This is a genomic window from Neorhizobium descurainiae, assembly GCF_051400715.1.
Taxonomy (GTDB): Bacteria; Pseudomonadota; Alphaproteobacteria; order Rhizobiales; family Rhizobiaceae; genus Neorhizobium.
In genome coordinates this window covers 1-55,998 of record NZ_JBLFFK010000029.1, presented here as the reverse complement: position 1 = coordinate 55,998, position 55,998 = coordinate 1, and the positions used below count along the sequence as shown (strand labels likewise).

The 55,998-nt window shown below is 60.9% G+C and carries 52 protein-coding genes and 8 pseudogenes (1 of these 60 only partly in view); 29 read left to right on the top strand and 31 right to left on the bottom strand.

Annotation, left to right across the window (positions count from 1 at the left end):
* The 7 genes from ACMGE0_RS30280 to ACMGE0_RS30250 all read left to right on the top strand — a co-directional run.
* Positions 1–581, top strand: partial view of an ABC transporter permease gene (locus ACMGE0_RS30280; protein WP_436819594.1) — the 3' portion only. The gene continues 217 nt to the left of window position 1, outside the view; 581 of the gene's 798 nt are visible here — the last part of the coding sequence; its start codon lies beyond the left edge, outside the window; it ends in the stop codon at positions 579–581.
* Positions 578–1,237 carry a VOC family protein gene (locus ACMGE0_RS30275; RefSeq protein ID WP_436819593.1) on the top strand — a complete coding sequence of 220 codons (660 nt, stop codon included), beginning with the start codon at positions 578–580 and terminating at the stop codon, positions 1,235–1,237. The genes ACMGE0_RS30280 and ACMGE0_RS30275 overlap by 4 nt, the downstream gene beginning before the upstream one ends.
* Positions 1,234–2,523, top strand: a complete 1,290-nt coding sequence (locus ACMGE0_RS30270) for an NAD(P)/FAD-dependent oxidoreductase (protein WP_436819592.1) — start codon at positions 1,234–1,236, stop codon at positions 2,521–2,523. Before ACMGE0_RS30275 ends, ACMGE0_RS30270 begins: the two co-directional genes overlap by 4 nt.
* 34 nt (positions 2,524–2,557) lie before the next feature.
* Positions 2,558–3,235, top strand: a complete 678-nt coding sequence (locus ACMGE0_RS30265) for a DUF1028 domain-containing protein (RefSeq protein WP_436819591.1) — start codon at positions 2,558–2,560, stop codon at positions 3,233–3,235.
* Positions 3,236–3,341: 106 nt separating this feature from the next.
* Positions 3,342–3,563: a hypothetical protein gene (locus tag ACMGE0_RS30260; protein WP_436819590.1), complete on the top strand. Its 222-nt coding sequence runs from the start codon at positions 3,342–3,344 to the stop codon at positions 3,561–3,563.
* A gap of 37 nt (positions 3,564–3,600) precedes the next feature.
* On the top strand, positions 3,601–3,765 hold the full coding sequence (locus ACMGE0_RS30255) for a hypothetical protein (protein ID WP_436819589.1): 165 nt from the start codon (positions 3,601–3,603) through the stop codon (positions 3,763–3,765).
* A gap of 127 nt (positions 3,766–3,892) precedes the next feature.
* On the top strand, positions 3,893–4,282 hold the full coding sequence (locus ACMGE0_RS30250; RefSeq protein WP_436819588.1) for a GFA family protein: 390 nt from the start codon (positions 3,893–3,895) through the stop codon (positions 4,280–4,282).
* 81 nt (positions 4,283–4,363) lie between these two features.
* Here the strand turns inward: ACMGE0_RS30250 and ACMGE0_RS30245 are convergent, their stop codons facing one another.
* From ACMGE0_RS30245 to ACMGE0_RS30200, 10 genes are all read right to left on the bottom strand, one after another.
* Positions 4,364–4,513, bottom strand: coding sequence for a hypothetical protein (locus ACMGE0_RS30245; RefSeq protein WP_436819587.1), 150 nt, complete (start codon positions 4,511–4,513; stop codon positions 4,364–4,366).
* A 147-nt stretch (positions 4,514–4,660) separates the two neighbouring features.
* Positions 4,661–5,002, bottom strand: a complete 342-nt coding sequence (locus tag ACMGE0_RS30240; RefSeq protein WP_436819586.1) for a hypothetical protein — start codon at positions 5,000–5,002, stop codon at positions 4,661–4,663.
* Between the two features lie 144 nt (positions 5,003–5,146).
* Entirely contained in the window at positions 5,147–7,261 is a 2,115-nt protein-coding gene (locus tag ACMGE0_RS30235) for a beta-galactosidase (RefSeq protein ID WP_436819585.1), read from the bottom strand.
* A gap of 110 nt (positions 7,262–7,371) precedes the next feature.
* Complete coding sequence (locus ACMGE0_RS30230) at positions 7,372–8,247, bottom strand: 2-hydroxy-3-oxopropionate reductase (RefSeq protein ID WP_436819584.1); 876 nt, start codon at positions 8,245–8,247, stop codon at positions 7,372–7,374.
* A 7-nt stretch (positions 8,248–8,254) separates the two neighbouring features.
* A complete protein-coding gene (otnI, locus tag ACMGE0_RS30225; protein ID WP_436819583.1) occupies positions 8,255–9,034 on the bottom strand; it encodes a 2-oxo-tetronate isomerase in 780 nt (259 codons plus the stop codon).
* Positions 9,035–9,044: 10 nt separating this feature from the next.
* Positions 9,045–10,751: an ABC transporter ATP-binding protein gene (locus tag ACMGE0_RS30220; RefSeq protein WP_436819582.1), complete on the bottom strand. Its 1,707-nt coding sequence runs from the start codon at positions 10,749–10,751 to the stop codon at positions 9,045–9,047.
* 10 nt (positions 10,752–10,761) lie between these two features.
* Complete coding sequence (locus tag ACMGE0_RS30215) at positions 10,762–11,955, bottom strand: ABC transporter permease (protein ID WP_436819581.1); 1,194 nt, start codon at positions 11,953–11,955, stop codon at positions 10,762–10,764.
* Between the two features lie 10 nt (positions 11,956–11,965).
* Positions 11,966–12,952: an ABC transporter permease gene (locus ACMGE0_RS30210; protein ID WP_436819580.1), complete on the bottom strand. Its 987-nt coding sequence runs from the start codon at positions 12,950–12,952 to the stop codon at positions 11,966–11,968.
* A gap of 99 nt (positions 12,953–13,051) precedes the next feature.
* Complete coding sequence (locus ACMGE0_RS30205; RefSeq protein WP_436819579.1) at positions 13,052–15,160, bottom strand: family 10 glycosylhydrolase; 2,109 nt, start codon at positions 15,158–15,160, stop codon at positions 13,052–13,054.
* An 86-nt stretch (positions 15,161–15,246) separates the two neighbouring features.
* Positions 15,247–17,172: an ABC transporter substrate-binding protein gene (locus tag ACMGE0_RS30200; RefSeq protein WP_436819578.1), complete on the bottom strand. Its 1,926-nt coding sequence runs from the start codon at positions 17,170–17,172 to the stop codon at positions 15,247–15,249.
* 173 nt (positions 17,173–17,345) lie between these two features.
* Between ACMGE0_RS30200 and ACMGE0_RS30195 the strand changes: the two genes are divergently transcribed.
* The gene (locus tag ACMGE0_RS30195; RefSeq protein ID WP_436819577.1) at positions 17,346–18,386 is read left to right on the top strand and encodes a LacI family DNA-binding transcriptional regulator; all 1,041 of its coding nucleotides are present in this window, start codon (positions 17,346–17,348) and stop codon (positions 18,384–18,386) included.
* Between the two features lie 392 nt (positions 18,387–18,778).
* Positions 18,779–19,090, top strand: a complete 312-nt coding sequence (locus ACMGE0_RS30190; protein WP_436819576.1) for a DUF982 domain-containing protein — start codon at positions 18,779–18,781, stop codon at positions 19,088–19,090.
* On the opposite strand, the gene ACMGE0_RS30185 is transcribed toward ACMGE0_RS30190, so the two are convergent.
* The 3 genes and pseudogenes from ACMGE0_RS30185 to ACMGE0_RS30175 all read right to left on the bottom strand — a co-directional run.
* The gene (locus ACMGE0_RS30185; protein ID WP_436819575.1) at positions 19,091–19,432 is read right to left on the bottom strand and encodes a hypothetical protein; all 342 of its coding nucleotides are present in this window, start codon (positions 19,430–19,432) and stop codon (positions 19,091–19,093) included. It lies immediately after the preceding gene.
* 788 nt (positions 19,433–20,220) lie between these two features.
* On the bottom strand, positions 20,221–21,144 hold the full coding sequence (locus ACMGE0_RS30180; RefSeq protein ID WP_436819574.1) for a hypothetical protein: 924 nt from the start codon (positions 21,142–21,144) through the stop codon (positions 20,221–20,223).
* Positions 21,145–21,245: 101 nt separating this feature from the next.
* Positions 21,246–21,469: pseudogene (locus tag ACMGE0_RS30175) on the bottom strand (ATP-dependent DNA ligase); the annotation flags it as partial.
* Between the two features lie 468 nt (positions 21,470–21,937).
* Here ACMGE0_RS30175 and ACMGE0_RS30170 point away from each other — a divergent pair.
* Positions 21,938–22,864: an ArsR/SmtB family transcription factor gene (locus ACMGE0_RS30170; protein WP_436819573.1), complete on the top strand. Its 927-nt coding sequence runs from the start codon at positions 21,938–21,940 to the stop codon at positions 22,862–22,864.
* 32 nt (positions 22,865–22,896) lie between these two features.
* Here the strand turns inward: ACMGE0_RS30170 and arfA are convergent, their stop codons facing one another.
* The 6 genes and pseudogenes from arfA to ACMGE0_RS30140 all read right to left on the bottom strand — a co-directional run bounded on the left by arfA (position 22,897) and on the right by ACMGE0_RS30140 (position 30,269).
* Positions 22,897–24,444: an arabinosylfuranosidase ArfA gene (gene arfA / locus ACMGE0_RS30165; protein ID WP_436819603.1), complete on the bottom strand. Its 1,548-nt coding sequence runs from the start codon at positions 24,442–24,444 to the stop codon at positions 22,897–22,899.
* Between the two features lie 42 nt (positions 24,445–24,486).
* Complete coding sequence (locus tag ACMGE0_RS30160; RefSeq protein WP_436819572.1) at positions 24,487–25,386, bottom strand: ABC transporter ATP-binding protein; 900 nt, start codon at positions 25,384–25,386, stop codon at positions 24,487–24,489.
* A complete protein-coding gene (locus tag ACMGE0_RS30155; protein ID WP_436819571.1) occupies positions 25,383–26,447 on the bottom strand; it encodes an ABC transporter ATP-binding protein in 1,065 nt (354 codons plus the stop codon). Before ACMGE0_RS30155 ends, ACMGE0_RS30160 begins: the two co-directional genes overlap by 4 nt.
* Positions 26,444–27,304, bottom strand: coding sequence for an ABC transporter permease (locus tag ACMGE0_RS30150; RefSeq protein ID WP_436819570.1), 861 nt, complete (start codon positions 27,302–27,304; stop codon positions 26,444–26,446). The genes ACMGE0_RS30155 and ACMGE0_RS30150 overlap by 4 nt, the downstream gene beginning before the upstream one ends.
* Positions 27,301–28,308 carry an ABC transporter permease gene (locus tag ACMGE0_RS30145; protein ID WP_436819569.1) on the bottom strand — a complete coding sequence of 336 codons (1,008 nt, stop codon included), beginning with the start codon at positions 28,306–28,308 and terminating at the stop codon, positions 27,301–27,303. Before ACMGE0_RS30145 ends, ACMGE0_RS30150 begins: the two co-directional genes overlap by 4 nt.
* Before the next feature lie 63 nt (positions 28,309–28,371).
* Positions 28,372–30,269 (bottom strand): annotated as a pseudogene (locus tag ACMGE0_RS30140) (ABC transporter substrate-binding protein).
* 137 nt (positions 30,270–30,406) lie between these two features.
* On the opposite strand from ACMGE0_RS30140, the pseudogene ACMGE0_RS30135 reads away from it, so the two are divergent.
* From ACMGE0_RS30135 to ACMGE0_RS30110, 6 genes and pseudogenes are all read left to right on the top strand, one after another.
* Positions 30,407–30,890, top strand: a pseudogene (locus tag ACMGE0_RS30135) (ATP-dependent DNA ligase); the annotation flags it as partial.
* Positions 30,891–31,169: 279 nt separating this feature from the next.
* Positions 31,170–31,680: pseudogene (locus ACMGE0_RS30130) on the top strand (SDR family NAD(P)-dependent oxidoreductase); the annotation flags it as partial.
* A gap of 422 nt (positions 31,681–32,102) precedes the next feature.
* Positions 32,103–32,399, top strand: a pseudogene (locus tag ACMGE0_RS30125) (glycosyl hydrolase 108 family protein); the annotation flags it as partial.
* An 88-nt stretch (positions 32,400–32,487) separates the two neighbouring features.
* Positions 32,488–32,643: a lysozyme family protein gene (locus ACMGE0_RS30120; RefSeq protein WP_436819604.1), complete on the top strand. Its 156-nt coding sequence runs from the start codon at positions 32,488–32,490 to the stop codon at positions 32,641–32,643.
* Between the two features lie 161 nt (positions 32,644–32,804).
* Complete coding sequence (locus ACMGE0_RS30115; RefSeq protein WP_436819568.1) at positions 32,805–33,044, top strand: hypothetical protein; 240 nt, start codon at positions 32,805–32,807, stop codon at positions 33,042–33,044.
* Positions 33,045–33,837: 793 nt separating this feature from the next.
* On the top strand, positions 33,838–34,134 hold the full coding sequence (locus tag ACMGE0_RS30110; RefSeq protein ID WP_436819567.1) for a hypothetical protein: 297 nt from the start codon (positions 33,838–33,840) through the stop codon (positions 34,132–34,134).
* 141 nt (positions 34,135–34,275) lie between these two features.
* On the opposite strand, the gene ACMGE0_RS30105 is transcribed toward ACMGE0_RS30110, so the two are convergent.
* Both ACMGE0_RS30105 and ACMGE0_RS30100 read right to left on the bottom strand, forming a co-directional pair.
* A complete protein-coding gene (locus ACMGE0_RS30105; protein ID WP_436819566.1) occupies positions 34,276–34,425 on the bottom strand; it encodes a hypothetical protein in 150 nt (49 codons plus the stop codon).
* A 54-nt stretch (positions 34,426–34,479) separates the two neighbouring features.
* Complete coding sequence (locus ACMGE0_RS30100) at positions 34,480–34,623, bottom strand: hypothetical protein (RefSeq protein WP_436819565.1); 144 nt, start codon at positions 34,621–34,623, stop codon at positions 34,480–34,482.
* Positions 34,624–34,690: 67 nt separating this feature from the next.
* Between ACMGE0_RS30100 and ACMGE0_RS30095 the strand changes: the two genes are divergently transcribed.
* On the top strand, positions 34,691–35,023 hold the full coding sequence (locus ACMGE0_RS30095) for a hypothetical protein (protein ID WP_436819564.1): 333 nt from the start codon (positions 34,691–34,693) through the stop codon (positions 35,021–35,023).
* Between the two features lie 3 nt (positions 35,024–35,026).
* Here the strand turns inward: ACMGE0_RS30095 and ACMGE0_RS30090 are convergent.
* A pseudogene (locus ACMGE0_RS30090) lies at positions 35,027–35,336 on the bottom strand (lipocalin family protein); the annotation flags it as partial.
* On the opposite strand from ACMGE0_RS30090, the pseudogene uxuA reads away from it, so the two are divergent.
* The 3 genes and pseudogenes from uxuA to ACMGE0_RS30075 form a co-directional block, all read left to right on the top strand.
* Positions 35,337–36,444: pseudogene (uxuA, locus tag ACMGE0_RS30085) on the top strand (mannonate dehydratase); the annotation flags it as partial. It abuts the pseudogene before it with no gap.
* 3 nt (positions 36,445–36,447) lie between these two features.
* Complete coding sequence (locus ACMGE0_RS30080; protein ID WP_436819563.1) at positions 36,448–36,645, top strand: hypothetical protein; 198 nt, start codon at positions 36,448–36,450, stop codon at positions 36,643–36,645.
* Positions 36,614–37,633, top strand: a complete 1,020-nt coding sequence (locus ACMGE0_RS30075) for a Zn-dependent oxidoreductase (RefSeq protein ID WP_436819562.1) — start codon at positions 36,614–36,616, stop codon at positions 37,631–37,633. The genes ACMGE0_RS30080 and ACMGE0_RS30075 overlap by 32 nt, the downstream gene beginning before the upstream one ends.
* 244 nt (positions 37,634–37,877) lie before the next feature.
* Here the strand turns inward: ACMGE0_RS30075 and ACMGE0_RS30070 are convergent, their stop codons facing one another.
* Entirely contained in the window at positions 37,878–38,783 is a 906-nt protein-coding gene (locus tag ACMGE0_RS30070) for a LysR substrate-binding domain-containing protein (protein WP_436819561.1), read from the bottom strand.
* A 133-nt stretch (positions 38,784–38,916) separates the two neighbouring features.
* Between ACMGE0_RS30070 and ACMGE0_RS30065 the strand changes: the two genes are divergently transcribed.
* Genes ACMGE0_RS30065 through ACMGE0_RS30030 form a run of 8 tightly spaced genes read left to right on the top strand, consistent with a single transcriptional unit; the run spans position 38,917 to position 47,964 of the window.
* Positions 38,917–40,467 carry an ABC transporter substrate-binding protein gene (locus ACMGE0_RS30065; protein WP_436819560.1) on the top strand — a complete coding sequence of 517 codons (1,551 nt, stop codon included), beginning with the start codon at positions 38,917–38,919 and terminating at the stop codon, positions 40,465–40,467.
* Between the two features lie 21 nt (positions 40,468–40,488).
* Positions 40,489–41,370, top strand: a complete 882-nt coding sequence (locus ACMGE0_RS30060) for a dihydrodipicolinate synthase family protein (RefSeq protein ID WP_436819559.1) — start codon at positions 40,489–40,491, stop codon at positions 41,368–41,370.
* A 40-nt stretch (positions 41,371–41,410) separates the two neighbouring features.
* A complete protein-coding gene (locus ACMGE0_RS30055) occupies positions 41,411–42,370 on the top strand; it encodes a nucleoside hydrolase (RefSeq protein WP_436819558.1) in 960 nt (319 codons plus the stop codon).
* Positions 42,367–43,350, top strand: a complete 984-nt coding sequence (locus tag ACMGE0_RS30050; protein ID WP_436819557.1) for a nucleoside hydrolase — start codon at positions 42,367–42,369, stop codon at positions 43,348–43,350. The genes ACMGE0_RS30055 and ACMGE0_RS30050 overlap by 4 nt, the downstream gene beginning before the upstream one ends.
* Positions 43,347–44,321 carry an ABC transporter permease gene (locus ACMGE0_RS30045; RefSeq protein WP_436819556.1) on the top strand — a complete coding sequence of 325 codons (975 nt, stop codon included), beginning with the start codon at positions 43,347–43,349 and terminating at the stop codon, positions 44,319–44,321. Before ACMGE0_RS30050 ends, ACMGE0_RS30045 begins: the two co-directional genes overlap by 4 nt.
* Positions 44,321–45,256 (top strand): ABC transporter permease, encoded by a 936-nt coding sequence (locus ACMGE0_RS30040; RefSeq protein WP_436819555.1) that lies wholly within the window; start codon positions 44,321–44,323, stop codon positions 45,254–45,256. The genes ACMGE0_RS30045 and ACMGE0_RS30040 overlap by 1 nt, the downstream gene beginning before the upstream one ends.
* A 3-nt stretch (positions 45,257–45,259) precedes the next feature.
* Complete coding sequence (locus ACMGE0_RS30035; protein ID WP_436819554.1) at positions 45,260–47,065, top strand: ABC transporter ATP-binding protein; 1,806 nt, start codon at positions 45,260–45,262, stop codon at positions 47,063–47,065.
* A gap of 14 nt (positions 47,066–47,079) precedes the next feature.
* Complete coding sequence (locus ACMGE0_RS30030; protein ID WP_436819553.1) at positions 47,080–47,964, top strand: ribokinase; 885 nt, start codon at positions 47,080–47,082, stop codon at positions 47,962–47,964.
* Position 47,965: 1 nt separating this feature from the next.
* On the opposite strand, the pseudogene ACMGE0_RS30025 reads toward ACMGE0_RS30030, so the two are convergent.
* The 5 genes and pseudogenes from ACMGE0_RS30025 to ACMGE0_RS30005 form a co-directional block, all read right to left on the bottom strand.
* Positions 47,966–48,180: pseudogene (locus ACMGE0_RS30025) on the bottom strand (IS481 family transposase); the annotation flags it as partial.
* Between the two features lie 108 nt (positions 48,181–48,288).
* Entirely contained in the window at positions 48,289–48,879 is a 591-nt protein-coding gene (locus ACMGE0_RS30020; protein WP_436819552.1) for a rhodanese-like domain-containing protein, read from the bottom strand.
* An 11-nt stretch (positions 48,880–48,890) separates the two neighbouring features.
* Positions 48,891–49,727: a quinoprotein dehydrogenase-associated SoxYZ-like carrier gene (locus ACMGE0_RS30015; protein WP_436819551.1), complete on the bottom strand. Its 837-nt coding sequence runs from the start codon at positions 49,725–49,727 to the stop codon at positions 48,891–48,893.
* 8 nt (positions 49,728–49,735) lie between these two features.
* The gene (locus ACMGE0_RS30010; RefSeq protein WP_436819602.1) at positions 49,736–50,707 is read right to left on the bottom strand and encodes a quinoprotein relay system zinc metallohydrolase 2; all 972 of its coding nucleotides are present in this window, start codon (positions 50,705–50,707) and stop codon (positions 49,736–49,738) included.
* A gap of 23 nt (positions 50,708–50,730) precedes the next feature.
* Positions 50,731–51,015 carry a DUF6766 family protein gene (locus ACMGE0_RS30005; protein ID WP_436819550.1) on the bottom strand — a complete coding sequence of 95 codons (285 nt, stop codon included), beginning with the start codon at positions 51,013–51,015 and terminating at the stop codon, positions 50,731–50,733.
* A 160-nt stretch (positions 51,016–51,175) separates the two neighbouring features.
* Here ACMGE0_RS30005 and ACMGE0_RS30000 point away from each other — a divergent pair, with 160 nt between their 5' ends.
* Positions 51,176–51,904, top strand: a complete 729-nt coding sequence (locus ACMGE0_RS30000) for an HXXEE domain-containing protein (protein WP_436819549.1) — start codon at positions 51,176–51,178, stop codon at positions 51,902–51,904.
* A gap of 737 nt (positions 51,905–52,641) precedes the next feature.
* Here ACMGE0_RS30000 and ACMGE0_RS29995 read toward each other — a convergent pair.
* From ACMGE0_RS29995 to ACMGE0_RS29985, 3 genes are all read right to left on the bottom strand, one after another.
* A complete protein-coding gene (locus tag ACMGE0_RS29995; protein WP_436819601.1) occupies positions 52,642–54,534 on the bottom strand; it encodes an AI-2E family transporter in 1,893 nt (630 codons plus the stop codon).
* Positions 54,535–55,012: 478 nt separating this feature from the next.
* A complete protein-coding gene (locus ACMGE0_RS29990) occupies positions 55,013–55,219 on the bottom strand; it encodes a hypothetical protein (RefSeq protein ID WP_436819548.1) in 207 nt (68 codons plus the stop codon).
* Between the two features lie 25 nt (positions 55,220–55,244).
* Positions 55,245–55,565: a hypothetical protein gene (locus ACMGE0_RS29985; protein ID WP_436819547.1), complete on the bottom strand. Its 321-nt coding sequence runs from the start codon at positions 55,563–55,565 to the stop codon at positions 55,245–55,247.
* Between the last annotated feature and the right edge of the window lie 433 nt (positions 55,566–55,998).

Sequence of the window (55,998 nt, the reverse complement as noted above, 5' to 3'; positions counted from 1 at the left end):
GCGCCACAATCTTGTCCTGCCTGATCGGCGTGCCGGCCTCGATCTATCTGGCGCGATCCCGCAGTGCATGGGCGAACGCGGTGATGACCTTCCTCCTGTCGCCGCTGTCGATGCCGATGATCGTGATCGGTTTTGTCTCTCTGTTCTTCCTGTCCTGGCTCGGCATCGGCATATCGTTCACGGCGCTGTTGATCACCCATACGGTCGTCTGCTTGCCCTACATCGTGCGCACCGTCGCCGGCGTTTATGCCGGAATGCCGCGCTCCTATGAGGAAGCCGCAGCCATTTTGGGAGCCAACCCGTTCCTGACCTTCTGGCACGTGACGCTGCCACTGATCCGCCCCGGTATCATGGCAGGCTCCCTCTTCTCCTTCCTGACGTCGTTCGACAACCTGCCGATCAGCTATTTCTTTGGCAGCGCCGACACCAACACGCTGCCGGTCGTGATGCTGAGCTACCTGGAGAACCAGTTCGATCCGACGATCGCGGCGCTGAGCACGCTGCAGCTTCTGCTTGCCGTCGTCGCACTTCTTATCGTCGATCGTATCTACGGGATCGACAAGATGACGGTCGCGGGATGAGCATGCGCCTTTCGATCGATCACGTCGTCATCCTCGTGCCGGATCTAGATGCAGCCGGTTCGGCATTCGAGACGGCGGGCTTCCATGTCACGCCCGAGACCCGCCACACCGCCGCGATGGGCACCGCCAACCGTTGCGTCATGCTCTGTGGCAGCTATATCGAGATCATGGGCATCGTCGCGGAAACGCCGGCCAACGCCACATGGCGCAAGCTGCTTTGGCAAGGAGCGGGGATCCGCGGTCTTGCCCTGCGCAGCACCGATATCGAGAGTTCGGCTCGGCATCTGGCATCCCGCGGTATCGCGGCCGAGCCGGTCCGCCATTTCTCGCGCATGACCGACGACGGCGAACTGCGCTTTTCCATCACCCGCATCGATCCGGAGGCGACGCCAGGATTGCAGTGCCTCCTCTGCCAGCACCATACGGCAGAACGCCTCTGGCGCCCCGAAACCATGATCCACGCCAACGGTGCGGCATCGCTCGTCTCCGTCATCCTGCCGCAAGTCCAGGCGCTGTCCGCTCTCGCGACGTTAGAAAACGGGGAAGGGATGGATGTAAATGGCGGAAACAGCAGGCTTGTGCTGTCGGGCCGACGGGCGATGTACGGCGATCTGCACGACCTCTGCGACCTGGAGCTGGAGGTGATCGCCCAATGATCTCCTGGCCGACGGACAAGCCGTCCCCGCTGTGGATGTCCCTGTCGCGCGAGACGTTCCAGGCAGCGTCTCTCTCTGGTGCGATCAACGCCGATATCGTCATCATCGGAGGCGGTATCTCCGGCCTCTCTACCGCGATCGAGCTATCCCGCCGCGGACGTCGAGTGGTCGTTCTTGAAGCCGCCCGAGTAGGTTATGGCGCCTCCGGAAGGGCCAATGGACAGGTCATCTCGGCCCTGACCCGCCACGGCCCCGATGCCATTCGGAAGATCTGGCCGAGAGAACGGGGCGAACGCTTCATCCAGTTGGTGAGGGGCGCAGCCGACAGGCTGTACGACTTGGTGGATCGGTACGGAATCGATTGCGACGCCCGCCGGAACGGCTGGCTGCAGCCGGCCCATACGCCCGGCCGAGCTAAGCGCGTCGCCGGACTTGCCGCTCAGTGGGCAGCCGCCGGTGCGCCGACCGGTGCCCTGTCAGCCGGAGAGATCGCACAGCGGCTTGGAACGGATGTCTATTGCGGCGGTTGGGAGCATCGCGGCGGCGGTCACATCAACCCCTACGCCTTCACCTGCGGTCTGGCCCGGGCCGCCGTTTCTGAAGGAGCCGTCGTTTATGAAAACAGCCCCGCTACACGCCTCAAGCGTGACGGCGACGGCTGGATCGTGCAAAGCCCGGCAGGACGCATCCGCACCGCCAAGGTTGCGATCACGACGGCAGCCTATACCGGCAACCTTTGGCCCGAACTGCGGCGCACGATCGTCCCGGTGACATCTTACCAGGCGGCAACCGATCCGCTGGGTGCCCTCGCGGACACCATTCTGCCGAATGGTGAGGCGTCGTCCGATACGCGCATGGACCTTCGCTATTTCCGCAAGGATCGCGAGGGGAGGCTCGTCTCCGGCGGGGCGCTGGCCATCCAGGCCGCCGCCGGACGGCGCCTCCCTAAGATGGTCGGGCGGCGGCTGAAGGAGATGTTTCCGACGCTCCCGGACAACCCGATGACCTCCTTTTGGGGCGGGCGCATCGCCATGACCACTGACCGGCTGCCGCGCCTTCATCGGTGTGCCGACGGCATCTACGCCTGGATCGGCTGCAACGGCCGGGGACTGGCACTCGCCTGCGCGATGGCGCCTGTTCTGGCTGATGCCATCGAAGGCGTCGCGGACGAGGAGCTCGCCCTTCGTCCGAGCCCGCTGCCTCAGGTGCCGTTTCATGGCTTCGTGTCGCGCACGGCTCGGCTGATCCTGCCCTGGTACCGGATCAAGGACAGCCGTGAGATTTGAACACTGTGAGCGCCGACGGCATCAAGGAGACATCATGACTTTTTCTCTTTCCGCACTCGATCGGGCCACCGGCATGTTCGGTATTGCCGTTGCGAGCTCGAGCATAGCCGTTGGCAACCGATGCCCGTGGGCGAAAGCGGGGACCGGCGTCATCGCCACGCAGCATCGCACCGACATCCGCTGTGGCCCGCTTGGCCTCGATCTCCTTGGCAGAGGCTTTTCGGCACGCGAAACGGTCGACATCCTGGTGGCCGGAAGCGAGCATCCGAACCTTCGGCAATTCGCGGCGGTGGACAGGGAGGGGCGGACCGCGTTCTTCAACGGACCGAACATCGAATCCATCGCGACCGCTCATGAGGGCGATGCCTGCGTTTCCGTCGGCAATTTTATGGCAAACACCGAGGTCACGGCAGCAATGGTGCACGGCTATGAGGCAAGCGAGTCAGCGGTTTTCGCCGAGCGGCTTCTCGCCTCGCTTGATGCGGGCGTTGCCGCCGGCGGCGAAACCCAACCGGCCATGGCCGCGGCCCTGCTCATCGTCGACAGGCACGCCTGGCCGCTGGTGGACCTGCGCGTCGATTTTGAAGCCGAGCCCGCAAGGAGGCTGCGCTCCCTGTGGCGCTACTACGAGCCGATCGTCGACAGGTTCATCACGCAGGTCCTGGAACCGGCAACGCTGAAGCCGCTGATCCATTCTGCTCTGCAGGTGTGAACGAGACGCGATTTCTTTTCGCCACGTTGATATCCTTGAAGGTTTGAGGCATGACTGACCTTATCGATACGCTCGTCGGGGGGATCTCAGCGATCGAACCCGAAAGTTGCTGGAACGGCGCGCCGACCTGATGGCGCTGACAGAGGCAAGCCGTAAGGCGGTGCTGACGCCTGTTGAACCGGGCGATCTGTCCCGGGCGCTGCGGGCGCTGATCGCGGCTCGCGCCTCCGAGCGGCTCGGCGGCACGAGAATGAAGGACCACTATTACGAGCACTTGCCCGCTGCGGGGACTTCTTCGATCTCGTTGGACTGGTCGATGCGGATGTAAACCTCGGACGAGCCGTGGCTGCAGGCCGTGCTGGATCATGCCGACATGCCGTCCGCGCACGGCTACGCGGAATGGCATCGAGAAGCTCTACAAGGCGGGCGTCAGCGATGCTGATATCGTTCGTCTGGCCGAACTCGCGGCCTTTGTGGGATACCAGACCGGCGTCGTTGCCAGCCTGCGCCTGATGGAGGAAGTTCAATGAGCGACGCGGTTCTAGCTAATCGGTGCCATAGGCAGAGACCGGCGGCGGCTTCGCTCGCCTTTTGATTTCAGTGACCGGCAACGATATCATCCCGTGAGGCTCTGGACGAGGAGGCGGGGGCGGCCCGATGTCAAAAAGATTTGCTTCCTGCTCATGCGGCGGTCTGAGCGTGACCGTAAAGGCCGAACCGGTGAAGGTTTCGGTATGCCACTGTGCGGCTTGTAAGAAGCGAACCGGATCCGCTTTTGGTGTGGCGGCCTTTTTCAGCCGGGAATGTGCGGAAATCGCCGGCGCGTCTCAGACCTTCGTGAGGACGGGAGATAGCGGTAAACAACTGCACTTCCACTTCTGTCCTACCTGTGGAACTACGTTGTTCTGGTATCCGGAGTTTCGGCCCGATCTCATCGCTATTGCTATGGGAGCGTTTGTCTGCAGCACCGGTCTTTCTCCCAGCCAGGCCGTGTATGAGGACCAGCAGGTCGCGTGGGTCCAGCTTGGCTTTCCCTGTCAACGATGATGTTCAAAGACAAGCCAAGGCTTGTTCGCTCTGCCGAGAGGGTGACATCTATCCCGCCCATGCCACGGCATGCTCGGCACCTCAACCGGGCGGGTCAGCAATGCTGCTTTTCTCGTCCACTTCGCCAAATCGGTCTGTCATCCACCACTTGATAGAGAAAACAGCGCCGCAGATCGCGACACTGAATAGGATGGTGATCGCCATTGCGCGTGGTCCGTTGATCTTCTTCATGAAGGACAAACGATACGCTTCTCCAATCGTTCCGGTGCCCAACGGTGCCCGCAATCAGATACAAGGGGAAGTCGACGCGCCCAGCCTTGATTGTAGCGCTGAATACGCAGCCAGCCCCGTCTGCCAAGCCAGAAGGGTAGCCCGACATCAATTGAGATATTGCACGGTATGGTTTTCGCCGCATTTGCGGCATGCCTTCTGTGGAATGAGTTGTTGGGCTGGCCATCTAAGCTTCTCCGGCTTCGCCAGAGAGCCCACGCCGTCGCGACAATAAACCGATGCGCCACACTTCGGGCACTTGAAGAGAAAAAGCATGGGAAGAGCGTGCGCGAGCCACAGGGTTACGCCGGCCATAGCCCCAGCGATTCCAAACGCGTTTGAGAGAAAGTCAATCAGATAGGCGGCAGGAATGGACACGAACAGGAACCAACCCGCGTAGATCCAAGCCTTTCGGCATGCAGCCGGCGCTCCAGCTTTTGTCTCAGCCATTCGGCCGCCCGGCGACCAGCATCGCAATTGCGGGTGGCATTGCACCCGCCTGGCCGCTGGCCGGCTTCTGCAAGGAAACAGATCAATTCAATCCTGCCAGTCCCCCCGCACCTCCCAACCGGGTAGAAGCTGACCGCCGCGCGCTCACGCCTCCATGAGGGGCAGTACAACAACATCCCGCGCAGGGATCTCGATTTTGCCGCCTCCGTAGGTGTAATCCGTCGGCCAGGCGGCCCTGCCTGAGGCAAGCGCACCGTGACCCCCAGCCAGTTCGACGGTCGTTGTCTGCGCCGTCCGGATTGGGTTGACCAACCAGAGGAAGCTGCCTTTCCCACCCTTGTGGACACGGGCGAAGAGGGCGTTGTTGGAAAGCGTGACGTGTTTTTCGCATCCGCTCCATGTCAGCAGGCTGGCGAAGAAGGCGACATTCGTCCTTCCGTCGGTGCGGTAATAGGCGACGGAGGGATTGGTGCCGATCAAGAGAGTGCGTCCCCTGCCGAAGCGGTTTTCGACCACTGCCAACCGCCCGTCGTCGAACTGGCCATGGCCTATGCCGCCGCTCAAACGATAGGATTGCAGCAAACCGCCGCCGTCAACGGCAAGATCACCGAACTTGAAACGGATGCGGTCGCCGATATCGGGCATGAACTCGACAGTTTCCTCCCGCGCGCCGAAGACGGTATCGAGGCCGAGGTTCGGCTGGACCGTGCCGACATGTCCACGATCGCCGAAATAGCCGGGGCATGCCTCGGCAATCAGCGTGCCGCCGTTTTCCACCCAGGCCTTGAGGCGATCCGCTTGCTCGGCGGTGAGCATGATCGGATAGGGGAAATAGAGGAAATCATACGCGTCGATGTCGTCGATATGCACCCAGTCCGGCTGCAAGCCATTATCGAGGAAAGCGCGATAGGCACCCCACATGGCTTCCGGATAGGGCTTTTCCTTGCGGTCGTAGTTCAGCAGGTAATCCCATTCCTGCGTCTCGCGCACCACGAGGATGCCGATCTCGCCTCGGACGGGCTTCGCTTCCCAGAGCGGCGCTTGTGCCGGATCGTTCGCCCATTTGGCCATGGCGCTCTGCATGTCCGAACGCGGCGTGCGGCTGCCATCCATGCCGTAGGCGCCGAAGGCACCGAAGAGCGGCCCGTCGAGCAGCGGCCGCCAGCGCAGGTTCAAGACGCCACGCGCGCCACCGGCAAACGATGTCATGCTCCAGATGCGGATATCCTCGGGCTCCGCGACACGGCCGTCTTCCTTGTCGCGGCCGATCACCTGCGGCTGCAACCACAGCGGGCCGCCCTGGCGCTCGGCATGCCAGAATGGTTTTCCGCGTGCGGCGGCGCGATTGATGTCGACCCCGTACCAGGTTTTCCAGGGTTCGGTGCCCTTGCGCGCCTGGATCCAGGTAAAGCCGTAGATCTCGACCTTGGAGGCGGCGAGCCAGTCGTCGCAGCCGTTCGCCGCCATGTTCGGAATCGAGCCGGAAATGCCGTGTGCGGCGATGACGTTCTTTGGGTCGACGGCGCGAACCGTATCGATGCGCCACTGCATCTGGCCGTAGAAATTGTCGCGCTTGAACTGCAGCCAGTCGATGCATTCCGGATAGGGGGCCATGTGCACCGGTGGCTCCACATCATCCCATTCCGCATAGCTGTAGCGGTGCCAAGCCTTGGCGAGCGCTTTGAGGCTGCCGTATTTCTTCTCCAGCCATGTACGGAAGGCGGCCTTGGCATAGCTCGAATAATCAACATCGGCGGAATAGTTGCATTCGTTCCAGATGTCGTAGCCATAGATCGCTGGATGGTCCTTGTAGCGGCTGGCGAGTGCGGTCAGGAAGTTGCCGGCCGCCTGTTTCACTTCCGGGCAATTGAGCGTCAGCGTGCCGGCGCCGCCGCCATTGTTGGAAAAGCCGCCGGTCGCAGCTGAGACGCCCATATAGGACCCGAGCTTGGTACCGTCGGCATTGACCTGCACCGCATGGGCAAACTTGCGCACCGCCCAGTCCGGCACGGCATGAATGAGTTCGGCGATCACTGTCTTGAGCCCATTTTGGGCAGCAAGATCGAGCTGCCGATCGTATTCCTCCCAGTCGTAGATGCCGGGCGCCACCTCGATCGCACCCCACATGAACCAATGACGGAAGATGTTTAGTCCGTCTTCTGCGGCGACACGGTAATCTCGTTCCCAATCGTCCCGCGGTGGGTTCGACTTGCGGAAATAGACGGCTCCATAAGGGAACTGGATATCGTTTCTGAGCATTGCACTGTCCTTCTCTGTCTTTCGTCCGGACAAGGCTTCGCCATCCGGAGAATTGGCTTCCGGCTGGAAGGGAGGCGAAATCGTGTCCGTGATCTTAAGAAACGTTGGTCTTAGCGTGGCCCTCCGGCGAGGAGTTCGAGCGTGCGGATGAGGGCCGAATGATCGCGTTCTCCATCGCCGTTGGCGATGGCAGCGTTCATCAATTGCTGGGTCGCGGCGGTGTTTGGCAACGAAAGATTAAGCGCGCCTGCGGCATCGATGGCGAGCCTCAGATCCTTGCGGTGCAGGCGAATGCGAAAGCCGGGCTCGAAGGCTTGCCTGATCATGCGTTCGCCATGCACTTCGAGGATGCGGGAGGCGGCAAAGCCCCCCATCAGCGCAGCGCGCACCTTGGCCGGGTCGGCGCCGGCGCATTTGGCGAAAAGCAGAGCTTCCGACACGGCTTCGATGGTGAGCCCGACAATGATCTGATTGGCCACCTTGGCCGTCTGGCCGTCGCCGACGCCACCGACGAGCGTGATGTTCTTGCCCATCTTCTCAAACAGCGGCTTCGCCCGATCGAAGGCCTCTTGTTTGCCGCCGACCATGATCGTCAAGGACGCGGCCTTGGCGCCGACCTCGCCGCCGGAGACGGGTGCGTCGAGGTAGTCGCAGTCGAGCGCTTCGATGCGCCTTGCAAAGCCTTTCGTCGAAGCCGGCGAGATCGAGCTCATGTCGACCACCAGCTTGCCTTTGGAAAGGCCAGAGACGACACCATCCTCGCCGAAGAGAACGGTTTCGACATCTGGCGTGTCCGGCAGCATCAGGATGATGACCTCGGAGGCTTCGGCCACCGCCTTGGCACTCGGCGCCGCAATGCCGCCTTTGGTCAAAAGATGCTGCGAGGCTTCCTTGACACGGCTCAGATGCAGCGTGTGGCCCGCGTCGATCAGGTGTTCCGCCATCGGGTGACCCATGACGCCCAGTCCGATAAATCCGATATTCATATTCCGCCTATCTCAGATAAGGTTTCATCCAGCCGAGGCCTTCGCGGGTGCCGGCCTTCGGCTTGTATTCGCAGCCGACCCAGCCGTCGTAGCCGAGCCGATCGAGTTCCAAGAGGATGAAATCGTAGTTGATCTCGCCCGTGCCGGGTTCGCTTCGGCCGGGATTGTCGGCGATCTGAACATGGGCAATCTTATCCTTGAGCCTGTTGAAGGTCGGGATGAGATCCCCTTGCATGATCTGCATGTGGTAGAAATCGTACTGGATATAGAAATTGTCGGAGCCAACCTTTTCGAGGATGCGTTCGGCATGGCCGGTGGTCGAGAGAAGGAATCCCGGAATGTCGCGCAGGTTGATCGGCTCGATCAGCAGTTTCACGCCGGCGTCGGCGCAGCGCAGCGCGGCATGCTTCAGGTTTTCGACCAGCGTATTTTCCAGAATGTCGAGGTCGGCGCCTTTTGGCACCAGGCCCGAGATGACGTTGACCCGACTGCAATCAAGCGCCTTGGCATAGTCGAGCGCCAGCAAAACGCCGTCTCGGAATTCCTGCACGCGGTCAGGCAGGCAGGCGATGCCGCGCTCGCCGCCGGCCCAGTCGCCGGACGGCACGTTGAAGACCGCCTGTTTGAGGCCGCTTGCCTTCAAGGCATCGGCAACCTTTTCCTTCGGTTCCGTATAGGGGCCAAGATATTCGAGCGCGCCGAACCCGTCCCTTGCGGCGGCGGCGAAGCGGTCGAGGAAGGGCAGGTCCTGGTAGAGAAACGAGAGATTGGCTGAAAATTTCGGCACGGGAACGTCCTTACACGGTGGCGGGAGCGACAAAACGGTGCCTGTGCATCATGCGTTTGTCGCGGGGATCGGGATTGGGAACGGCGGAAATCAGGCTCTTCGTATAGGCTTCCTGCGGCGCGGTGCAGATCTGTTCGGCCTCACCGAGCTCGACGATCCTGCCGCGATGCATGACCGCAACACGGTCGCAGAAGTAGCGCACCACCGAAATGTCGTGCGAGATGAAGATGAAGCTCAGGTTCAGCCGCCGGCGGATATCGAGCAGGAGGTCCAGGATCTGGCTGCGGATCGAGACGTCGAGCGCCGAGGTCGCCTCGTCCGCGATGATGACGCGCGGTTCGAGCGCCAGCGCCCGGGCAATCCCGATGCGCTGCCGCTGGCCGCCGGAAAAGGCATGCGGGTAACGCTCCATGCCCATCGGATCGAGGCCGACAAGGCGCATCAGTTCGGCGACCTTGTTCTCCAGCTCCTTGCCCTTGGCAAGCCCGTTGACGATCAGAGCATCGCCGATCACCTCCTTGACGGTCATGCGCGGATTGAGCGACGCGAAGGGATCCTGGAAGACAAGTCGAACCTCGCGATGGAAGGCGCGCAGCTCCTTCTTGCCGAGAGCCGTGACGTCGGTCTGCGTGCCATCCGCGCCCCGATAGAGGACTGTGCCCGTCGTCGGTTCGACGGTGCGCAGGATCAGGCGGCCGAGCGTCGTCTTGCCTGAACCGCTTTCTCCGACGATGCCGAGGTTCTCTCCCGGATAAAGGTCGAAACTGGCTTCATCGACCGCTTTCAACGTGCTGTTGCCCGCGAGCCCGAACGTCTTGCCGAGATTGCGCACGCAAAGAACCGGGTTCGGTGCTTCCGACGACAATGCCACGGCCGGTTTCCTTACGTCCGCTTGGCGGGTGAGTTTCACGGTCGATGCGAGCAATTGGCGGGTATAGGGATGCACGGCCGCATGATAGATCGCGTCGACCGAACCATGCTCGACGATGCGGCCGAAGCGCATCACGGCCACCTCGTCGGCCACTTCGGCCACCACCCCCATGTCATGGGTGATGAGCAGCATGGCCATGCCGCGCCCGACCTGCAGGCGCTTGATAAGGTCGAGGATTTCCGCCTGCGTGGTGACGTCGAGCGCAGTCGTCGGCTCGTCGGCAATCAGGATGTCCGGGTCGCCCGCGAGCGCCATGGCGATCATCGCGCGCTGGCGCATGCCGCCGGAGAATTCGAACGTGTAGCGGTCGGCCATCTTTTCGGCGTTCGGGATTTCGACCTGGCGGAGCAGTTCGATCATTCGCGCCCGTGCCGCCTTCTTGTCCATGGCGGTGTGCAGGCGGATCGCCTCGATGATCTGCGAGCCGATCGTGTGAACGGGCGACAGCGAGCTCATAGGCTCCTGGAAGATCAGGCCGACGCGCCGGCCGCGGATGGCCCGCATCGCAGTGCTGTCGGGATGAAGCGTCGCCACGTCCGTAACGGCATCTCGATTGCGCAGCAGGATGCGCCCACCGACGATCTTGCCGGGGCGGTCGACGATCTGCAGCAGCGAGCGGGCCGTAACGCTCTTGCCCGAACCGCTTTCGCCGACGAGGCAGAGCGTCTCGCCGCGCTTCAACTGGAAGCTCACGTTTTCCACGGCATGAAGGATATGGGTGCGCAGGCGGAAATCGACCGACAGGTTTTCCACCGAAAGCGCGACATCGTCGGGAAGGGTGTTCATCGCTTCCTCCTCAATTGTCATAGGGATCGGCCGCATCGCGCAGGCCGTCGCCGAAGAAGTTGAAGGACAGGACGGCGACGACTACCGCCAGCGACGGCCAGATCAGAAGCCAGGGGGCGGTCGCGACCGCGCGGATGTTCTGGGCGTCCTGCAGCAGCACGCCCCAACTTACGACCGGCGGCTTCAGCCCGATGCCGAGAAAGGACAGCGAGGTCTCCGCGACGATCATGGTCGGTACCGCAAGCGTCACCACGGCGAGGATATGGCTCGTCAGCGACGGCAGGATATGGCGGAAGATCAGCCGGACCTCGCTCGATCCGTCGAGCCTTGCGGCGGTGACGAAATCTTCGCTCCGGAGCGCCAGGAAACGGCCGCGCACCTCACGGGCCAGGCTCGTCCACCCGAGCAGCGAGACGATGATGGTGATGACGAAATAGACGTTGACCGGCGACCAGGTGAGCGGGATCGCGGCTGCAAGCCCCAGCCATAGCGGGATGGTCGGCATGGCGCTCACCACCTCGATGATACGCTGGATCAACGTATCGATCCAGCCACCATAGAAACCGGAGATCGAGCCGAAGACCACGCCAAGCACCAGCGACATGGCGACGCCGACAAGGCCGATCGACATGGAAACGCGGGTTCCATAGATCAACCGCGAAAAGACGTCGCGGCCGAGGCGATCGGTGCCGAGCAGGTACATCGGATCGTTGGGATTGAGCGGGCCTATGAAGTGGCGGTTCATCGGGATCAGGCCCCAGAACTTGTAGGCCGGGCCTTTGACGAAAAAGCCGATCGGCACCACCTTCGCGTCGTCCACGACGAAGGTGCGCCTCAGCGCCACCTTGTCGATCTCGACCCTGTAACCCTTCACATGCAGGTTGAATTCCCTGCTGCCATCCGGTCGCGTGACGAAGAGGCTGATGCCCTGCGGCGGCGCATAGGTATATTGCGGCTTGGACGTGGCCGGCAGGGAAGGGGCGAGGAACTCGGCGAAAAGACCGACCAGGTACAAGAACAGGATGATCGCGCCAGCGACCATCGCCACCTTCTGGCGGACGAGCTTGCCGGCCACCAGCCGCCACGGGCCTACCGCAGCCGTCGAAACGGCCTTGCCTTTTTTCAGCGGGCTGATCGAGGGGCCGTCGACGATGACGAGCGGCGGTTCTTGCGGGTGTTGTCCGATGGTTTCGTGAACGCTCATGCCGGTCTCCTCAATTAAACCGGATGCGCGGATCGAGCAGCGCCAGCAGCAGATCCGAGATCAGCATGCCGACCAGGGTGAGGGCGCTGAGCAGCAGGATAAAGCTGCCGGCGAGGTACATGTCCTGCGAGACCAGCGCGCGGAAGAGAAGCGGACCGGCCGTCGGCAGGTTGAGGACGATCGCGGTGATCGTCACGCCGGAAACGAGATGAGGCAGGACCCAGCCGATTGCCGAGACGAAGGGGTTGAGCGCGACGCGCACCGGATATTTGAGGATAACCTTGTATTCCGGCAGGCCTTTGGCGCGGGCGGTGATGACATAGGGCTTGTGCAGCTCGTCGGTCAGATTGGCGCGCAGGATGCGGATCAGCGCGGCCGTTCCCGAAGCGCCAATAATGAGGATCGGGATCCACAGGTGCGCCAGGAAGTCCATGACCTTGGCGAAGCTCCAGGGTGCTTCCGCAAATTCCGGCGAGTTGAGACCGCCGACGCTCTGGCCGAGATACCGGTAGGCCACATACATCAGCGTCAGAGCCAGGATGAAATTCGGCACCGCAAGCCCGATGAAGCCGAAGAAGGTGAAGACATGGTCGCCGACGGAATGGCGGCGTACGGCGGAATAGATGCCAATCGGCAGCGCGACGATCCAGACGAAGAGAAGGCTCAGAAGAGAGATGACCAGCGTCGAACCCATGCGGGCCCAGATGAGGTCGGCAACGGGCCGGTTCCATTCGAAGGACTGGCCGAAATCGCCGCGGCTCAGGATGCCCCACATCCATTTCAGATACTGGACATAGAACGGATCGTCGAAACCGTAGATTTCCTTCAGTCGCTCGATCTGCGCCGGGTCGATGGCCTGGCCGCTGTCGCTCATCGTGGCGATCATCGAGGTCAGGTAATCACCCGGCGGAAGCTGGATGATCAGGAACGAGATCAGCGACATGCCGAACAGGGTCGGGACCATGTAGGCAATGCGCTTGAAGATATAACCAAGCATCGGAATATTTCTCCTCTCGTTGAAAGCGCCGCTGCGCCTTCTGCCGATCTCCATCCGGCTTCGGCCCCTCCAGGCCGAAGACATCCTCCCTTCCGCACCTTATTTCCAGGTGAGGTGCACTACCTCCAGCCGTTCGATGCTCGGTACTTCCAGAGTCGCGCGGCCATTCTCGATGCTGAAGTTCGCGGCACGATCGGCCACCACAAGCCAGGCCCGCGCCACCGACTTGCCCCTTGGAATTTCCACCGAAACCACCTGGCTTGCCAGGGGATAATTTTCGCGGATCGGCCCCTTCATCATCATCGGATTGGTCAAGTTGAAGAGGCTGAGTGCAATGCCCTCGTCATTCTCTCGCAGCGCCAGATCGATGACGCCCGGGCCTTCGACGGTGACACGCGATGCCTTGCCGAGCGCCCAATGGACGGCGTTGGCAATCAGGCGGGCGTGATCGACAGCAAATACTTCCCAGAAGATTTCGCCGATATTCCAAGGAATATAGACGGTGCGGCCGCCCTTGCCGGTTTCGCGGGCGACGACGGCAGCGCCTTCCGGGTCTTTGCGCGGATAGACTTCTTCCATCGGCAGATCCGGGAAATCCGGCACATAGAGAAAGGGCGTTTCCACCTTGCCGACCGGCTCGACATGAATGAGCCGCGTGCCGCCCATGATACGGGCTGCGCCCTCATAGCCTCGGTTGACCGGGTGCTCGCCCGAGAGCGCCACATAGGTGTTCTTGACGACGCCGCGCGGGCCGGAGACGAACTTGATGCCGAGAACATCGGCGAGCCCGAATTCCGGCCGCGGTTTGCTGAACTCGTCGCGCAACGACGTCTCATAAGCTGCGATAACGCTGCCGCCACGCTCGACATAGGCGCCGATCGCCGCGTTCTGTTCATCCGAGAGGCAGGATGCATTGGCGAGAATGACGACCTTGAAACGGTCGAGATTGTTCTGGGTCAGCACCTGGTCGGAGAGAAGCTCGAAGGGCAGGCGGGCTTCGACGAGCGCGTGATAGAAGCCGAGATCGTGCTTTTCGGCATTGTGCCGGTTCTCCGGCGCCCAGTGGCGCAGCGTGGTCGAGGGATCGATAACCGCGATTTCCGCTGTCGGCCTCATGCTTTCGAGCACCGGCTCGACGGCCGATTGCAGGACGAAAGCATCGGCCACCGGTTCTACCCAGCGTTTGTCCGGCACCACGCCGTTGAACTTGGTGAACCAAGCATAAAGTCCGTGGGCCGTGCCGTCGTTGATCCAGAGCTGCATCTCCTCGCCGGAAGTGACCGCATCTTTCCAGCGGTATTCCTCCTCCGGGCCGATCGAGGTGATCAGCACGACGGGACGATCCGGGAAGGTGGCGCGGATGCGCTTGCCGTTGCGGCCCGCGGACCAGCCGAGCTCCAACCCCTTGCGGCCCTGGTGGTCGACAACCAGAAAAGGGCAGTGCTTGGCAATGACGGATAGGTCGAACTCCATCAGCGATGCGCCGCTCATATTGGGAATGAAGCTCGCGTGCGGGCGGATGGCCTTCACGGCGTCATCCCATTGGGCGATCACGTCGGTCAGCACCCGGCGGCGCCATTGCAGCCAGGCCTGCCATGCCGGGTCTTCCGCATCCGGTTGCCGGGGCAGGTCATGGCCGAACATATTCTTGAAGCGGCGCGCACTGTTCTCGCTGTAGTCGACACCGTGGCCCTGCCAGCGATTGGCGAAGATCGCATCGACATCGTATTTGCGGACGATCTCCTTCACCACTTCCGGCATGAAGACCGAATTGTAATCGCCATAGGCATTGGCGACCCAAACGTCCGGGTAGGCCCAATGGCGGCGCGGCGTGCCGTCGGCGTTGATCATCATCCATTCCGGATGGGCCTTCGCCGCGTCGTCATGGATGGCATGGGGGTCGACACGGGCCATGACATGCATGTCCAGCCGACGCGCCGCATCGACGAGCGCGCCAAAGATATCCTTGTCGCCCAGATACTTGCTGACATAATGATAGGGGATCTGGCTCGGATAATAGGCGATGTAGCCGCCGGCGCTGAGGCACACCGCATTGGATTTCGTGCGCTTGAAGACGTCGATCCAGAATGCGGGATCGTATTTTTCCGGGTCATCCTCCACGAAGGTGAGCTGGGTCCAGCGCGTCGCGGTCCTGAACCAGTCCGGCGTTCTCAACGTGTCGGTGTTCTGTCGTCTCGACTCAAGCATCGTCTTCATCCAATCGTCGGGAAAAGAAAACCGTTGCGCCGGCAGGCAAAGCCGGCGCCCCGGAATGCGTCAACTGTCGACCGCCATCAAACCTTGTAGAACTGCTCCGGCATGGTGGGGGCAGGCGTCGGCCAGCCGAAGGAATTCGGCATGGTCCTGGTTATGTTCTTCATGTTGTTCTTGACGATGCCGTAGCCGTCCGGCGGTTGCGAAATGCCGAAGACGTAGAAATTTTCAGCAGCGCCCTGCAGGATCTGCTTCATGACGTCCTGCTGGCCGGCGGGATCGGATGTCGCCTTCAGCTTGTCGTAGAGCTCAAGCTGCGCCTTCGTTTCCGGCGGCGGCTCCTCGGCATTGGCGTTGTTGCGATCGAGATACCAGAGCTGCCAGGCCGGGGCATACATCGCGTTGCTGTCCGTCGGCACGTAATAGCGCGGGTCGAGCATGGCCGCGACGCCGCCATTGGCGCCGAATTGATGGGCCGTGGCGTCGAAGTCGCGGCCCTGGCGCACGCGCGTCTCCCAAAGCGAACGATCCATGGTGCGCATCTGCGCATCTATGCCGACCACCTGGAACATCGGGATCACCAGTTGGAAGAGATCGAGGAAGATCGCCCGCGCCTGGTCGATCTCGAAGATGATGGTCAGGCGCCGGCCCTTCTCGTCGAGGCGGAAGTTCTGGTCGTCGCGCTTCGGCAAAAGCTCGTCGAGCATGGCATTGGCCCTGTCGACATCGTATTCGGTGAACTGCTTGGCAAGCTGTTCGTTGTAGAGCGGATCGCCCTCCTTGATGGATGGCTGGGCCGGTGCGCCCTGGCCGACGAGCACCGCGTCGATCAGCGCCTGGCGGTCGAGCGCCATCGACAGCGCTGCCCGGAAATTCTTGTTCCGGAACAGTTTGCGCTTCACGTCATCGCTGTGGTTCAGATTGAAAATGAAGTTCATCACGTTGGCCTCCGTCGAGGTCAGCGTATAGAAGTCATAGTCGCCCTGCTGCCGCGCATCGTAGAGCACCGACTTGTTGTTCGGCGTCGCGATATACTGGTCCATCAGATCGATTTCACCCTGCATGCACTTCAACAGAAGCACCTGCGGATCAGCCACCATCTGGTAGACGATGCGATCCATGTAGGGCAGTTGGTTACCTTCGGTATCGACTTTCCAGTAGTAGGGGTTGCGTTCCGCCACCACCCTTTCGGTGTTCTCGCCCGGCGCGATCGTGAACATCCAGGCATTGAGGCATGGCTTTTTGGAGGAATTCAGGAAGAAGGCGTTGTCGTCCTGAAAGCCGGAGGCGGCCTGGAAAGAGGCGATCCAGCTCTCGAAGCCGCGCTGCTTGGCAAGTTCGTCGGCCTTGGGATTGTAGTCAATGTGGAATTGCTCGAGATAATGTTTGGGGCAGCGCGTGGTATGATCCCAGTTCGACCAGGCGACCTGCAGCGGGAACATACCGTTAGGTCTTTCGAAAATCACCTTGAACGTCTGCTCATCCACCACTTCCAGCTTGGCCGGCTTGCCGGCCGTCTTCCAATGGCCCTGACTGGTCACCGCAACGCGCTTGTCCGTGAGGATCGTATCGTACCAGAACTTCACGTCCGCCGTCGTGTAAGGGTGCCCGTCCGACCATTTCATGCCCTTGCGCAGGCGGATCGTGTAGACCGTCGAATCTGCGTTTGCCTCGAAGGCTTCGGCCACATTCAAGGTCACGCCCGACCAATCCGGCGTATAGCGCAGCAGAGGCTCATAGGCCTGATAGCGGAAAAGCATGGAAAGCGAACCGCCTCCCACCAGTGCCAACTTCCAGTCGCCGCCGTATTTTCCGACGCTTTCGACAGGCTTGATGACAAGGGGATTTTCGGGAAGCCGATCCTTGACCGGCGGGAGAGCGCCGCCCGATACCTTGTCTTTGAGGATGCTCGCTTCCTTGTAATCCAATGCAAGGGCTGGCAAAGCCGGCAAAATCAGTGCAGCCGAAGCTCCGGCCAGAAACGTTCGACGTTTCAGCTTGATCATCAGTTTCTCCTCCACAAGATCCACGCCCCTCTTTTTTCTTCTTCTTCCCAGGCTCGGATAACAAAAGCTGCCATTCGATTATTGTTAGGTAAAGCGTTATGTTAATTCGTTTGGAAAATTTGCGTTTTGCAGCGCAACAGTTTAGCAAGACGGAACGGCGGAAAGGTATGGGAATGGGAAAACGCGGACGCGTCACTTTGCAAACGATCGCACGAGAGGTCGGCCTCTCGAAATATGCGGTCTCCCGATCGCTGGCCGGCAAGAGCGGCGTCAGCGAGGAGACACGCGAGCACATACGCGAGACGGCGCGGCGATTGGGATATATCAAGCCGATCAGCAAGATCGCCGTAAGCGACATCGCAGTGGTGTTCCACGATCATGATGCCGTCAACAGCGAGCTCTACATGCAAATCCAGAATGGGGTCCAGGCAGAGGCGCATCGTCTGGGGCTGAATTTGCGGATGCATTGGACACACAGTCCCGGCCAGCTCGGAGACCTGGCGCGTGCTTGTGCAGGTCTTCTGCTCGTCGGCCCTCATGACCGTGAGGCGATTGCGGCGGCCACGGCGACAGGTATTCCGATCGTCCGGTTCGGCTGGGTCGATCCATTGGAGGATGCAGATCATGTTTCCGGCACCGATCATGAAGCCGGGCAGGCCGTCATGCAGTATCTGCTCGACCTCGGGCACCGCTCCATCGCCTATGTCTATGGCGTGCCCGGCTATCGCGGCCGCCGCGAGCGTTTTTATGGAGCGCGCGAAATTGCCGAACGTTATCCGAACGTTGCGCTCTATGCCATGCAGTTCGAGGAGCAGGACGGTTTCGCCGACGCCTATCAAGCATTGAAGGAAAAGGGAATTTTCCCGACCGCCTTCTTTTGCGCTCATGACGGCCTTGCCCTTACCGTCGTCTCCGAACTGCTGGGGCAGGGATACCGCATTCCCGACGACATTTCCGTCGTCGGCTTCGGCGATTTCTCCCCAGCGAGGCAGATTTCGCCTCCACTGACGACGGTGCGCATGGAAGGGCAGGAATGCGGTACCGTCGGCCTGCAGCTCCTGGTCGAGCGAATGGAAAGGCCGCGACAGCAAGGGATGCCGGCACGGCGCATTTATGTCGCATCGAGGATCATCGAACGTCGGTCCACTGGCCCCTGCAAGGATGCAGCGCACGTCAATGACAGCGATGCACAATTGGGGCAGGTCGGCGGCTAGCCCACAGGCCTTCCCGCTTCATTCGCGCAAAGCGGCATGTGTTGCGAGGGCGGCGGATCGTTGATCCGGCGGTATGTAATCAGTCGATGCTCCGGCCTCTTTCCCGATCGCGGGCCCAGATCGGAAGATCGGATCAGTCGCCAGATGGCGCTTCTGCGGAAAGAAGACCGTATGGACTGGCTCGACCTGACGCGCCCGGAAGAGGAACTGCTGCGTCCCTTGGCTCCCGGAACCTTCGAGATTTCGCAGGATCGCGCAGAGCCCGAGCAGGTAGAATTCGCCTTCTGAGCGACGGCAACGGATCGCAGGCCCAGCCTATGCGGTCCTTGAAGGCGTTCCGCCCGCTGACGATATCTGGTTCAGGACCATTGGTGGCATGAAAGGAGGAAGAAATGCCGCTGAACGATGTTCCATGGACTCCACCCGTGACGATTAGGCTGCAATGCGGTCTGGAGCGCACCTTCACCGGCGTCTATGACGCCCTCGACTTTCTCGAAAATGAATGGCCCTTGCGGCACGGAGAGCGCCACGACCGGGCGGTGAAGACATGCCGGCGCGCGCTTAACGGCATCGTGCCGGCCGTCATCGCGCGCGAGGCTTTCATGGGGGCTTGCCTGGAGGCCGGCATGCCGGCGGTCATGGCAGCCTGGAAGGTGAAGCCCGGTTCGCACCTGGCCCGAGCCCCCCGGATGGCCGCCATCTGATCAGGCCTTGATGGCGCCGCCCTTAGCGGGGTCTCCTTCTGAAATCTCTTCCTGATCGCTGTGGTCGATCATCTCGGTCATGGTCGAACGTTCTCCAGCTTGTTCTTCTTCGATCGCCGTCATTGCCAGGTGATACGGCGTGCGAGCGCGAAACGCCTGAGAGCGCCGCTGCAGCAGGGCGATATAGCGCTGGCGCATCTCCTGGATGCTGATCTCACCCGCGATCCAGGCGTCGACGATCGTCATGTATTCGGGATCGCCGTCGATCGGCGTTCCGCGAGCGCGCGCTCGCGCGATGACGCGCTCAGCGATCGACCTGCGCGTCTGTTCCGTCGTCACCATCCCCTCCGAATCGGGCTGTTCATGAGCTAAGGCTGATTAGCGATCCCTTCACGTGCACACCACTTGAAATCGCAAGCCTCGACCACATCTAAGGCTCACTTCCCGTATCGATGGCCTCCTCGACGATCTTCGTCGGCGTTCGAGGCTGTCCGGGTTCGAAGAAAGGGCGCTCCCCGACCGGGTTGAGCGCCCTTTCTGTTTCCGGAATGGACAGCATCGATCATGGAACCGCAAGCTTTCGAACCGCATTTCCGCTTTTTGAAAGCAGGCGATCAAGCGATTGCGCGGAACGGCGAAAGCAGCCTGAAGGCAGCGTCGCGGCTCACATGCTTCCTATCACAGGCGCCGATCAAGCTGAGCGGCGATCATCGGAACGGCAGCCGCGCCCGACGCGCCGAGGCGTGCACGCTGAACGAGCTTGCCGAGAACGATTGTGGTGGCGATGGTGGCGGCAATCCGAAGCCAAGGATGATCTTCTGCCCGGCCTGGCGAAAGGTCCTCCGTCTGATTTCGGATCGCCGCTAGCCGTTCGCGCAGATCGGGGACATCCTTGCGCAGCCAGGCGATTTCCCTGCGGCAGCATCGGGATCGCCCATCTTTGTATCGTCAAAGGGATCTTCCGCCGGTGCCTCGTCGTCCAATTCATCCAGATGTCGCTGAAGGCCCAGTTTGTGCCGAAACCGTTCGATCGAATGTCTGTCATGCCTCCTCCTGGAAAACCGATCCGCTGAAACATCTTCGGCCCATGATCTTCTGTCGCCGTGAGAAGGTCCAAGACGACGATGCAGTTAATGTTCCGGCATCTGCTGAAAATCCGCGCCGGCGTTGCGCCGCTCCCGCGATCGTGCTCTCCGTCTCGCTTCTCGCAGCTCATCGATCGTCGGTTGCCACCAGCCGCGCATGTGCTCGTAGGCGCCGGCGGTCGTCTTGGCCGGCCAGGTGTGGATCAGCTCGTCGAGCGTCGGCAACCGCCAGAGACACCAAAGATGGTCATCTGTGAGGTCCGGATAGAGATCGGCAAACGCGCCGCGATCGACAAGCTCACCGGTTATGGCGGTGACGACGACGATCCCGTAGACTAAAGTGGCGATCGGGCGTCCGAGCTGCGGGAGATCGTGGGAGGGCAAAGGCAGACGCCGGCGCCGTCTCTCCGACGATCGTCGTTTCAAGCGCAGCTCTTCGTCGGTGCCTTTGCGCGCCTCGGCCCGCTTTCGGCGCTCCTCCGGCTCGTTGCGCCTGGCCGCCTCCCCGATCGTTTTCCATCGATTTTGAAGATCGTCATATGAAGAAAACGGTACACGCCACACACGCCGATCGCCGTCCCAACGTGAAAAAGGGATCTGCCGAAGCTCCTCGACGATCCTCCTGGAATAGAGTGTCCTGACCCTGAAACCCATATCGTCGAGTTCGAGGTAAGGGCTCAGGATCGGTTCGAACGCATAGGCATCGCGGCCTTTCTCGTTCGCAAACGCCTCCGTTCTCGCCGCCTCCAGAGCCAGCCAACGATCGATACGGCGCCGCGCGCTCTTGCCCGGAACGGTCCAGGCCTGCAGCTTGTCGTTCCATCGGGCGCGAGGGAATGTCTGGCGAAAGCGCTGCGCTGACATGCGATCGAACGGGAATGTCGCAAGCGCGCCATCGATCTCATGATCAGCATCATCGGACGCGGCTTGATCATAGCCTTCGACCGCCGGCTTTCTGTCGTTTTCCATAGACGCTCATGTAGGGCGTCGGGTTCAGTCCGTCACTTCGAATACGGCTGCGTTGTCCTGGACTTCCCTTAGGCCCTTATAGGAAGAATGGCGCCGCTCCCTTCCGCCGGCACGACATCCTCAAGCAGGTGACGGCGGACCGACAGCTCCGTGCGGGTGAAATCGTGCCCATCGAGATAGAGCAGATCAAAGGCATAGAAGATGGATTTGGTCGACACGGGTTTCCCGCTGCGCCCGCCAGGAGAACGTGCAGCCCGCCGAAGTCGGAGCAATCTTGCTCGTCGAGCACGACAGCCTCCCCGTCAAGGATGGTGGTCGTCACGCCGGTCGATACATTCCGCTTTGGACGGGGCTGATACGCTACTCATTAGGGAGAAACAAATAATCGTCATCACGGCCCCCACAGGCAACATCGGCAGCCGGGTGCTGGCAAACTCCTGGATCACGGCGCATCCCTGCGCGTGATCGCATTCGACCCCGCAAAGCTTCCCGCGGGATGTGCTGGCGCGCATGGAGGTGGTCGAGGGATCGCGCAGCCGCCCGGAAACCATCGAGATGCGCGGCCAGCTGGCCGTTTCTGCGAGGGCCTTTCCTAGCTCTCTTTGACGGTCCCGTTTGAGGCTCGATATCTGCTTCTGCCAAGCTCGGAATACCGAATGGATACGTATTGAACGGCCCTGCCGGGGTGGTGCACGAGGCCGCCGCTCTTTCGGCGAAACCACCCGTGTTTAAAATTTCGTTCCTGCCAAATCAAAAATCCTGATACAGAGGACAGGCAACAACCGTTTCGAGCATGAAGCCCAACTTTCTCACCATATCGGCAAATACAGGCAGTTCGGTCCTCAAAGGACTTGCGTCGCCTATTCGGGTCAACATCCTGCAGCTTCTCCGCGATCGCGGCAAAATGAATGTCAACGAGATTAGCGCTGCACTGTCGCTACCCCAATCGACTGTGGCCGTGAATATATTGACGCTGGAGAAGGCGGGGCTGATCGATACCCACTCCGTCAAGGCGACGAAAGGGCATCAGAAGGTATGCAGCGCCAAGTATGACGAAATTATAGTACGCTTCGATACTCCGGAAAAAAGGCAGAAAAGCAACCAGATCGAAGTTGCGATGCCGCTTGGCCTCTTCACCAGTTGCGAGGTATTGGCGCCGTGTGGCCTCTGCTCGCCCGAGGGTGTCATCGGGTTGCTGGACGTGCCGGACTTCTTCCTGGACCCGGGTCGGGTCCAGGCAGCGCTTATCTGGTTCGGGCGCGGGAACGTGGAATATAAGTTTCCGAACAACGCCAGACTTCTCAACTCTACGGTCGAGGCGGTGGAATTTTCCATGGAGTTGTCGTCCGAAGTTCCCGGCACCAACGTTAACTGGCCCTCCGACATCACATTGTGGGTCAACGATCACAAGGTAGGGACGTGGACTTCCCCCGGTGACTACGGCGACAAGCGCGGCGTCTACACACCCAAATGGTGGAAGCTCGAAGGTTCGCAGTACGGCAAGCTGAAGACCTTCCGTGTTACTAAGCAAGGTTCGTTTGTTGACGGAGTTTCCATTTCGAATGTCACTATCGACGACGTAGGCCTGACCGATCATCATTCCATTCGAATGAAGATAGGGATTGAGGAAAATGCCCCCCATCCGGGAGGCATAAACATTTTTGGTCGGGGCTTCGGCAATTACGACCAAGACATCGTCATGCGCCTGTATCTCGCCTGACACGGTGGGCACCGCGGCCGCGGGTTCGGGCATCAGACCGAAGCATCGAACCGGACGACGCTCCACGAGGCCGACGGAACGGTGACCACCGCGCCGCCGCTCGATGCCTCAACGTTCCGCAGATCGCGCGGAGCCACCTTCTCGGGGTCCTTCCTGGTGTTGCTCGCCATGAGATCGCTGTGGTGCAGAGAATGCGCGCGCCGCAGCCGCAATCCGCCAAAACCGGTCGCAGCAACTTCGATCTGCATCTCGTCGGAAAGATGCCGGTTCAGGATAAAGAGCGTGACCGTCTTGTCCGCCTCGGAATGGACCGCCGAGAACTTGAGATATGGGACCGGGTCGATCTTGTCGTAGAGATCTTCGGTATGGGTCGGATCGTAATAGCGTGTGGCATAGGTCGGCGTATCGATCCGGGCCCTGAGGACGCGCCCCCTGCCGAGATTGCTGAAATCAGAAAAGGGCCAGAAGATCGTCTGGCGCCAGGCGGGACCGCCGGTTTCGGTCATGATGGGGGCGATGGCGTTTACGAGCTGGGCGAGGCAGCCGGCCTTGACGCGGTCCGCGTGATTGAGGAGCGATATGCAGGCGCCGCCGAAGGCGAGCGCATCCTGCATGTTGTATTCTTCCTCCAAGATCGGCGGGGCAACGGGCCACCCTTCCTTGACCCGGTTATGTTCGCCGCGGCGGGTACGATACCAGACGTTCCATTCGTCGAAGCTCAGCATGATGCGCTTCCGCGATCGCCGGCGAGCCGCCACGGCGTCGGCGATCGCGACCACTTCCTCGATGAAGCTGTCCATCAGGTCAGGACTTGCAAGAAACGACGGCGTGTCGTCCGCATAATTGTTGAGATAGGTGTGCAGGGATATGAACTCGACTTGGTCAAAGGTGTGCTCCAGCACGATCCTTTCCCAGTCGCCAAAGGTCGCCATCTTGCGGCCGGACGACCCGCAGGCCGCCAGTTCGATGGTCGGGTCGGTCATCCGCATCATCTTGGCGGTCTCGGTGGCGATCCGGCCATATTCCCCGGCGGTCTTCGCTCCCATCTGCCAGCCGCCGTCCATTTCGTTGCCCAGGCACCAGAATTTGACGTCGTGAGGTTTTTCCCAGCCGTGCTGACGGCGCAGGTCGGAAAGGTGCGTGCCGAAGGGATGGTTGCAATACTCGAGCAGGTGGCGGGCTTCGTCCGGTCCGCGGGTGCCGAGATTGACGGCGAGCATCGGTTCGATGTCGGCAGCCCTGCACCAGTCCATGAATTCATTGGTTCCGAACTGATTGGTGTCGACTGATTTCCACGCCAGATCGAGGCGGCGCGGTCGCTGTTCGACCGGTCCCACGCCATCTTCCCAATTGTACCCGGACACGAAGTTGCCGCCGGGATAGCGCATGATTGTGGGGTTAAGTTCCCGGACGAGTTCCAGGACATCCCGCCTGAAGCCTTTCTCGTCCGCCGTCGGATGACCAGGCTCGAAAATCCCGCCATAGACGCAGCGGCCAAGGTGTTCGATGAACGCGCCGAACAGGCGTCTGTCTGTCTCGCCAATGATGAAATCCCGGTCGAACCGGACTTGGGCCTTGATCATCTAAAATCTCGCTCTGATGGATGTAATGGATTCTTTGAACTAGTGGGCCTGCGGTTCGGCATCGTGCATCTGCGGCGGGGGAGGGGAGGCCCGCGCCTGCTGCGATGCCGCGCTGTCGCCGGTGAGCACGCCGCGACCATGCGGATCGGGAGAGAGGACGGAGGCTTTCAGGAGCTGAGAATAGGAGTGCTTCGGATTGTCCAGGACAGTGCGAGCCTGCCCGCTTTCCACCACCTTGCCCTGCTGCATGATGATGATCCCGTCGCTCACGCAGTACGCGGTGGCGAGGTCGTGGGTGATGTAGATGATCGACACGTTGAGATCGTTGCGGAGGGTTCGGAAAAGATTGACGATCGACATTCTTAAGGAGGCGTCGACCATAGAGACGGGCTCGTCGGCGATGATCATCGAAGGACCTGGAATGAGGGCGCGCGCGATCGCCACGCGTTGGAGCTGGCCGCCGGAAAGCTCGTGAGGAAACCGCCCCCGGACTTCGCCGATCGACAATCCGACCTTGTTGAGCGCGGCGTCGGCCGCTGCCTCCATTTGCGCCTGCGATCGTGCACTGGTGAAATTTCGCGCCGTCATGAACAGGTATCGGTCTACCCGCTTCAGCGGATTGAAGGCCTCGAACGGGTTCTGGAAGATCGGCTGCACCTGGCTCATGAAGTCCCGGCGGGCTTTCGCTCCACGGATGGTCCCGAGGTCCTTCCCCTTGAAAAAGATCGTGCCGCCGCTAGGGCGGATCATATTGAGGATCATCCTGGCGAGCGTCGTCTTGCCGCTGCCGGATTCTCCAATGATGGTGAAGATCTGGGGCTCGGTGGCATCAAGATGAAAGGAGACGTCGTCGACCGCCCTGAATACCTCACGGCCGAGAAGGCCACCGCGGGTATAGAGTTTCGACGCGCGATCGACATGCAGAAGGGGAGGTGTCATCTCGCTGCCTCCAGCTCCTTGCCGGCGGGGTTCTCGTCCGCAACCGGCCTCACCTTGGAGCTTGCCGCAAAACATGCGACGCGGTGATCTTCCCCCAGTGCGGTAAGGGCGGGATTTTCGTGGCGGCAGATCTCCATCGCAAGCGGACAACGCGGATGGAACCGGCACCCCCTCGGCGGATCGGCCAGGTTCGGGGGCGATCCCGGAAGCGCGTCCCGCGCATTGATGTCGCCGATCCTCGGAAGGCTGGCGATCAGATGGGCGGTGTAGGGATGCATGGGATTGGCGAACACGTCCGCCGTTCGTCCCTCCTCGACCAGCCGCCCTGCATACATGATGCCGAGTCTGTCCGTGACGTTGGCGTGAACCGTAAGGTCATGGGTTACGAAGATCATCGAGGAGCCGAATTCCCGCTGGCTTTCCCGGATCATCGCAAGGACGTCCTTCTGGACGACGACGTCGAGTGCGGTAGTGGGCTCGTCGGCGATGATGAATTCCGGCCGGCACAGGGTCGCCAGCGCGATACAGACCCGCTGCCGCATTCCGCCCGAAAGCTCGTGCGGATAGGAATAGAGGATCTCGGCAGGAAGGCGAAGCCGCTGGAGATGGCGCCTCACCTCCCGTTCGAAATCCGCCCGGCCCAGATGCATGTGCCGGAACGCGAAATCCTCGAATGTCCGGTGGATGCGGCGAACGGGATTGAGCACGTTCATCGAGCCCTGCAGAATGTAGGACAGATGGCGCCAGCGAATGGCCGCCCGTTCGGCCGGCGGTAGCGCGTAGAGATCGCGGTCGATGAAGCTGTAATCGACTTTTCCCGCGACAATTTCCAGCGGCGGCCTGATCGCGGCTGCTATCGCCTTGATGAACGTGGTCTTGCCGCAGCTCGATTCGCCCGCGATCCCGTAGATCTCATGCTTGCGCACGTGCATGGATATCCCGTCGACCGCGCGCACCTCCCGGTCTATCCCGAAATATTTCATGCGGTAATAGGCACGCAGATCGCGGGTTTCCAGAACATGGAGTGTTGCTTCGGCGAGCCTGGGGTTCTGTGCCATCATGAATTCCCCATCCGGTCGAGCCGGCTTCGCGGATCGATATATTCATTCATGGAGATGGACAGCAGGAAGAGCCCGATGAACGTCAATGTGACAAACAGGGTGGGGAAGAAATACCACCACCAGATGCCCGACACCATGGCGCTGTGCTGGTTGGCCCAGAAGATCATGCCGCCGATCGTCGGCGTGTCGACGTCCGTGAAGCCCAGCACCGCGAGCGTGACTTCCAGGCCGATCGACCAGTTCATGTTGTTCATGAAGGTCGAAAAGACGATCGGCAGCACGTAGGGCAGATGTTCCTGCGTTACGATACGCGGCATGGACATGCCGGAAAACACGCTTGTATTGGTAAACTCCCGCGTCCTGAGACTGATCATCACCGACCGGATAAGCCTTGCGTCATAGGACCAGCCAAGTCCCGCCATGACGAGCGCGAGGACGAGCCATGTCATGTCGTCACGAAGAACGAAGTAGAGCAGCACCAGCAGGGGAAAAAGCGGGATGACGATGAACGTGTCGTTGATCGACATCAGGACGCGGTCGACGATGCCGCCGACATAACCGGACACCAGACCGACTGCCAGAGAAAGAACGCGACTGACAAGCGCGACAATGAACCCGAAGGTCAGCGTGTTCCGCAGCGCAAACGTCAGCTGCCAGAAAATGTCCTGACCCCGCGAATTCGTGCCGAACACAAATTCCGCGGACGGCGGGGCATCCATCACCACTAGATAGGAGTCGATTGGCTCATAGGGTGAAAAGAACGACGCTGCGGCGATGCAGAGGATGATCGCCATGATCATGAAGCCGATCGCGAACTCGCCGTTGTACCGAAACAGATCTCTGAAGACGGCAATCATTGGCTCACCTGTACGCGTGGATCGATCAGCGGATAGATGATGTCGATGATGAAGACGGCGGCGGATACAGCGATGATGGCGATCGACGTGATCCCAAGGACCAGCGAATAATCGGCGGCATGGACCGCTTCGACCAGAAGCCGCCCGATGCCCGGATAGCCGAAAACCTGCTCGGTGATCACCGCGCCATTGAAGATTGCCCCGATCGACATCGCGAGGCCGGTAATCTGCGGCAGGAACGCGTTTCGCATCACGTAGGAAGTCACGAGGCGTCGTTCCGGAACGCCGGCGAGCGCGGCATAGGTGACGTAGTCGTCCGTCACGATGTTGGAAACCAGCGCCCGCATGCCCATGAACCAGCTCCCCACACCGACGAGGATGAGGGACAGGGAGGGCAGGATCGAGTGGAGCAGCACGCTGCCCGCAAACTGCAGCGTCCAGCCAGTCGGAAGGTTCATTTCATACCCGCCGCTGCTCGGTAGGATCGGCAGGATGAAGGTGAAGACGATCAGAAGCACGAAGGCCACGATATAATAGGGCACGGGATGCAGCCCCATCATGATCATTCCCAGAATGCGCAGGATGCGGTTGCGGCTGTAATAGCCAGCAAGGCCGCCGAGAATGTTGCCGATGAACCAGCTCAGGATCGTCGATATGGTGAGCAGGCCTATCGTCCAGGGGATCGCTCTGCCGATCAGTTCGCTGACGGGTGTGGGAAAAGCCGACAGGGAGGGCCCGAAGTCGAGCATGACGAGCCGCTGCCAGAAGATCAGATATTCTTCCCAGAGATTGTCTCCGACCCCGTAGAGTTCCCGCAGCGACTGCCGGAGAAGTTCAATGGATTCCGGGCTGGAAAAGCCGAATGTGCTGACCTGGGCGACGGCATGTTCGACCGGATCGATCGGCGTCAGATGGGTGATCAGGAACGTGATACTGATGCCAACAAACACGACCAGCGCGAACTGCAACAGGCGCTTGGCCACGTAAATTGCGTAGGATCGCATTGATGCCTCGTGTCTCGGGATGAGGTCTCCGCCCGGGTATTGGTTGAGCCGGGCGGCTGTTTCTCACTTTGCCGGCTTCGTCGGCTTCAGATTGACCATCATGTATTTTGTGTTGCCCCAGTTGGCGACCGGGTTTGTATAGGGCTTGGTTTCGAGGCTTGGGAAACCTGTCCAATAGGTAGTGTCCATCGTGGCGAAGACGTTGTAGGCCATCAGCGGAATGATCGGCATTTCCTCTGCCGCCAGCTTGAGATAATCGAGACCGAGCTCGACGCCTCGCGGATCGTCGAAGTCGATCGTGCGGATCTCCTCGATGATCTTGTCCAGCCGCGGTTCCGCCCAACGTTGCCAGTTTCTCGGCGGTTGGACCTTGCCGACATCGACGACGAACTGCGAGTGCCAGCTGTCGAGGAAGAACGAGAGGTCGGGGTGACCGCCCCACGTCTCGACGCTCCACCCGATGAACGTGTCGAAATCGCCGACGCCGCGGCGATCAAGCATCGTTCCCTGGGCCACGTCGATATTGGCGTCAACACCGAAACGCCGCCATTGCTGGGCGATGATCGACCCGGCTCGTGTCATGACCGGCCGCAGGTCACCCTCGACCATCACCTTGACGGAGAAAGGTTGCCCGTTTGGCTGGTACCAGCGGTCGCCCTGTTTGGTGAAGCCGGCCTTCTGGAGAAGCTCCGCCGCCGCTTCCGGATCAGGTTTCCACCAGCCCCTGCCGAAGGCCGTGGCGATTTCGCCCGGCTCCGAAGGTATCTGGTCCTTCAAGGACGGACGCAGCATCTCGGCGATCTGCTTGCCCATGGTCGGGTCGTACGGCTTGATCTTCCGCTTGCCCGTGTCGAGCTCGAAACCCGTCAGCCACTGCTCCATCGGCTCGAAATAATATTTCGGATAAAGCCCGGTAGGCGGCACGCCTATCGCCGAAATCGTGGCCGCACCGCGGTAGGACGCCATGCTGACGGCCTTGATGTCGATCAGCAGCGCCAGAGCCCAGCGCACCTCCTTGCTCTGGAACTTCTCCAGCCGATGATTGAAGATGACCGAAGGCAGGGTCGGATCCGGATGGGCATAGGGGAACCCTTGAACCAACTGACCGAAGACGGCGAGTCCTTGGCGAGCGTGAACATCCCTTCGGGCGACAGATCATGAATGACGTCGAGACGATGGTTGAGCTGCTCGATGACACGCTTTTCCGGCGGGCCTGGATCGATATAGGCAAGATAAACGGGGCCAGGTTCGCCGTAACGGGCGACGGTGGTCTGCTTCCAGTCGTCGCGTTTCTTCCAAATGAACCATTTGCCGCCACGATCAAAATTATAGAGCGTATAGGCGCCCAACGATACCGGCGGATTGAAGTCGAACTTCAGCACGTCACCGACTTTTTCGAAGACGTGTTTCGGCATCATCCACATCGCGTTCCAGCGTACGGTGAACAAGGCATGGAAGCGCGAGTTGGGCTTCTTGAGCCTGAAGAGGACTTCCGTTGGGCTCTTCTTCTCGATCCCCGCCACATTAACCTGCACCGGAGCGCTCCAGCGTAAACCATTGGTCTTCATATGCGTCTCGATCGTGAATACCACGTCGTCGGCCGTGAATTCGATCCCATCACTCCAGAAAATGCCGGACCTCAACTTCACTGTCATTTCCGTGAAGTTTTTGTTATATATCGGCTTTTCGGAAGCGAGGGAGTTATCCCAAACACCGTTGATCCCGTGGTCCGGATCGATATACCAGAACGTGTCCATGGCGTTCTGGTGAAGGCCCGTCGTCTGGCCACCGGCGTTGATGGCCCAGATGTTGAACCATCCGGCATTTTTGATCGTGCCTTCTGGATTTTCCAGGATTAGCAGTTGTTCTCGGGGCAAATCGTTGCCCGGCACCTGCCCGAACGACGGCTTGGTCGCAAGGAATGTACCTGCGAGCCACATAAATGTTCTTCTCGAAAGCATGCCGTTATCCTCCCAGTTCCCAGCGTGCTCATCGGCTCTCCGAACATCAATGATAGTCTAACGGGAGTCGAGCAGAGTCAACCGAAATCGTGATTTATATCATATTTTCGGATATTAATGTTGCATACATGTCCGAGCTGATCAAAGGTGGCGATGTCCAGGCCGACGCGGTATGGGACAGTAACCACGGTCTTGCCGCCGCTAAACGGCAGGCCACTGGCGACGACGAGCCGGATACCGTCACCGACCTGCCGGATTGCATTCCGCCGCAGCTCTGCGAGACGCTGGAGCGCCCGCCGGCCGGCGCCGGCTGGATCCATGAGATCAAGTTCGACGGCTATCGCATCCAGATGCGCGTGCTCGATGGCGAGGTGACGCTGAAGACCCGCAAGGGCCTCGACTGGACAGGCAGATATCCCGAGATCGTCGATGCGGTCTCCGCACTGCCGGACTACATCATCGACGGCGAGATCTGTGCCCTCGATGAGAATGGCGCGCCGGATTTTTGCAGCCCTGCAGGCGGCCCTTTCGGAAGGCAAGACGGGTGACCTCGTCTATTTCGCCTTCGATCTCCTCTATGATGGTGGCGAGGATCTGCGATCCGAGCCGCTCAGACCACGATTGCGTTCTTGGCCGCAGCAATGATCATACCCGTCGGCGATCTTGGGCTCGCCTGGACTAGTCAAGGTATCAGCCCGGCACTCCTACCCGTGCGATTAGTGGATTTTGCCTCGCGACACTCGCTTTTGGCTTTCGCCTGATGCGTCTGGGTCGCATGCACTGAACTCGATCTGGCACTGACAACATCGGAGTGTAACCCTGAAGGCGGCCCAGAGCCGGAACTTGAGTTTCGGAAATCGGTTCGACGAGTTCCCCTGATTGGACGGAGAGGATTAGTCGATGTCCATCGAACTCGAACATGCCGTCGTCGTCATCACCGGCCCGTCGGGTGGCATCGGCCAGGCGACGGCCGAGGCATTCGCGCGCCGGGGGAGTAGACTTGTGCTCCCGGCCGCACCGGAGAGGCCCTCGACAAGGTAACTCTCATTTGCAGGCGGGTCGGCAGCGAGATGATTTCAATGGTGACCGACGTCACCGATTCGGCGGCCGTCAGAGCGCTTGCCGATAAGGCGAACACCTCGGGGGACTTGACGTCTGGGTCAGCAATGACACCGTCGGAGCCGTAGGCCGCTTCGAAGGGACGCCGATCGAGGTACATGAGCAGGTCATCCCCGCCGACCTGATCGGCCACATGAACGATGCCCATGCCGTCCTGCCGATCTTCCTGAAGCCGGGCCGGGGCGTCTTCATCAACATGATCTCGCTCGGCGGCTTTGTGGCAGCGCCTTTCGCTACCGCCTACAGCTCCAGCAAGTTCGGGCTTCGCGGATTTTCCGAAGCGTTGATCGCACTTCAGCAAACGGCCTGAATAGCGAGAGGCCGGCCCACGCCGAGGATCGTGTCCGGCCCCTGGCTGCGGCTGGGCTGGGGATTGGGGTTGCTGGCCGCAGCATACATAACTGCGCCGTGACCGCGCCGTTCCAGTGATGGGCGTGCGCCATCCATAATTGCATAACGCTGGCGCAAAGCTGCGAGAGGCCGGCGCGAATGGGCAACGCAACCGGCCTCCGGCCGCAGCTCTGCGGAGGGCAGGAGTCCACGCTGCAGCATTTTCTAACTCCGGCCTAACTGTGTCGTTCCAAGCTCAAAGACCCGGCACTGTTACCGTGCCGGGCCTTCAGCCGCTATCAGGTTGTAGGACGGGACCCGCGGCGCTGTCAAAACGGCCCCGCAACCTAAACGTTCCACTTCATCAAACATCGGAGAATACTCATGGCACGACGCGTCAACGCGGCGGGGCCGCTATCCCCGACACCACCACAGGACATTACCATGACCATTACGACCACGTCAGCGTGGGCGCGTCATAGCGTCCGCATTCCACCTGGGACGTTACCACACCACCACCACGATAGGAGATCAACCATGGCTCGGGAAACGCTTCCCGTCGCCCTCGACCTTATGTTCGGTCACGAGGGCGGCTATGTGAATGTCAAGACAGATCAGGGCGGCCCGACCAAGTACGGCGTGACGCACAAGACGCTGGCCGCCTACCTCGGCGTTCCGTCCGTGACCGCCGATCGCGTCAAGGCAATCACCCGCGCTGAGGCCGAGGCAATCTATCGCCGGTTCCTATTGGAGTCAGGCTGGCGGCGACGTGCTGCCTGCCGGCCTCGACTACGCGGCGTTCGACTTCGGCCAGAACTCCGGCCCACCGACGGCGGTCAAGAAGCTCCAGACCGTTCTCGCCGCCAAAGGCGTCTATTCAGGCAAGATTGACGGCCACATCGGTGAGCAGTGGCGCGGCCCGTGAGGTCAAGCGTGGAAGACACGCTGACCGAAGGCACCAAGCGCCAGATCCTGACCGAAAACGAGAAGCTGGCGAAGCTGTGCGGGGTGAAGCCATGAAGTACCGCATAGCGACATTTATAAAGTGGCAGTTGTTCAGCCTGTCGATTGCGGCGGGGCGCTCGCATGACTGGCGCCGAACTGATGGCCGTCATCGGCTTTGCCGTCCTGCTCGCCAGCGCTGGCTGGCGAGTATGGGCGCGCGTTGAAGCGAAGGTGAAGATTGCCGCCGACAAGGGCGATAAGGCGATTGGCGACCTTGCCGCCCATCGTCTTCACATTGCGGAGACCTACGTCATCAGGGCGGGAATGCACGAGCAGGCGATCGAGGGCGTCGGCAACCGCATCGATAGCCTGGGCGGGTGAGCGCCTTCAGCCCCGGCGAAGCACACGCGCGCAATAGGTGTTACGCCTCCGTTTCTAGCTGGTTCGGGTTGCGTTTTTCGGCATGCAACTTATCGCAAAGATATCAGTGAGTAGCTTTTCCGGCCACGCGCAGGACTGATCAGGAGATGGAGGCTTGCCGCATGAGCACCAATCGCCCATATTCGCAGCGTGAATTGGGTGTTCAGTCGGACCTTCCTATGCAGCGCGACAAGCAGGGTGAGACGAAGCTCTTGCCAGCGTCAATCACGATGACACGGTCGCCGACAACCGCCGCACCAGAATCTCATCCAGATTGTCGCGCTGATCTCATCCAGATTGTCGCTCTATATTCCTATGAGGAAAAGGAATACTCGACTGCCCGCCGGGGAGAGCATCCACCTCTCGCGATTAGGAAAAATGCGTCCAAAGTTACGAGGGTTTCATGCCCGCAGCGCTGACATGGCGACGTGTTTATCTAGCTGTGACAACGATAATCCTGCTCACGCCGGCGCTCGCAATGCTGTTCACCGCCGAAGTTTCGTGGGGGCCCGCTGATTTCGCCGCAGCCGTTGCTTTTTTTGCGGGAGCCTGGGTAGCGCTTGAGGCCGCAGTAAAGCTAACTCCTCAGGGCGCTGCGCGAGTAGCGGCATGCGCTCTGGTCGTTGCCGGACTGTTGGCCATATGGGCTCATCTCGCGGTCGGCATTTTGTATTAGCAAACTGCCCAGGGCACAGCAGAACTGGTGCAATCAGCAACTCATACCTATCTCCCGCGAATATTCAGGGAGATCAACGTGTCTGAATTCATCAGCTATCTGTTCGCTATCTTTGTTGTCACGCCACTCCAGGCCGAATTATCGGAGCGTCTTCAGGGCGCCCCGTCTCAGGAGATTATCCAAGCCGGTAGAGCCTGCATCGGGGTCGAGGGTCCGCGCCTGTTGCAGTATGCCCAAGATAATTGGGGTTGGGCAGTGGCGAATGGCCTGGGCGTCGCTGCTGGCTTGGTCGACCCGGTTACATTGTTGCCCGAGGGTAACGAGAACTGTCAGCGGGTTGTGCAGGCCCTGAATGCGCGTGAGGCGGACGTGTAAGCCACATAGGCAGAGATCGGGAACGCGGGCACGGCAACTTTAGCCGGTTCGTGATGGCAAAGGGAGAATGGTCCAGCCGGCCCTTCCCGGCGCCGAGAGGGTGACATCTATCCCGCCCATGCCACGGCATGGCTCGGCACCTCAACCGGGCGGGTCAGCAATGCTGCTTTTCTCGTCCACTTTGCCAAGTCGGTCTGTCATCCACCACTTGATAGAGAAAACCGCGACGCAGATCGCGACACTGAATAGGATGGTGATCACCATTGCGCGTGGTCCGTTGATCTTCTTCATGAAGGACAAACACGCTTCTCCAATCGTTCCGTTCCCTGACCGTATCCTCGTCGTTTAGCCCTGTTCCTTCGGAAGGTCATGGGTTGCATTCTTGATGCCTTGCTCAGCCTGCTTTTTGAGTTCTTCCCGGTTCGCTTCGGCCTTCTTTGGATCGCTGCGCTCAGCATCGCTTGAGGGGTCTGACTTTCTGTCGGGCATTTCGGGTTCTCCTTTTCCACAGTACCCAACAGGTTGGGCAAAACATCGTTCCGGAACGAGGCGCTGAATGCCCAATGCCCTCTACACCCGCCTGCAGCCGACGGCTCAGCGCCCGATCTCGAAGTATCGCCAGCCGGCACCATCAAACGCCGCGGCCCTCCCGATCCGATCTTCGGCGGTGGTCCGACGGCGACAGTCTATCCGGCCGATGACCTTCGACCACAGTTACATCGACGGGACCAACATCCTCACCAGCGACCGGCAGATTTACGTCTCATCGGTCGGGCTGGCGATCGTGCCACAGGTCGGTGACATCGCGACGGCCGGCGGCGCGGACTTCCACTTCGTCAATACAGACCCGAACAATTGCGACGGCATGCAGGGAAGGATTGCAGCGTGATCGTCATGGTTTCTCGAGCAAAGCGTCGCTCACCTCCCGCCCGGTGTGGCGCGGCCTGATGAGGTTCGTCAGGTCAAATCCCTGCCTTCGAGCTTCCGCTAGGTAGTCTTCCAGGGAGCCGTCCGAGATGGCGCTCTCGCGCGCGAGCACCCAAAGAAACTTGCGATCAGGCGTGCCGACCAGTGCGACCCGGCACTCAGGATCGATCTTGAGCACCCAATAATCGCCGTCAGTGAAAGGTACCCAGCGAAGTAGCCGGAAGAAAGGTGACCTTCAGCTTTGCGTTCGAAGTATCGATAGGCTCGGCTTGGCCATCGTCAGCGCGCTGCACCACGTTCCGACCGGCACGGCCTGGAGCGCGCAGGAGATCCGCAAGCGGCAGGAGGAGGTCCGCGCCGGGGGAGCTGGTGGAGAGCATCCCGGTGTCCGAATGCATCAAGACGATGACGGGCGACTGGAAGGCGCATATGGGCGCCTGGAAGGAGAGCCTGCGCCAGCTCGCGAAGGCCGGCATCTTCACCGTCTGCTACAATTTCATGCCCGTCCTGGACTGGACGCGCACGGACCTGCGCTCGGAGACGGCGCAGGGTGCGCGGGCGATGCGCTTCGACCTCGTCGATTTCGTCGCCTTCGACCTGCACCTGCTGGAGCGCCCCGGCGCCGCGCAGGACTATCCGCAGGCACTGGTCGAGGAGGCCGGCCGGCGGTTCTCCGCCATGGCGGAGGACAAGAAGGCCGCATTGTCGCGCAATATCGGCGCGGGCCTGCCGGGTTCGTCCGACGGCTACAGCATCGTGGAGCTCAAGGACGCGCTTGACCGCTACCGGGTATCGACGCGGACCGCCTGCGCGGCCATCTCGTCGATTTCCTGTCCGAGGTCGTGCCCGTCGCGGAAGCCCTCGGCATGCGGCTGTGTGCCCATGGCGACGATCCGCCCTGGCCGCTGCTGGGCCTGCCACGCGTCCTGTCGATGGAGGCGGACCACCGGCATGTGCTGGACGGCGTCGACAGCATCGCGAACGGCGTCACCTTCTGCACCGGTTCGCTCGGCGCGCGGCCGGACAACGACCTGCCGGCGATCGGGCGCCGTCTTGCGCCGCGCATTTACTTCGCGCATCTGCGCAACGTGACCCGTGAGACGCCCGGTTTCCCCTGATTCCTTCTTCGAGGACCACCACCTAGAGGGCGATACCGATATGGTCGCGGTCATCACCGCCCTCGTCGCCGAGGAGCGGCGGCGGAAGGCGGAAGGCCGGACGGACGACCGGATATTCATGCGGCCGGACCATGGGCAGGAAATCCTCGACGACCTCGCCCGCGGCGCCCAGCCGGGCTATCCGGCGATCGGGCGCCTGCGGGGGCTCGCAGAACTGCGTGGCATCGAGCGGGCGTTGACCCATCCCTTCCACGGGGCGGTCTGAACCATGGCGCTGCTCGACGCAAACACGATCCTGCCGCCGGCCGTCGAGTGGTCGGCCTGCGACCGCGCGGCGCTGGCGCAGAAGGGCAATGTGGCGCTCCCGCGTCAATGCCCATATGCGGGCTATCCTCGGTTCATGATCAACCGCCGCCGGCAAAAGGTTTCAGGCCATGGAGGCAATCTCCGTTCGCGAACCGCATAGCCTCTTGGTTGACGACCGGCCCGCGCCGCAGCCCCGCCCCGGCGAGGTGGCGATCCGCGTGCAGCGCGCCGGCATCTGCGGCTCGGACATGCATATCCTCCACGGCTCCAACCCCTTCGTGGTCTACCCGAGGGTGATCGGGCACGAATTCGCCGGCGTGGTCGCCGCGCTCGGGACGGGGGTCTCTGGCCTCGCCGTCGGCGACCGCGTGGTTGCCGATCCGGTCATCTCTTGCGGCATGTGCCATCCCTGCCGCATCGGCCGGTCGAATGTCTGCGCGAAACTGCAGGTCATCGGCGTCCATCGGGACGGCGGATTCCGCTCCGTCGCGCTCGTCCCGGCGGAGAATGCCGTGCGTGTCCCGCCGTCGCTCGGCTTCGACGTGGCCGCCCTTGCCGAGCCGCTGGCCGTCGCCGCCAACGTCCTCTGGCGCACGGGCTGCGGCAAGGACGACGTCGCGCTCGTCTACGGCGCCGGCACGGTCGGCATCACCGTGCTGCAGGTGGCGAGGATGCGCGGCGCGCGCTGCATCGTCGTCGACATCGATGCGGGACGGCTGGAGCGCGCACGGTGGTTTGGCGCCGACCGGGTGATCCATTCCGGGGTCGAGTCCGTCCCGGAGGCCGTCGCCGGCGAGCTGGATGGCCTCGGCCCGTCAGTCGTCATCGACGGCGCCGGCCTGCCGGCCCTGCTCGAGGAGGCATGCCGGGTGGCACCGCCTGCCGGGCGCATCGGCCTTCTCGGTTTTTCGCCCGCGCCGTGCAATGTCAGCCAGCAGGAGATCGTTCGCAAGGAGCTGACGCTGGTCGGCTCGCGCCTCAACCGGCGCTTCATCCCCGAGGTCATCGGCTGGCTGGCAAGCGGCGCGCTTCGGCCTAAGGGGATGATCACCCAGACCTTCGATGCGCGCGAGGCGCAGGCCGCCTTCGACCGGGTCGAGGCGCATCCCGAGCGAACCCTTAAGGTGCAGCTGGCATTCGATAGCTGAAGGACGAAGCGGACTGCCGGTGCTTTGTCGTTAATCGTGAACGCAATGTAAAACGGGATTCTGGCGTCGGTGCCGCCAAAACAACGTTGAGGCGGAGAATTCACCACGACGTTGAAAATGGACGACGTCAACCCAGGCTTGTGGTTCTTCGACGTTTGGTAAGAGTGCGAGATCCTGCCGGCCGAGGCAGGCGGAGGGCAGCCGCACCGTGGACGCTCATATCTTGGTCAACGGTTCACTCCTTTCACGACCGTGTAGCGGGCCCTGCATGAGAGCTCATCAGCGCGCTCATCCGCCGGACCAAATCGTCCAAGATGGTGATACGATGTCCGCCTGATGGCCGAATCGCGAAGTAGGAGACGTCGATCCTTGGCTCAAAGGGAATGGCGACGATATTGGCTTTCGCGGCGCGAAGGCTGGTGTAGTCGACGATGCCTATCCCCATTCCCGATGCTGCAAAATGGCAGCAGTTCAGCATGGACGTTTCCATCGTGCTTGCCGGCGGGTGATCCGCGCTGGCAAATGCCCGGTCCAGCACAAGCCTCAGCGGTGAATTGCGCCCGGGGATCAGGACACGCTCGTCCAGAAGGTCGCCAGGCGTGATGACCTTGCGCGATGCCAGCCTGTGCCCGGGAGCCATGGCGGCGACCGCATGCGCACTGTGCAGCAGGACTGCATTCTTGTCGGTCATCCGCGGCGAGCTGAAGACGAAGCCGAGATCGTAGCGGTTCTTCTCGACCATGTCCCAGATATGCCGGCTGTTTTCGACGTCGATCACCAGGGGGATGTCCAGGCGATTGCCGATGACGTCGATGATCGCCTGCTGCAGGTAAGGGCGGACCAGCGAGGTGACGCTGCCGATCCTGAGCACGATATTCTTGTGCCGGCGGATATCGTCGGCTGCCTGGGCGATCTGGTCCAGTCCGAGATAGAGCCGCTCGACCTCCCGAAAGAGCTGCGTCGCCTCGGCTGTCGGCACCAGCCGCGCGCCCACCCGTTCGAAGAGGGTGATCCGGACGATCTCCTCCAGGTCGCGAATGAGACGGCTGACCGCGGGCTGCGTCACGTTCATCGCCTCTGCGGCGGCGGTGATGCCACCCGTCATCATCACACTTCTGAAGGCTTCGACCTGTCGTGGTTTCAATCGCATCCTCAAACACTCCCATAACATTAGGGCATGGACTGAACACCAAATGCAATTTTTCTTTTCTTTGCGGACGTTTTATTTGCGTCGTCAATCCGCAGGGAGAGCGCGGATATCGGAAACTCGGAGGAGCTCCAGCATGAAATTCCTTACGATCGCAGCCGCACTGGCAGCGTCTGTTTTTGGCGTACCCTTCGCAAGCCACGCGAACGATCTAACCGTCGGGCTGGCCGCATCGACCACGTCCATGGACCCGCAGTTCTATGTCGTCGGCCCCAATAGCGCCATGGCGCGCAACATGTTCGACGGCCTCGTCAACCAGGACGCCAAGCAGCAGATTCAGCCCGCTTTGGCCGTTTCCTGGAAGACGATCGACGACACGACCTGGGAATTCAAGTTGCGCTCGAACGTCAAGTTCCACGACGGAAGCGATTTCACCGCCGAAGACGTCGTCACCAGCATCAAGCGCGTTCCGCTGGCCTCGAAGAACAGCCCGAGCTCGTTTGCAGCCTATGTGAAGGCAATCACCGAAGTCACGGCCGTCGACCCGCTCACGGTGCGGATCAAGACCGACGGCCCGACGCCGCTGTTGCTCAACAACCTAAGCCGCATCGCCATCCTGCCGGTCGAGATGGAAAACACGACCACGGAAGAGATGAATTCCGGCAAGGGCGTCATCGGTACCGGCCCGTTCAAGTTCGTCTCCTGGACGCCGGACGACAATGTCGTCGTCGCCCGCAACGATGACTATTGGGGCGAGAAGGCCGCCTGGGACAAGGTGACCTTCCGGGTGTTCAAGAACAGCAGCGCCCGCGTCGCCGCCATGCTGTCCGGCGATGTCGACATGATCGAAAGCATCCCGACCGCCGACACGCGCAAGCTCCAGGCGTCGGATAGGCTCAAGGTCGTCAATGTGGCCGGCAATCGGATCATGTACCTTCACATGGACCAGGGCCGCGAGGAATCGCCCTTTGCAAAGGGGCCGGACGGCAAGAACCCGCTGTTGAAGCCGCAAGTGCGTCGCGCGCTTTCGCTCTCGATCAACCGCGAAGCGCTTGTCGACCGCATCATGGACGGTCAGGGCGTACCGGCCGGTCAGGTCGTTCCGGAAGGTTATTTCGGCTATGATCCGAACATCAAGATCGACCCTTATGACCCCAGCAAGGCCAAGCAGTTGCTCGCTGACGCCGGATATCCGGACGGTTTCTCGCTGACCTTCCATGCATCGAACGACCGTTACCCGAACGATTCCAAGGTCGCTCAGGCGATCGGCCAGTTCTTCAGCCGCGTCGGCATCAAGACGGAAGTGGCAACGCTTCCGGGCAGCGTCTATTTCACCCGCGCTTCCAATCTGGAGTTCAGCTTCATCATGGGCGGCGCGGCGGTCGAGACCGGCGAAGCCTCCGGTGTGCTCGGCCCGATCCTCGAGACCTATGGTGAGAAGGCGGGGCAGGGCAATCGCGGTCGCTACTCCAATCCGGAGTTCGACATGGCGCTGAGCGAAGCCCGCGGCACGCTGGATGACGCCAGGCGCGAGGAGCTTCTGAAGAAGGCGACCGAGATCGCCATGACCGATCTCGGCGTCATCCCGATCTTCTACCTGGCCAATACCTGGGCGGTGAAAAACGACCTTTCCTATGAAGGCCGTTCGGATGCCTACACGCTTCCCTACTACGTGAAGCCGAACTGATCCGAAAAGCGGTGGTCCATCATGTATTTCAGCGGTGTTTTTCCCTACCTTGTTTCGCCGGTCGATCGGTCGGGTGCGGTGATCGAAGGCGTGCTGGCCGACCTGGTGAATCACCTGATCGCCGAGGGCGTCCATGGCCTGACGCCTCTCGGCAGCACCGGCGAATTTGCCTATCTCTCCCAAGAGCAGCGGCGTCACGTCGTCGACACGGTGATCTCGGCCAATCGCGGCCGGGTGCCCGTTGTCGCCGGCGTGGCGTCTACGTCGATCAGCGATGCGGTCGCACAGACGGAATACATGGTCGAGGCGGAAGCCGACGGCATTCTGGCCATCCTGGAGGCCTATTTTCCGATCGGCGATGAAGGTGTCGAGGCCTATTTCACGGCGATCGCCAAGGCCGCCCGTGGTCGCCCGGTCGTGCTTTATACCAATCCCCAGTTCCAGCGCTCGGATTTGACCTTGCCGGTCATCGAGCGGCTGAGCCATATCGATAACATCCGCTACATCAAGGATGCTTCGACCAATACGGGACGTCTTCTCTCCATCATCGAGCGGACCCGCGGCCGGATGGAGGTGTTTGCCGCCTCCGCACACATTCCGGTCTGTGTGATGATGATTGGCGGGGTCGGCTGGATGGCCGGTCCCGCCTGCATCGTGCCGCGCCAGAGCATTGCCCTTTATGATGCCGCCAAGGCGGGCGACTGGACAAAGGCGATGGAGCTGCAGCGCCCGCTTTGGCGCGTCAACGAAATCTTCACGAAATATTCGATCGCCGCCTGCATCAAGACGGCGCTCGAACTGCAGGGCTTCCCGGTCGGTGCGCCGATGGCACCACAGATGCCGCTCGGCGAGGCTGCCCGTGCCGAGATCGGTGCGGTTCTGCGTGATGTCGGCGCGCTCTGAGCGCCAGCCGCCTGACCGACAATCCAAAGGCGATTTTGAAATGAATCCAATTCCGATCATCGTTGACTGCGATCCGGGGATCGATGACACGATCGCGCTCCTGACTGCTTTCGTTTCGCCGGAACTCGAGATACTGGGCATCACGCCTGTTTGCGGCAACCAGCCGCTTGAACGTACCGTTCGCAATGCCCTGCAGATCTGCGAACTCGGCCGCAGGACGGATATTCCGGTCTATGCCGGATGCTTCCGGCCGATGCTGCGGGAGCCGATCTACGGTCAGTTCCACGGCAAGACCGGGCTCGGCAATACGGTGCTGCCGGATCCAGTGAAGACGGTTGAGAACAGGTCTGCCGTAGACTTCCTCATCGACACGCTGGCTGCCGCGGCGACTTCGCAAAGGCGCATCACTATCTGTTGCCTCGGTCCTATGACCAACCTGGCGGTGGCGCTGCGGATGACCCCTCGGATTGCCGAGGGGATCGAGCGTATCGTGATGATGGGCGGTGCCTATCGCGAAGCCGGCAATCGCACTATGACAGCGGAATTCAACGTGCTGGCTGATCCGCATGCGGCGCATGTCGTCTTTTCGAGCGGCATCCCGATCGTCGCGCTGGCGCTCGATGCAACGCATCAGGTCATGCTCAAGCCGGATCATGTCGCGCAGTTTTCGAGCGTCAGTGGCCGTATTTCCGAGACACTTGCCGAACTCATGGCCTTCTGGGACCGCAATGACGTGCGTCGCTACGGATCGCGCGGCGGCCCGCTCCACGATCCGCTGGTGATCGCCTATCTGCTAGCGCCCCATCTCTTCGAAACCCGACGCGTCCGCGTGTTCGTCGAGCACGAGAGCGAACTCTGCATGGGGCAGACGGTCGCCGACTGGTATGGCAAGAGCGGTCTCGAGCCCAATGCCGACATCGTGATCAAGGTCGATGCCGAAAGGATCATCGACCTCTTTCTCGATCGCCTTTCCCGCTATGCCGAAAAGGCCGTCGCATGAACCGTCACCGGATCATCATCGATGCGGACCCGGGTGTCGACGATGCCGCCGCCATCCTCATGGCGCTGGCATCGCCGGAGATTGACGTGCTTGGCCTGTCGGTCGTCGCCGGAAACGTGCCGTTGAAAGATGCCCTGACCAACGCCTGCAAGATCGTCGGCGTTTCAGGACGCGCGGATGTTGCCGTCCATGCCGGTGCGCCGGGCCCTCTCGTCAGGGAACAGGTCTTTGGCAAATATGCCCGGATCGGCTCGTTCAGCGACGAGCTGGTCGCCCGAGGCGGCATCACACCCGCTGAGGAGCACGCCGTTCGCTTCATCGTCCGCTCAGCGCGCGAGGCCGCGGGGACCGGTGAACCGATCACGATCTGCGCCATCGGGCCGATGACCAACATCGCGCTCGCCCTCATCCAGCATCCCGACGTGGCGCGCGGCATCCGTCAAATTGTGTCGATGGGCGGCGCGTTCACTGCGCTCGGCCATCGCACGCCATGGGCGGAGTTCAATATCTACGCAGACCCGCACGCCGCCGAAATCGTCTATCGCTCAGGCGCCCCGATCGTGGTGATGCCGCTTGACATGACGTTCCAGGCACTGTTCAGCGCGGAGCACTTCCAGAGTTTGCGCGACCGCGGCGGGGCTGGGGGCGATGCGCTCTACAACCTCTTCTCGACCTTCGATCGCGGCGATGTCGCGCGCTTCGGGCGACCGGGTGGGCCGATCCACGACGCGACGACGATCGCATGGCTGATCAGGCCGGAGCTTTTCACAAGCCGCAGGGCAACCGTCGGCACGCAGGTAACCGGCCTCACGATGGGTTATACCTATGCCGATTTCTACCAAAAGATGGACCGCATGCCGAACGCTACCGTGGTGACCGATGTCGATGAAACGGGGTTCATCAATCTACTGATCGAGCGCATCTCGCTTTACGGGAGCGCTGCGTCCGGTCCAAAAACGCCGGGAGGCTTAAATCTATGAGCGGATACCTCTTGAGCCGGTCGATCCAGACGGTTGTGACCCTGTTGGTGATGTCGGTGCTGGTCTTCGTAGGCCTCTATCTTGTCGGTAATCCGGTCGACGTTCTCTTGAGCCCCACGGCCACCCCGACGGAGCGCCTGCAGGTCATCCAGTCCTTTGGCCTCGACAAGCCGGTCTGGGAGCAATACTGGTTGTTCCTGACCCGCGCGCTGTCGGGCGATCTCGGCAATTCGTTCGTCTTCAACCAGCCGGCATTGACGCTGATCCTCAACCGGATGCCGGCGACGCTCGAACTTGCGTTCGTGGCGCTGGTGATCGGTCTCGTGTTCGCAATTCCGCTCGGCGTCTATGCGGGCCTGAAGCCGAATAGCCTCGTCGCCAAATCGGTCATGACCTTTTCGATCCTCGGCTTCAGCCTGCCGACGTTCTGGATCGGCCTCGTGATGGTCATGCTTTTCAGCGTCCAGCTGGGATGGCTGCCGGCATCCGGGCGAGGGGAGGCGGTGCCGATTTTCGGCGTGCCGATCAGCCTCTTCACGCTGGATGGCCTGTCGCACCTTCTCCTGCCGGCACTGAATCTGGCGCTGTTCAAGATCTCCCTCATCATCCGCCTGACCCGGGCTGGCGTGCTGGAGACGATGCAGCTCGACTTCGTTCGTTTTGCACGCGCCAAAGGCCTGCCGGAACGACGGATCGTGCTCGTGCATGTGCTGAAGAACACGCTCATCCCGCTGATCACAGTCATCGGCCTGGAGCTCGGTTCCCTGATCGCGTTCGCGGTCGTGACAGAGACGATCTTCGCCTGGCCGGGCATGGGCAAGCTCATCATCGATGCCATCGCGGTCCTCGATCGCCCCGTCATCCTCGCCTACCTGATGATCACCGTCGTGATGTTCAGCATCATCAATCTTCTCGTCGACATCCTCTATTCGATCGTCGACCCGCGCGTTCGTCTTGAAGGGAATTCGTGATGAGCCAGGAAAACAATGCCGCGACCTCGGTCCATGCCGGCGGCGCCGGCGAGGTACGCCGGTCGCGTTCGCCGTTTCGCCAGATGATTTCGGCCCTCCTGCACGACAAGCTGGCGCTTGTCGGCATCTTGCTGGTCCTGGTCTTCATCCTGGCTGCCGTCTTCGCACCTTTGATCGCGCCCCAGAACCCTTACGATCTGTCGCAACTCGATATCCTCGACGGCCGCTTGCCTCCAGGCTCGCAGAGCATGAACGGGATGGTCTATCTGATCGGGACCGACGACCAGGGTCGCGATCTCTTGAGCGCCATCCTCTACGGGCTGCGTACAAGCATTCTCGTCGGTATATCGAGCGCCGCGATCGCGCTCGTGATCGGAGCCTCGATCGGCCTGATGAGCGCCTATGCCGGCGGACGCCTGGATTCCTTTCTGATGCGTGTCGTCGATATCCAGCTCAGCTTTCCGGCAATCCTGATTGCGCTGATCTTCCTCGCGATCCTCGGGCAGGGGGTCGACAAGATCATCCTGGCGCTGATCGTCACCCAATGGGCCTATTATGCCCGCACGGTCCGCGGCTCTGCACTGGTGGAGCGCAAGCGCGCCTATGTGGATGCCGCCCGCTCGATGGCGCTTCCCGACCGGCGCATTCTCTTTCGGCATATCCTGCCGAACTGCCTGCCGCCGCTCATTGTCGTGGCGACCATGCGCGTCGCCTATGCCATCATGCTGGAAGCGACGCTCTCCTTTCTCGGGATCGGCCTGCCGGTCACCGAACCGTCGCTCGGCCTGCTGATCTCGAACGGGTTCGAATATCTGCTGTCCGGCGACTACTGGATCAGTTTCTTTCCCGGCTTCGTCCTCCTGTTGCTCATCGTCGCCATCAACCTGATCGGCGACAGCCTGCGCGACATTCTCAATCCCCGGCGGGAAGGCTGAGCCATGTCCAATCCGATACTTTCGATTTCCAACCTCAATACCTCGTTTCGCGTCGGCGGCGAATGGCGCAACGTTGTGCGCCACGTCAGCTTCGACATCGGTGCGAAGGAGACGGTCGCTGTCGTCGGTGAATCCGGTTCCGGAAAGAGCGTCACGGCCATGTCGATCATGCGGCTTCTGTCGCCGGGCAATTCGCGCGTGACCGGCAATATCCACTTCGATGGTAGAAATCTGCTCGACCTGCCGCTCGAGGAGATGCAATCCATTCGCGGCAACCGCATCGGCATGATCTTTCAGGAGCCGATGACGAGCCTCAATCCAGTGCTGAAGATCGGCAAGCAGATTACCGAGGTGCTCGTCCAGCATCGCGGCATGTCGCACGCGCAAGCGGAAGGCGAGGCGGTCCGGCTTCTGGAAAAGGTCCGCATTCCATCGGCAAAATCGCGCCTTAACGAATATCCGATGAATTTTTCGGGCGGCATGCGCCAGCGCGTCGTCATCGCGATCGCGCTCGCCTGTGACCCGAAGCTCCTGATCGCCGACGAACCGACGACAGCGCTCGACGTGACCATCCAGGCGCAGATCCTCGAGCTCATAAAGACGCTGCAGGAAGAGGAAGGCATGTCCGTCCTCTTCATTACTCACGACATGGGCGTGGTCGCCGAAATCTCCGACCGGACGATGGTGATGTATCGCGGCAATGCCGTCGAGACCGGGGCCACCCGCGATATCTTCGCCGCGGCGAAACACCCTTATACCCGCGCGCTCCTGTCCGCCGTACCGCAGCTAGGCTCGATGACGGGCCTGGAACGACCGCTCCGGTTCCCGCATGTCGACATGACCACGGGCGAGATCCAGCCGGTGAAGCCGACCGAAGACACGGTCAAGCACGATGCCGCGCCGATCCTCAAAGTCGATAATCTTGTGACCCGTTTCCCGGTCAAGAAGGGATTTCTGCGCAAGACCGTCGGCCGTATTCACGCGGTCGAAAGCGTCTCGCTGGAATTGCGGCAGGGTGAGACGCTCTCGCTTGTTGGGGAGTCCGGTTGCGGCAAGTCGACGACGGGCCGCTCGATCATCCGTTTGACCGACGCGACCGGTGGTGAAGTCCGGATCGACGGCAAGAGCGTTTTCGATGCGGGCAAGTCGGAACTGGCGGATATCCGCCGGGAAGCGCAGATGATCTTCCAGGACCCGTTCGAAAGCCTCAACCCACGCATCCGCATCGGTGTGGCGATTGCCGAACCGATCGTGACGCATGGCTTGGCAACTGCGGCCGAGGCGAAAGAGCGGGTCGGCGATCTGCTTGAGCGCGTCGGCCTTTCGGCATCGATGGCGGACCGCTTCCCTCACGAGTTCTCCGGCGGCCAGCGCCAGCGCGTCTGCATCGCTCGCGCTCTCGCTCTCGAACCGAAGCTGATCATCGCCGACGAGGCCGTTTCCGCGCTTGATGTTTCCGTCAAGGCGCAGGTCATCAATCTCATGCTGGACCTGCAGGAGAAACTCGGCCTCGGCTATCTCTTTATCTCCCACGACATGGCGGTGGTGGAGCGGATCAGCCATCGCGTGGCCGTCATGTATCTCGGTGAGATCGTCGAAATCGGCCCGCGGCAAGCCGTCTTCGAGAACCCGCAGCACGACTATACGAAGCGCCTCATGGCGGCGGTGCCGATAGCCGATCCTTCCCGCCCGCGGGCGCGACGGATCTCGAACGACGAAATCAAGAGCCCGTTCCGCGCGGCCGACTATGTGCCGCCGCAGCGCCGTTACAGGCAAGCCGGCGAGGGGCACTTTTTCCAGGTCGCGTAACGGGAGCGCATGCGGTGATCGTCACTTTCGGTTCGATCAATGTCGATTTCGTCTTTTCGGTCGCAGAGATGCCGCAGACGGGGCAGACGCTGCTTGCCGCCGGCTTTCGAACGGAAGCCGGCGGCAAGGGGGCCAATCAGGCGCTCGCTGCGGCACGCGACGGCGCCGACGTCGTGATGGCGGGTGCTGTGGGCAGGGACGCTCTGGCCGCGATCGGCATGCAGAACCTTGTCCAGACAGCAGACGTTAGCCGTGTCGCCCGTGTTCCCGAGCCGACCGGCTGCGCCTCGATCTTTATCGACGGCCAGGGCCGCAACATGATCGCGGTCGCTGCAGGGGCCAATCTGGCGGCCTCTGCGGATGCAGTGGACGACGAGCTCATCCGTCGCGCCAGCGTCATCCTGATGCAGATGGAAAACGACGTGCGTGAGGTCGAAAAGCTGATCCGGCGTGTCAGGCAGGCAGGCGGCAAGTCTGTGCTCAACCTCGCTCCGGCCTTCCTACTGGCCCACGATGTTCTTTCCCTCTGCGATCTGATCGTCGTCAATGAAGACGAGGCGGAAGCGCTGGCAGCGTGGCTGGAATGCGGATCGTCGGCGCAGGAGTTGTCGGAGCGATTGAGTACGGGAGTGCTCAGGACGCTCGGTGGCAACGGGGCGGAAGCCTGCGTCGATGGCGCAGTCATTCACGTTCCCGCCATCTCCATCGAGGTCAAGGACACGACGGCAGCCGGAGATTGCTTTGTTGGCGTTTTGGCATCGGGACTGGACCGCGGAATGCCACTCGAGGCTGCCATGCGGAGAGCCGCAACGGCAGCAGGCCTTGCCTGTTCCCGCCCCGGAAGTCAGTCCAGCATTCCATTTCGGACTGAGACGGAGCGGATATATTCTGTCTCTTAATGTTTCGTCCCGGCATCTGGTGGAGCGGATTGAGGATGAGGCGTTCGGGCTGCGACGCCCATGCCTTGCAGATGAAATTCGTAAGGGGTGAGGCCCTCGAGTGGTTTGAGCCTACGGCAGAAGTTGTAGGCGGCAACGAAGCCGGCGGAGTTGGTCGTGCCTCTCGTAGTGGAAGCGCCTGACGGTGGCATCCTTAATGGTTCGGTGCATCCTCTTGGCATTGAATTGTAAGAGTACGCCGGTTCGCAGTCGTGTGCGATTGACCAACTGCAGGCCCCCTGTGAAACCCCCGCAGGAAGAGGGTGAGATATGGACGAGCCTCGTTCAGTGCTTTTTGGCCGGTTCTGTCTGCCAATCTCCATCCGGCTCGACTTGCACCACCTCGTGAACCTCCCGCCAGCTGTTGATGCCGTCAGGGAACCAGTGAACACCAGTATAACCATTCATCACCAGCCGTTTGCCAGCGTTCCAACTACCCCAGCACTCGGGCCGGCAAAAGGTGACGATGGGCTTTGAGCTGTCACCTTGTGTCAACTCCTTCACGCGGCGAAGAAAAACCTCCTCTTGCCCGGCCTCGAAAGACGCGGCTCCAGCACTTGGAAGCCATACCGCCCCCGGGACGGAGCGATGGGTCGGCAGCCAAAGCCGATCCTTGGGAAAATCATCCGGCTTCTTGTCGGCAGGGCCGACATCGAGAAGCACCGGATTTTTTTGCATGAGTGCCTCAAGGCCTGCCAGATCGATGACGGTGGCACCGCTGAGCGTCTTCGGGGTCTCCCCCCGCATCGGCCCGGTCCACAAGCCATCCGGCTCTGGCTGCTCGGCTCTGGACAATTGCGTGCCCGCCGCCGTCAGAAACAATATGACCGTCAGTGAGGCGGCGGCCCTCACCAGGGCTCCAATCAGGCCCGACATGCCCCCACCCCTCAATTCGTGACTGGAGGCACCTTGAAACTCTGCTCCCAACGGCCTCCCTTGGTGTCGGACGCAACCACCTTCATCGCCTCGTCGCCAGCCGGCACGAAATTAAAGCCGATCACCGGATTTGTGGACAGGGAAATATCGCCTGAAATCTCCAGGACGGCCTGGTCGCCGTAGGAGACAATCATCTTGTCGATGTAACGCGAGGGCGTGTAAAGCCGGGTGAGTTGGTTCATCTGCATTCCGTTGAAGTTCGGATGGCGGATCAAAAGCGTTGCTTCGGCAGGCTTGCCTTGCTGCACATTCTCCGCAAATTTCATCCTCATTTCCCCCATCCCCTTCATCGCTTCCGCGTCGCTAGGTCCGGCAGGCGCCGAGCAGCCACCCGAAGCCTTGACGAAAGCAACAGTCGAAAACAGCTTTCCGTCTGTCGTCTCGGCAACGGCGTGAACGTTTGTGTAAGTGTCGATCCGAACACGCAACTGCAGCGTGCTGGAATCCGCGGCCGGCCCGAAGGTAACGTGAGCGGCAAGCGGCGCAGGGTTGTCATCGATCACAAGATAGACCGATTTGATCTTGTCCTTTTCAGGCATCGTCAGAGTGATCGGAACGAGCGCAGCATCCTGCGCGCGCTTTGGTGCATCGATCTTGATTAATGAATCGGTCGGAAAAACGTCCCGGCCGTCGAAGAGGTAATCGGCAATCAGCTGCCAGCGCTCCTCGCGCTTAGCATCGGCCTGAGAGGATTCCGCGGCGAGAGCCGGCCAGGCGCAGATGGCCGTAATCAGACCGGCCGCAAAAACACGTCGCAGTATCTGCATGATGTTCTCCTCCTTCTCCATTCATCATACTACTCCCATTCAAGCTCCTTGTAAGCTTGAATGACGTTGCGACCATTATAGTCGTCGAACAGCGCCCAGCCTTCGGCTTCTCCCGCAGCGACAGTTCGGCGGGCCTCATCTATCCCGATGCCCTGCGCGATCGCCTTGCGTGTTTGATCGCGCAGAACAGTAAGATAGCGCACCTGTCTTGACATGGCCGCTCCGAACTCCACCATCGCCGGCCCATGACCCGGCACTGCGCGGACAGCACCAACGCCTTTGAGCCGCTCGATTGCTGTCAGCCACCCGGGCAGGCTTCCATCCAGCGAAGGCACGCGATCAACGAAAAGCAGATCCGCGGGAAACAGCATTCCCGTGGATGTATCGAACATCGACAGGTCGCAATCGGTGTGCGCGATGTCATGCGCGGTAAACCGGACAACCCGATCGCCGAGATCAACTTCGCCGACATCTACTATCTCTCGTGTGGGATACACGATGCCGCCTACCTTCTCCGGCCCAAGAACCTCGGCAAGACGCTGACGATAATAACTTCCCCGCGCGTCGAGGGCGGGCCTCAAAGCATGATGGCCGATAAATTCCGGCTGCTCTTCGGCAAAGGCCGCAGCACCAAAGCAGTGATCGGGATGGACGTGCGTCATCACGACATATCGGATCGGGTTGTCGGTTCGTTTCCTGATCTCCGAGCGAAGCCATTGCCCGTCTGCCAGGCTCCCTCCGGGATCGGTTACGAGCACCTCGTCGCGTCCGATGATGCAGCCGATATTGGCAATGCCGCCATCATTTGCCGGCGTCGCTTCCTCGTGAGGTCCTTGACGGATGAAGATACCCGTCCCGACCTCTTTCAACGAAAAAGATTGAGCAGCAGAACCACGCGTTGGCAGACAGCATAGACAGAAACCGAGCGCCAGGGCTTCACGCCGCCTGAGGCGAAGGCGGCCGGCGGTTCGTCCGGCATATTCAACTTGATCGGTCAACATGCCGGAGATTAGCATGTTGCGTCTCAACCGGATAGGTCGCGCATAACGCTACTATTCAAAGGGAAGCTTGCAACCTCGGGATCACCTACTTGCCACAGCTGTTGCAGGAACTCCGATTGCCAGTTCTCGAACGTGCCGCGAAGCATTTCCACGACATAGGAGGAGATTTCGACCGGCTGACCGTGTTCGGCCTGTTCCTGAACAAAGGCGAACCAGCCGAACAGCCAATGCCCCACGAGGCTGAAAGCGAAAAACGCAAGGTTGATCCCGGCGTAACTGCAAGTCCGCCACAACGAGTGCTGCTGCATGTTAACTCCCGAATATCACGCCTGTAACGGAGACATTCCAGGGATGGTTCTCGGGTGCAATTCACCTGTCAGGTATTGACACGGGCCAATTTCGGTCCGAGGTGCGATAACGCTCTGGCATCACCGGAGTTGGATTCGATCTGTTGTTCCCGGAGGCGCCATGTATTACTGGCACTGGTTCGACATCGCCTTTCCTTGGATTGGCGGCGTTGGCGCAATCGTCCTGGTGGTTCTGCTTATTGCAACTGACCGTCTTCGGAGCGATCCAAGCCGCTCGCGATGGCATGACTGGGTGTGGTTATCCTGGCTCGGGATGGCGGCCTATCTGCTTCACAACTTGGAAGAATACGGCATCGATCTGTTTGGGACGTTCCATGCATTTCCGGGCATGATTTGCGCACAGCTCGGTTTGCCGCCATATCCGAACTGCCCGATCCCACCTGTGTTTTTCCTTGCGGTCAATGTAACTGCGTTTTGGGTCGCGGCTCCCATTGCAGCCCTACTGAGCAGACGACACCCGCTTGTCGGGCTTTCTGTCTACAGCATTATAATCATCAACGCCCCGGTACATATGGCGGCCGCGCTTGGGGGTAACTTCGGTGGAGGATTTTTCACTTCATTACTATTCGCGGCTCTGGCCGTTTGGATTATCCGCGCCTGCTTCGGTCCAGGCCGAATGAGCTACGGCGCGCTCGCACCTCTTTTGGCTGGCGGGATCATTGTTCACATCGTTTTGGCGGCCCCTCTGTTGCTGTTCCTCAATTTTGGCTTGAGCACGGCCGTGGTCGTCTTGCCGCAGCTAGTGAATCCCTTCCTGCTGATGCTCCTCCTGTGGCTTGGTGAGCGGTGGAGTAATGGGGCACTGATCTCAAGCCCGCAAACCAACTGACCCAGGCCCGGCGCGGGCCTAATCGCGAATGCCCGCTTTGGTGTTCCCAAGGTGAACGTCCGCCTCTGCAACGTGAGAGCCGTTTACTGGGCCTTTCGCTTTTCAGGGAAAGACCTTCACGCCATGCAAAGAGCTTTGATCCTGAGGCCCCGTCCAGATCTTTGGCCGGATGATGTCGAATGCCCTATTCGGCTGTTGCGGGCGCAAAATTCGCAGACCTATTGGACGTGCGATCAAATCTGCCAGTTGAAGGCCAGCGCCTATTCGCTTGTTTAGAGACGAAGTTATTTCGAAATCCGGCATGGCTGCTCCAGCCGCCTGTAAATAATGTTGACCGGCGGTGATCCTTCGAAACCCAAGTTCCAGATCTTCCTTTCCGCGTCCGGGTTTCTCGCGAGGACTGCGGGACTAGCAGACAATGGGGCATTCCCCTTGATCATTTCGTGAACGCAGAAACTCGTTCGCTTTCTTTAAGCAGAAGAGGAGGGCAAGCTGGTATGGGTTCTCGGGACTTGCGTATCGCCGCCTCGACGCATCCTTCCCGATAAGAGGAAATCACCGTCATTGGGGCTGCCCCGAGGACGCTGGAAAGACCTCCATAAAAGTGACTTGAACCGCAATTTCCCTCCAGTTTTCGGGAGTCTTGGGTTTTCTAAACTGGCCTTATGCGGCCTGCCGCGCACGGTGGTCACAACCCCACCCCACTTACAAATGGCGACGACTATGTCTCCCTGGACCTATGTGTCGGCCTCTACGCGGGCAATGACCGTCCTTGCCGTAGGTCGTGTGCGGATCTGGATCTTTCGCGGGCGTGCCAATGACGAAGGCGCTTCGCCGGACAGTGCCTCGCGGGCGGCGTCGGTCAAAGTGAAGGCTGTAAAGTCCGCTTCCGTCAACGCCGGCAATGGTCGTTCCTCCTCACTGTCTGGCCACAGCACCGCCCCCACACGTGAGGTGGGGTACATGCGCTTGAAGCGGCGCACAAGTATGCCCGCATGCTTGGCAGAGTCCTCGTTCAGGAAGCAGACAACAATGGCGTTGGCTTCTTTTGGAATGAGATCGCGGCTTCGGCGATTGGCGACGTCGGAGTGTCTTGCTGCCACGACCTCGGCTCCTTGTACCTGAAGCACCTGAGCGAGCATCGCCGCGGAGGCGTCATCCAGAGGGCCTCTGCCGCCGAGACAGACGATGGTCCTGCCTGTCCCGTCCGGCAGATCCTCTTCATCACGGCTATTTTCCTCCTCACTAGGAGCCTTGGAGATCTCGCCCGTCGCCTCACTTCCGTCGTCCTCCTCCTGCTCTTCCTCCTGTGCGATGTCCTCGAGGTTCGAGACCAGCGTCGTCGCCGTTTCGTATACGTGCTCCATCTGCTCTGCGGTTAGGACGCCTCTTCGACGGTCCTGTTCAGCCAGCAGAAGAGCAGGAATGGCGACCTTGCCGTAGTAGTCTTCGAGGTAATCTTCTTCGAGCATCTCCTCAGCTTGGTCAGTAGCCTCGTCGGGATCCCCAGCCAGAAGCCGCTGGTAAAGCCGTTCCTTGGGATCAAGCACCGGCTCGCTACCAAACAGGACTTCGAGGAACTCGAACTGCGGGACATAACGGCCCAGCACCGCAAGGCACACGGTCAGCGGCGTCGACAGGATGAGGCCTACCGGTCCCCACAGCCATGCCCAAAAGATCGCCGCGACAATGATGGCCAGCGGAGAAAGCCCGGTGCGCGAACCATAGAGCCAGGGTTCGACAATGTTGTTGCTGGTCAGCTCCAGCACGAGAAAGATTGCCGCGACCCAAAGAACGAGGCTCCAGCCCGGATCGACGGCGAAGGCCAAGAAGAGCGGCAGCACCGTCGCTATGACAGGGCCGATGTAGGGAACGAACCGAAGTACGATGGCCAGCATTCCCCATAGCACGGCGTTGGGGATGCCGACCGCCCACAGGCCGAGCGCCAGCGGGATTCCATAGGCGCAGTTCACGACCAACTGCATCAGGAGATAGACAGCAACACGGCTGCCGGCTTCCTGGAGCGCCTCGGTCGTGCGATGCAGGTCACCATAGCCAACGAGACGGATGAAGCGATCCCGAAGCTCCTCCCTCTCCAGAAGCATGAAAATGACGACGACGACGATGAGGCCCAGCGAGGCGATCGGGCCGAGCAGCGGGCTGATGAGGTTGGTGAGCGTTTCGATCGGCCGGCTCGGCGCGAATATCTCGACGAGCATAGGTTCTCTCGAGGGAACCGCACCTGGAGCAGCCTGGTTCTGCCCGGCATTGTTGATTTCCCGCCCGACGCTTTCGACGACCGAGGTCAGGCGCTGCACGATGCCGTTGTCGGTTCCGCTCTCCTGGAGGGAGCGAATCTTTCCGATGATGTTATCCTGATAAGCCGGCAGATTTTGCGCGACTTCGGCAATCTGTCCCGCCACGACAAGTCCGAACAGGATGAGGACAAGGAAGGCAAGCACGACGGTCGTCACGACCGCAACAATACGAGGAAGGCCAAACTTGCGAAGCCGGGACGAGATGGGCGCCAGGGCGAACGTCAAGAGGACCGCGATCGCCAGTGGAAGGAGCACCTCCTTGGCAAAATAGAGGATGGCAACGACCGCGAGCACGGTCGCAAAGGCGGGCATACGCGAGGGGGACGCTGGTGAAATGGAATAGAGGCGACGAGGAGCGCCGACGTCGTTTTTCAAACCCGCCTCCGTTACCCAGATGTCGACCGAAGAAGGCTAAAGTTGGATGTTCCTTCAGTCTCGTGCAGGTAGCGCGCCGGCAGGACTTGGCAATGGTGATTTCCTTCCTGGTTACACCTGGCATAGCGGCGGTTGCGCGAGGAACCCATGTCAGATCTTGAATCCAGTCCTAGCTGGCGACTAACCCGGCTAATGCGATCTCTGAGGATGATGGCGTCGATTTTGCCCTATTCCACGCCCATTTGTCCAAAACGCTACGAAAATGGCCGACCAGCGAGATCAGCCATGTCTCTAAACCGGATCATAGCTCTTGGAAAACTGTGAAAGTGCGTAACTGCTAGTTGCCGTACGGCCCGTTTCACAGGGGCGGCTGGTATCAGACGTCAGCTGCCCTAGCCGTCATCGTTGCCTTTGCCTACCACACCGGTTCATCTAGTGCGGTCTTTGCCGAAGGCAGCAGGCCTGCCTCGATGTCTTCTATTGCCTTGTTGCCGCCTCCGAGTGCAACTGTCATGAAGTCTCCGCCGCCGATACGGACGGCCGCATGGATATGCCGGCTGTCATGGCTGTCTGGGAGGTGAGGCCAGGTCTCCAGCCGGCTCGAACGGCGCGTGATGGCCATCTGATCACGCCCGACGACCCCGCCCTTAGCGGGGTGCCTTTTCTGAAATCTCTTCCTGATCGCTTTGCTTGCTCACCTCGTTGACCGCCGAGCGCTCTTCTGCCTGCCCGTCTTCGGTCATGGACATTGGTGGATGATCCACCGCCCGGGCGCGAAACGTCCGAGCGCGCTCCTGCAGCAGGGCGATATAGCGCTGGCGCATCTCCTGGACGCTGATCTCTCCCGCGATCCACATCTTGACAATGGTCATGTATTCGGGATCGCCGTCGATCGGCGTTCCCCGAGCGCGCGCTCTCGCGATGACGCGCTGTGCGATTGACCGCCGCGTTTGTTCCGTCACCACCATTTCCTCCGACTCGGGCTGTTCATCAGCTGTGGCTGATTAGCAATCCATCCACGCGCACACCACTTGAAATCGGCAGCTTCGACCGCATCTACGGCTCACTTCCCGTATCGATGGCCTCCTGCTCGGCGATCTTCGTCGGCGTTCGAGGCTGTCGCGGCTGAAGAAAGGGCGCTCCCCATAGGATTGAGCGCCCTTTCTGTTTCCGAAACCGCCAATGTCGATCATGGAACCGCGAGCTCATGCGCCGCATTTCCGCGTTCTGAAGCCCTTTCGAGAACAGCCATGGCCGGCGACAAGCTTCGACCTACCGAACCAAGCGGGGATTTTCAGAATACGGCAGCCCCGAGCGGCGAAAAGGCATACGCTCGCGATGACCGACCATGGCAGGGAGCCGATCCGCCGGGCGTCGTCTATGTCTATGCGCCTGATCGCA

What these genes read in the sequence shown, in the direction of transcription:
- ACMGE0_RS30275 (WP_436819593.1), top strand. Translation starts at nt 578, where the DNA reads ATGAGCATGCGCCTTTCGATCGATCACGTCGTCATCCTCGTGCCGGAT.
- ACMGE0_RS30270 (WP_436819592.1), top strand. Translation starts at nt 1,234, where the DNA reads ATGATCTCCTGGCCGACGGACAAGCCGTCCCCGCTGTGGATGTCCCTG.
- ACMGE0_RS30265 (WP_436819591.1), top strand. Translation starts at nt 2,558, where the DNA reads ATGACTTTTTCTCTTTCCGCACTCGATCGGGCCACCGGCATGTTCGGT.
- ACMGE0_RS30255 (WP_436819589.1), top strand. Translation starts at nt 3,601, where the DNA reads ATGCCGACATGCCGTCCGCGCACGGCTACGCGGAATGGCATCGAGAAG.
- ACMGE0_RS30250 (WP_436819588.1), top strand. Translation starts at nt 3,893, where the DNA reads ATGTCAAAAAGATTTGCTTCCTGCTCATGCGGCGGTCTGAGCGTGACC.
- ACMGE0_RS30245 (WP_436819587.1), bottom strand. Translation starts at nt 4,513, where the DNA reads ATGAAGAAGATCAACGGACCACGCGCAATGGCGATCACCATCCTATTC.
- ACMGE0_RS30240 (WP_436819586.1), bottom strand. Translation starts at nt 5,002, where the DNA reads ATGGCTGAGACAAAAGCTGGAGCGCCGGCTGCATGCCGAAAGGCTTGG.
- ACMGE0_RS30235 (WP_436819585.1), bottom strand. Translation starts at nt 7,261, where the DNA reads ATGCTCAGAAACGATATCCAGTTCCCTTATGGAGCCGTCTATTTCCGC.
- ACMGE0_RS30230 (WP_436819584.1), bottom strand. Translation starts at nt 8,247, where the DNA reads ATGAATATCGGATTTATCGGACTGGGCGTCATGGGTCACCCGATGGCG.
- ACMGE0_RS30220 (WP_436819582.1), bottom strand. Translation starts at nt 10,751, where the DNA reads ATGAACACCCTTCCCGACGATGTCGCGCTTTCGGTGGAAAACCTGTCG.
- ACMGE0_RS30215 (WP_436819581.1), bottom strand. Translation starts at nt 11,955, where the DNA reads ATGAGCGTTCACGAAACCATCGGACAACACCCGCAAGAACCGCCGCTC.
- ACMGE0_RS30210 (WP_436819580.1), bottom strand. Translation starts at nt 12,952, where the DNA reads ATGCTTGGTTATATCTTCAAGCGCATTGCCTACATGGTCCCGACCCTG.
- ACMGE0_RS30205 (WP_436819579.1), bottom strand. Translation starts at nt 15,160, where the DNA reads ATGCTTGAGTCGAGACGACAGAACACCGACACGTTGAGAACGCCGGAC.
- ACMGE0_RS30200 (WP_436819578.1), bottom strand. Translation starts at nt 17,172, where the DNA reads ATGATCAAGCTGAAACGTCGAACGTTTCTGGCCGGAGCTTCGGCTGCA.
- ACMGE0_RS30195 (WP_436819577.1), top strand. Translation starts at nt 17,346, where the DNA reads ATGGGAAAACGCGGACGCGTCACTTTGCAAACGATCGCACGAGAGGTC.
- ACMGE0_RS30190 (WP_436819576.1), top strand. Translation starts at nt 18,779, where the DNA reads ATGCCGCTGAACGATGTTCCATGGACTCCACCCGTGACGATTAGGCTG.
- ACMGE0_RS30185 (WP_436819575.1), bottom strand. Translation starts at nt 19,432, where the DNA reads ATGGTGACGACGGAACAGACGCGCAGGTCGATCGCTGAGCGCGTCATC.
- ACMGE0_RS30180 (WP_436819574.1), bottom strand. Translation starts at nt 21,144, where the DNA reads ATGGAAAACGACAGAAAGCCGGCGGTCGAAGGCTATGATCAAGCCGCG.
- ACMGE0_RS30170 (WP_436819573.1), top strand. Translation starts at nt 21,938, where the DNA reads ATGAAGCCCAACTTTCTCACCATATCGGCAAATACAGGCAGTTCGGTC.
- ACMGE0_RS30160 (WP_436819572.1), bottom strand. Translation starts at nt 25,386, where the DNA reads ATGACACCTCCCCTTCTGCATGTCGATCGCGCGTCGAAACTCTATACC.
- ACMGE0_RS30155 (WP_436819571.1), bottom strand. Translation starts at nt 26,447, where the DNA reads ATGATGGCACAGAACCCCAGGCTCGCCGAAGCAACACTCCATGTTCTG.
- ACMGE0_RS30150 (WP_436819570.1), bottom strand. Translation starts at nt 27,304, where the DNA reads ATGATTGCCGTCTTCAGAGATCTGTTTCGGTACAACGGCGAGTTCGCG.
- ACMGE0_RS30145 (WP_436819569.1), bottom strand. Translation starts at nt 28,308, where the DNA reads ATGCGATCCTACGCAATTTACGTGGCCAAGCGCCTGTTGCAGTTCGCG.
- ACMGE0_RS30115 (WP_436819568.1), top strand. Translation starts at nt 32,805, where the DNA reads ATGACTGGCGCCGAACTGATGGCCGTCATCGGCTTTGCCGTCCTGCTC.
- ACMGE0_RS30105 (WP_436819566.1), bottom strand. Translation starts at nt 34,425, where the DNA reads ATGAAGAAGATCAACGGACCACGCGCAATGGTGATCACCATCCTATTC.
- ACMGE0_RS30100 (WP_436819565.1), bottom strand. Translation starts at nt 34,623, where the DNA reads ATGCCCGACAGAAAGTCAGACCCCTCAAGCGATGCTGAGCGCAGCGAT.
- ACMGE0_RS30095 (WP_436819564.1), top strand. Translation starts at nt 34,691, where the DNA reads ATGCCCAATGCCCTCTACACCCGCCTGCAGCCGACGGCTCAGCGCCCG.
- ACMGE0_RS30080 (WP_436819563.1), top strand. Translation starts at nt 36,448, where the DNA reads ATGGCGCTGCTCGACGCAAACACGATCCTGCCGCCGGCCGTCGAGTGG.
- ACMGE0_RS30075 (WP_436819562.1), top strand. Translation starts at nt 36,614, where the DNA reads ATGGAGGCAATCTCCGTTCGCGAACCGCATAGCCTCTTGGTTGACGAC.
- ACMGE0_RS30070 (WP_436819561.1), bottom strand. Translation starts at nt 38,783, where the DNA reads ATGCGATTGAAACCACGACAGGTCGAAGCCTTCAGAAGTGTGATGATG.
- ACMGE0_RS30065 (WP_436819560.1), top strand. Translation starts at nt 38,917, where the DNA reads ATGAAATTCCTTACGATCGCAGCCGCACTGGCAGCGTCTGTTTTTGGC.
- ACMGE0_RS30060 (WP_436819559.1), top strand. Translation starts at nt 40,489, where the DNA reads ATGTATTTCAGCGGTGTTTTTCCCTACCTTGTTTCGCCGGTCGATCGG.
- ACMGE0_RS30055 (WP_436819558.1), top strand. Translation starts at nt 41,411, where the DNA reads ATGAATCCAATTCCGATCATCGTTGACTGCGATCCGGGGATCGATGAC.
- ACMGE0_RS30050 (WP_436819557.1), top strand. Translation starts at nt 42,367, where the DNA reads ATGAACCGTCACCGGATCATCATCGATGCGGACCCGGGTGTCGACGAT.
- ACMGE0_RS30045 (WP_436819556.1), top strand. Translation starts at nt 43,347, where the DNA reads ATGAGCGGATACCTCTTGAGCCGGTCGATCCAGACGGTTGTGACCCTG.
- ACMGE0_RS30040 (WP_436819555.1), top strand. Translation starts at nt 44,321, where the DNA reads ATGAGCCAGGAAAACAATGCCGCGACCTCGGTCCATGCCGGCGGCGCC.
- ACMGE0_RS30035 (WP_436819554.1), top strand. Translation starts at nt 45,260, where the DNA reads ATGTCCAATCCGATACTTTCGATTTCCAACCTCAATACCTCGTTTCGC.
- ACMGE0_RS30020 (WP_436819552.1), bottom strand. Translation starts at nt 48,879, where the DNA reads ATGTCGGGCCTGATTGGAGCCCTGGTGAGGGCCGCCGCCTCACTGACG.
- ACMGE0_RS30015 (WP_436819551.1), bottom strand. Translation starts at nt 49,727, where the DNA reads ATGGAGAAGGAGGAGAACATCATGCAGATACTGCGACGTGTTTTTGCG.
- ACMGE0_RS30010 (WP_436819602.1), bottom strand. Translation starts at nt 50,707, where the DNA reads ATGTTGACCGATCAAGTTGAATATGCCGGACGAACCGCCGGCCGCCTT.
- ACMGE0_RS30005 (WP_436819550.1), bottom strand. Translation starts at nt 51,015, where the DNA reads ATGCAGCAGCACTCGTTGTGGCGGACTTGCAGTTACGCCGGGATCAAC.
- ACMGE0_RS30000 (WP_436819549.1), top strand. Translation starts at nt 51,176, where the DNA reads ATGTATTACTGGCACTGGTTCGACATCGCCTTTCCTTGGATTGGCGGC.
- ACMGE0_RS29995 (WP_436819601.1), bottom strand. Translation starts at nt 54,534, where the DNA reads ATGCCCGCCTTTGCGACCGTGCTCGCGGTCGTTGCCATCCTCTATTTT.
- ACMGE0_RS29990 (WP_436819548.1), bottom strand. Translation starts at nt 55,219, where the DNA reads ATGGCCATCACGCGCCGTTCGAGCCGGCTGGAGACCTGGCCTCACCTC.
- ACMGE0_RS29985 (WP_436819547.1), bottom strand. Translation starts at nt 55,565, where the DNA reads ATGGTGGTGACGGAACAAACGCGGCGGTCAATCGCACAGCGCGTCATC.